Below are 48875 nucleotides of genomic sequence, written 5' to 3' on the forward strand. Positions count from 1 at the left end.
GTGCCTGTACAAAACGAAAACCCTCGCCGATATTGCGGCGAGGGTTTTTTGTTTTGGGGCGTCGCCGCGGGTTTACCGCGGCATGTACTGCTGGCGTTCGATGCCGTGGCGCTGCAGCTTGTCGTAGAAGGTCTTGCGCGGAATGCCCAGCGCTTCCAGCGTCGCCTTGATGTCGCCCTGGTGCGTGGCCAGGGCTTCGCGGATGAGCTGGGCCTCGAAGCGTTCCATCCGTTCCGGCAGGCTGAGCGCGCCTGCGGCGGCGGCCGGCGCCGCCGTGGGCGGGGCGTTCAGCACGCCCAGCACCACGCGTTCGGCGAAATGCGCCAGTTCGCGCACGTTGCCGGGCCAGTCGTGCGTGAGCACGTGCTGCTTGATGGACGCGGGCATTTCGGGGATGTCGCGGTGGAAGCGGCGCGAGGCATGCCCGAGATAGTGGGCGAACAGCAGCGGGATGTCCTCGCGGCGCTCGCGCAGCGGAGGAATCCGTATCGTGACCACGTTGAGGCGGTAGAACAGGTCCTCGCGGAACTTGTCGCGGATCGCGGGGCTGCCCAGGTCTTCCTTGGTGGCTGCGACCACGCGCAGGTCCAGGCTGCGCACCTCGTTGCTGCCCAGGGGCGTGATCTGGCGGGATTCGAGCACGCGCAGCAGCTTGACCTGGATGGCCAGCGGCATGCTTTCGATTTCATCCAGGAACAGCGTGCCGCCGCTGGCATGTTCGATGCGCCCGATGCGCTTTTTCTGGGCGCCGGTGAACGCGCCGGCCTCGTGGCCGAACAATTCGCTTTCGATCACGCTTTCGGGCAGCGCGCCGCAGTTGATCGCCACCAGCGGGCGGTCGCGGCGGCGGCTCAGGCGGTGCAGCGCGGTGGCCACCACTTCCTTGCCGGTGCCGGTTTCGCCTTCGACCAGCACATCCACGTCGGCGTCCGCGATATGGCGCAGCGTCTGCTTGATGCGCTGCATGGCCGGTGCGGTGCCGATGAAGGGCACCTCGTCGGCCTCCACGGCGAAGGCGGCTTCGCGCAGGCGGCGGTTCTCCAGCACCAGGCGGCGTTTTTCGGCGGCGTGCGCGATCGCGGTGACCAGCCGTTCGGCCGCGTAGGGCTTGGCCAGGAAGTCATAGGCGCCGTCGTGCATGCATTGCACGGCGGTGGCGATGTCGCCGTGCCCCGTGATCAGGATGACCGGAATGTCGGGATCGATGTCGCGCACCCGGCGAAACAGCTGCAGGCCGTCGATGTCGGGCATGCGGATGTCGGTCACCACCACGCCGTCGAATTCACGGGTCAGCGCGGCCAGCGCGGGACGCGCGCCGGCGTGGGCGTCCACGGAAATGCCGTGCAGCTTGAGTGTCTGGGCATTGGCGCGGCGCAGCTCGTCGTCGTCGTCGATGAAGAGGACGTGCGGGGACGCGGATTCAGGGACTGGTTTCATGGGCAGGATTCGCGGCAAGGTCCTGGCCGGACGCCTTGCGCAGGCTCAGGACGAAGAGGGCGCCACCGTCGGCCGGGTCCGCGACGTCCAGCTGGCCGCCGAATTCGGCGACCAGATCGCGGCAGATGACCAGGCCCAGGCCCAGCCCTTCCGGCTTGGTGGTGTGGAAAGGCGTGAAGAGACGGGCGCGCGCCTGCGCCGACAGGCCGGGGCCGTTGTCGCCGACCTGGACCTGCACGCATTCGCCGAGGTCCCGCAACGTCACGACGATGCGGCCGTCGGCCTGCCCGTCCAGTGCCTCCAGGGCGTTCTGCAGTAGATTGACCAGAACCTGTTCGAGCCGGATGCGGTTGGCTTGCACCTGGTAGTTCTGGCCCTCGGGCGGGCGCTGCAGGGCCACCGCCTGGCGCCGTGCGCGCGGGCCGACCAGCAGCAGCGCGCCTTCGAGGCAATCCTTGAGGCTGGTGGGCCCGACCGCGGTGCCGGCCTTGCGCGAGAAGGCGCGCAGCTCGCCGGTGATGTGGCCGATGCGCTCGGTCAGGGAGGCGATGGTGTGCAGGTTCTCGCGCGCCGAGCCGTCGTCATGCCGGCGCAGGAATTCGGCGGCGTTGTCGGCGTAGGCGCGTATCGCGGCCACGGGCTGGTTGATCTCGTGCGCGACGCCGGCGGCGACCTGGCCCAGCAGCGCCAGCTTGCTGGCCTGGACCAGTTCTTCCTGCATGGTGTGCAGGCGGGCGTCGGTGCGCTGGCGCTGGTCCATTTCTTCGATGAGCTGCTCGTTCACTTCCAGCAGCTGCGCGGTGCGCTCGTCGACCAGGGCGGCGAGCTGTTCATGGATGACCGCCTGCTGCTGCGCGCGCTCGCGCTGGCGATGGCGGCGCAGCAGGACGATGCCGACGATGGCGGCCAGCGCGCTTTGCGCGAGCAGCGCGCCCAGCTGCGCGTTGGCGGTGGCCTGGTTGATGGACGACTGCACCGGCGAGAGCAGGTGCAGGGTCCAGCCTGGCGATTCCGCGATGGGCAGCGTCGTATGCAATAGCGGCGCGCCGGCCGGGATCTGGGGCAGGGCGGCGTCGGTGCGCACCAGTTGGCCGTTGCTTGCGGCCAGCAGCGTGGGCCGCAAGGGCAGCGGCTGGAAGCGGGCGTCGCCGAACTGCAGGCTGGTGCGCAGCTTTTGCGCCAGATCGGACGCCAGCGGCGCCAGCACCTTGAAGCGCCAGTCGGAGACGCTGCCCAGCAATACCACGCCGTGTTCGTCGGTGACGAAGATCGGCGCGTTGGACTGGCGCCAGTCGGCCTCCAGTTCGCGGAAATCCACTTTCAGCACGACCGCGCCCAGCAGCCTGCCGCCGACGCCGTCCACGCGCCGCGCCAGGTACAGGCCGGCCTCATGGCTGATGGTGCCCAGCGCGAAATGCTCGGCCGAGCCCTGCGCCACCGAACCCTGGAAATAAGGCCGGAACTGGTAGTCCACGCCGACGAAGGTGGCAGGCTCGCGCCAGTTGCTCGCGGCGATCGCCAGCCCTTTGCGGTCCAGCACGTAGATGGCCGAGGCGCCCACGCCGCGGCTGAGCGAGTCGAGCTTTTCGTCCAGCGGCACGACCTGGCCCGGCGCGGGGTTTTCGAGCGCGGCGCGCACGTCCACGTCGCGGGTCAGCACGAAGGGCAGGGCGCGGAATTTGTCGAGATTGTTGCGCAACAGGGCCGCGTTGACCTGGGCCGCGCCGCGCGCCTGCGCCGCGGCGTTCGTCAGGGCCTCGTCGCGGGCCCAGAGCGTGGCGGCGTGCAGCACGCCGAACACCAGCGCGACGGCCAGCACGATGCCGCCGGCGCGCCAGAGCCAGGCGAACTTGCGCCGCCTGGCGCCCGGTCGGGGCGGCAGCGCCGGGGCGGCGGGGGTGGAGGCGGGGCGGGACATGATGTGTGCGGGTTTTCGCACATTCTATATCTTTTTTGTGTGGAATCTCGCCAGAATGCCAGGTTCCGCTTTCCGGAAAGTAGAAAAAATTCCTTTTTGATCAATGGTTTGTGTATGGAAGGGCGCACGCCGTCGGGCTGGCATGGCTATTGCATAAGTCGGGGCAAGCCGCGCTCCGACGCGCGGTGACATGGGCCCGGAAGCAGTGCGCCGGGCCACAAAACAGATAACGCCCCGTCGCCCGCCGCGCAACGCCGTCCGGAGCAAGGGGCTTTGGTGGGGACAAATCCCAATGATCGACGTGGATCAAGTCGCGCCCGCGCGCAAGCTCAAGTTCTATCAAATCCTTTATGTGCAGGTGATCTTCGCCATCGTGGTCGGGGTGCTGCTGGGCGCATTCAAGCCCGAGCTGGGCCAGCAGATGCAGCCGCTGGGCGACGCCTTCATCAAGCTGGTCAAGATGATCATCGCTCCGGTGATCTTCCTGACCGTGGCCACCGGCATCGCCGCCATGAGCGACCTCAAGAAGGTCGGCCGGGTCGCCGGCAAGGCCATGCTGTACTTCCTGTGCTTTTCCACACTGGCGCTAATCGTGGGCATGATCGTCAGCCACGTGGTGCAGCCCGGCGCGGGCATGCACATCGACCCGAGCACGCTGGACCAGAAGGCGGTGTCGGGCTATGTGGCCAAGGCGCATGATTCCACCGTCACCGGCTTTCTGATGAACGTGATCCCCACAACCATCTTCAGCCCGTTCGTGGGCGGCGACATCCTGCAGGTGCTGTTCGTGGCGGTGCTGTTCGGCATTTCGCTGGCCATGGTCGGCGAGCGCGGCAAGCCGATACTGTCGTTCATGACCGCATTGGCCCAGCCGGTGTTCCGGCTGGTGGCCATCCTGATGAAGGCCGCTCCCATCGGCGCGTTCGGCGCCATGGCGTTCACCATCGGCAAGTACGGCATCAAGTCCATCGTTAACCTGGCGATGCTGGTGGGCACGTTCTACGCGACCTCGGTGCTGTTCGTGGTCGTGGTGCTGGGACTGGTGGCGCGCTACAACGGCTTTTCGATCCTGAAGCTGGTGCGCTACATCCGCGAGGAACTGCTGCTGGTGCTGGGCACCAGCTCGTCGGAAGCGGCGCTGCCCACCCTGATGCAGAAGATGGAACGCGCCGGCTGCTCGAAGTCGGTGGTCGGCCTGGTGGTGCCCACCGGCTACTCGTTCAACCTGGACGGAACCAACATCTACATGACGATGGCCGCGCTGTTCATCGCGCAGGCCTGCGATATCCCGCTGTCGCTGGGCGACCAGATCCTGCTGCTGCTGGTGGCGATGCTGAGCTCCAAGGGCGCCGCGGGCGTGACCGGCGCGGGCTTCATCACGCTGGCCGCGACCCTGTCGGTGGTGCCCACGGTGCCGGTCGCCGGCATGGCGCTGATCCTGGGCGTGGACCGCTTCATGTCCGAATGCCGCGCGCTGACCAACCTGGTCGGCAACGCGACCGCCACCGTCGTGGTCGCGCGCTGGGAGGGCGAACTGGACAAGGAGCGGCTGGACGCCGCGCTGGCCGGCGATCCGCAGCCGCTGCCCGCCGTGGCTCCGGCGGCCGCCGAGCCGCAGCCCATGCTCGGCGAGCCGATCAGCCAGGCCTGAGCCGGCTTACCCTTGCCGCCCCGACCCGGGTTACGTCCCGGACTCTTCAGGGGCGGCTTCCGCCGCAGCCGCGGAGCGTTGCAGCACCTGCTCCGAAACCGGGGCCGCCAGCGCGCCGGTCAGCATGTCGATCAGGTTCTCGATGGCCCGTTGGATGTCGAATGCCCGCTCCGACTTGCTGCGCCGGGCGCTAATCCGCTCATAGTCGGCCAACGCGAACAGCATGAAGCTGATGCTGGCGAGCCAGCGTTGCTGCATCACCGAGGCAGGGATCTGGGGCAGCGCGCTTTCGACGAGTTCATAGAGACGCCGGAAGCCGCGGTCCGTGTCGCCCGGGCTGGGCCGCAGATTGATATCCGGATGGATCTGGCTCGCGGCCAGAAAACGGTTGTAGGTATTGCGCTTTTTGGTCTGCAGCTTTGCCGCCAGCGGCCATACCAGCGCCTCGACCAGGGCACGCAGTTCCGTGTGCCTGCGGGTCGCGAACAGCCGGTCGATGTGGTCGTTGCGCAGCACGTTCACCTCTCGCATTCCCGCATCCAGTATCGCTTGCAGCAGAGCCTCCTTGGTGCCGAAGTGGTACTGGAGCGCCGAGTTGTTGCGGTGACCGGCCTCGCGCGAGATCTCGCGCATGGATACGGCGTCTATGCCGCGCTCGGCGAACAGGCGTTGTGCAGTCTCGAGCAGCGCATCGACGTTCTCCGTGCCCGCTTGCGCGCTGCCGCGGGGAGAGCGCTTCGGCTTGAGGGAGGCGGATGGGGAGGAGGGAGGCATCAGCATGCGTCGATAGTCGAGGTTCGTCTATTGTAGGGTCAATCAAAATTAAGTCAGTTGATTGACAAATATAAGTCGACTGTCTTAATGTGGCCACTGTTGCGCCGCTGCCGCGGCAGCTATGACGGAGGCTACATGCTCAGCTATGACGTAACGGAACATGGAAAATCCTTGCAGGCCCGCTTGCGCGAAACTCCGGAGCCCAAGGGTTCCGAGGTGGTCATGCGCATCACGCATTGCGGCGTCTGCCACTCCGACGTGCATCTCTGGCACGGTTTTTTTGACCTGGGCGCAGGCAGGAAGGCATACCTGAAGGACCGGGGCCTGGCGCCACCGCTCACGCTCGGGCATGAGCCGCTGGGCGTGGTGGAGGCGGTCGGGCCGGACGTGAAGGACGTCAGGGCGGGGGACAAGCGGGTGGTCTATCCCTGGATCGGCTGCGGGACCTGCTGGGCCTGCGACGAGGGCCTGTCCACGCTGTGCGCGGCGCCCCGCAATATCGGCATTGCGCTGCCGGGCGCCTTTGCGACGCATTTGCTGGTGCCGGATTCCCGCTACCTGGTCGACGCGTCCGGCATCGACGACGCATTCGCCGCCACCCTGGCCTGCTCGGGCACGACCTGTTATTCGGCGATAGCGAAGATCTCCCCGCAGCTGCGGGCGGCCGACTGGGTGGCGGTGCTCGGCTGCGGCGGCCTGGGCCTGTTGGCCATCGCCATGCTCAAGGGCATGGGATACGACAAGATCGTCGCCTGCGATGTGGAGGACGGCAAGCTCGAGGCGGCCAGGGCGCAGGGCGCGGCCCGCGTGGTGCGCAGCGACCGGCCGGACGCCCAGCAGGCGCTCGCCGAAGCCACCGCAGGGCGTCTGGCCGCGGCCATCGACTTCGTGGGCATGCCGTCGACGTTCGATCTGCCGTACGCCGTGCTGCGCAAGGGCGGGACTTATGTCCTGGTCGGCCTGCACGGCGGTGAGCTGGCGCTGCCCTTGCCGCCCATCGCGCAGCGCTCCATCGCAATCATCGGCTCGTTCGTCGGGACGCTGGCGGACCTGCATGGCGTGGTCGAGCTGGCCCGCAGCGGCAAGCTGCAGGCGCCGCCCATCGCCATGAAGCCGCCCGGCGAGCTCGGCGACATTCTGCGGGCGCTGGATGAGCGCCGCGCAATGGGCAGGACCGTGCTCGATTTCTCCAGCGTCCAAGCACGTATCTGATTCCTTCAACTCCTCTCGCGATCTCATCCCATGACCAGTAACATGATTCCCGCGGCGGCGGCCGCCCAGCGCAAGAACGCCCACGCGCACACGATAGCCTTGCAGCAAGGCCTGGCCTCGGCGCTGGATTTTTCCGACACCAGCGATTTCGACGACGCCAACCGGGGCTTCATCGGCACCATCGAGAATGCCGTCATCCGCGATGCAGACGGCAACGTCGTCTGGAGCCAGAAGGAATACGATTTTCTCGAAGACAGGTGTGCGCCGTTCACCGTCAATCCCAGCCTGTGGCGGATGGCGCAGCTCAACCGCATCCACGGACTGTTCAAGGTATGCGATCGCATCTATCAGGTCCGGGGCTTCGATCTGGCGAACATCACTTTCATCGAAGGAGACACCGGCCTGATCGTCATCGATCCGCTGACCTTCGAGGAGGCCGCAAGCGCGGCGCTGCAGTTGTATGAAAAACACCTGGGCCCGCGCAAGATCGTGGCGGTCATATACAGCCACAGCCATCGGGACCATTACGGCGGCGTCAAGGGCGTGGTCAGCGAAGAGGACGTGGCGGCCGGCCGCACGCAGATCATTGCTCCGCAAGGCTTCATGGAGGAAGTCATGTCGGAGTCGCTGCTGGCGGGCATTCCTTCGCGCCGGCGCGCCGAGTTCCAGTTCGGCACGTATCTGGAGCCGGGGCCGCAATCGCACGTCGACAGTGGCCTGGGCAAAGGCCTGGGCAAGGGCACGTCCGGGCTGATCGCGCCGACCTGCCTGATCGGGAAGACCGGCGACCGCATGGTCATCGACGGCGTGGAGGTGGTGTTTCAGATGACGCCCGGCACCGAGGCGCCGGCTGAAATGAATTTTTATTTTCCGGCCATGCGCGCGCTGAACATGGCGGAAAACGCCTGCCACACGATGCACAATCTTTGTCCGATCCGCGGCGCCAAGGTGCGCGACGCACTGGCCTGGGCCAGCTATCTGGACGAAAGCGTCGATCTGTATGCAGGCCAGGCCGACGTCTGCCTGGCGCAGCACCATTGGCCGGTGTGGGGCACGGACAGGGTGCTGGCCTTCCTGACCGAGCAGCGCGATCTCTATCGCTACCTGCACGACCAGACGCTGCGGCTGATGAGCCACGGGCTGACCCCCCGGGAAATCTCCGAGCAGTTGATGGTGCCCAATGAGTTGTCCCGGCGTTGGCATACGCGCGGCTACTACGGCGCCATGGTGCATAACGTGCAGGCGATCTACACGTTCTACATGGGGCCGTACGAAGGCAATCCGGCGCATCTGAATCCTTTGCCGCCGAGCGACGCCGCCGGCAAGTACATGGACTACATCGGCGGGATCGACAAGGCGGTCGCCCAGGCGCGAGTCGACTTCGAGCGCGGCGAATTCCGCTGGGTGGCGCAGATCATGAACCAGGCGGTTTTCGCCGATCCGTCCAACCAGAGCGCCCGGCAGCTGTGCGCGGACGCGTTCGAGCAGCTGGGATACCAGGCCGAATCGGCCACGTGGCGTAACTCGTACCTGCTGGGCGCGCGCGAGCTGCGCGAAGGGATACGGCCCCGCGCCAAGGATGGCAACGCAATCAGCATCGGCGTGGTGGCCCGGCTGCCGATGCCGCTGTTCTTCGATTTCATCGCCATCCGCGTGGTTGGCGACAGGGTCAAGGGCAAGGCGCTGCGCTTCGATTGGCGCATGACCGACGAAGGCAGCTGCCACAAGCTGACGCTCAGCCATGGCGCGCTGAGCCATCGCCCGGGGTCGTTCGGCGATGCCGCCGACGCGGTGTTCAGCACTACTCGGGCGGGCCTGCTCAAGGTCCTGCTGCCGCAGGGCGGATTACGCGCGGCGCTGGAGAGCGGCGAGGCGCAGATCAGCGGCCAGGCGCAGCCGGTGATCGAGCTGCTCGAAGGACTGGACACGTGCAATCCGCTCTTCAACATCGTCGAACCCTGAGCCGAAAACCGGCCCCAGCAAGGAGACCAGCATGTCGAGACGCAGTTTTCTGATGAAAATGGGCGCGGGAGTTGCAGCCGCGCGGGTGGCCGGTTTCGGCGCGGCGATGAGCGGCGCCGGCAGTGTCCGCGCGCAGTCGAGGAAGCCCATTACCTTGATGGTGGGTTTTCCACCTGGCGGTGGCCCCGACCTCGTCGCCCGCGCGGTCGCCGAGCCGGCCCGCCGCGATCTCGGCCAGGCGATGGTGATCGAGAATCGGACCGGCGCGGGCGGGCGCATCGCGCTGGATTGGCTGCGCAACGCGCAGGCCGACGGATCGAACTTCGCGCTCACGCCGGCCTCGATGCTCACCGCCTACCCGCACGTCTACAAGCGGCTGCCGTACAGCCTTGCGGAGTTCGCTCCGGTCTGCAAACTGTGCATCTACCACTTGTCGGTCGTGGCGCCCGCCGATGCGCCGTATTCCACGCTGCAGGAGTTCGTGGCCTGGGCCAGGTCGACCAAGGAGGCGACGTTCGGCGTGCCCGGGTTGGGCAACGCCACCGAGTTCGTGGGCCGGTTGCTGGCACAGGCCGAGAATCTGTCGCTCGAACCTATCAGCTATCGCGGCGGGCCGCAGTTGACCCAGGCGGTGGTCGCGGGCGAAGTCAGTCTGGCGGTGAATCTGTCCAGCAACTTCATCGAGCTGGTGAAAGCGGGGCGCCTCAAAGTCCTGGCGGTCACGTCGGCGGTCCGCTCCCCGTTTTCCCCGGACGTGCCCACGCTGGCGGAGCTGGGCTACCCGGATATCGTGTTCGAGGAATTTATCGGCATCGTCGCCCGCCAGGGGACGCCCGAGCCGGACATCGCCCGGCTGCAAGACGCCATGCGGTCGGCGCTTCAGGACGCGACCGTGCGCGACACGCTGGCCAGGTCGGAATACCTGCCTGACTTCAAGCCGGCGCAGCTGCTGGGCGCCGAGTTGACCGCCTCGACCGAGCGCTGGCGGACGCTGGTCCGGAAAATCGGCTTCAAGCCCATCGAGTGAGCGCTGGTCGCCCGTCATCGCGGGCGAACGTCTCAGGGCGTGCGGATGCCGGCGGCGCGCAGCAGGTTGGCGGTTTCGAACACCGGCAGGCCCATCACGCCGGTGTAGCTGCCCGAGATATGCGAGATGAACGTGCCGGCCAGGCCCTGGATGCCGTAGGCGCCGGCCTTGCCGTAGGGTTCGCCGCTGTCGCAGTAGCGGCCGATTTCGTCGTCCGTCAGGTCGCGCATGCGGACTTCGGTGATGGAAACCGCCTCCAGCAGTTGTTCGCCGGTCCAGACCGCGACGGCGGTGCGCACTTCGTGGGCGGCGCCCGACAGCGCGCGCAGGATGCGCTGGGCGTCGGCGCGGTCCGCGGGCTTGCCCAGGACCTGGCCGTCCAGGATCACGGTGGTGTCGGCGGCCAGCAACGGCAGGCGCGGCAGACGGTTTTCATGCATCCAGTCGCGTCCGCGCAGCGCCTTGTCGCGCGCGGTGCGCTGGACGTAGTCGGCGGCGCTTTCGCCGGGATGCTGGGGTTCGTCCTCGCCCGGCGGAGCCGGCACCCGCAGCACTTCGTGGGGCAGGCCGATCTGCGTCAGCAGTTCGCGCCGCCTGGGGCTGGCCGAGGCGAGGTAGAGGCGGGCGGTCGAGGTGGTTGTGTCGGTCATTGCTACGGCGAGGCCGGGCCGTTCAGGCGCGATGATAGGGATGGTTGGTCATGATGGCCCAGGCCCGGTAGAGCTGCTCGGCCAGCACCACGCGCACCATGGGGTGCGGCAGTGTCAGCGAAGACAGCCGCAGCTGGCCGCTGCAGGCGGCTTTCAGTTCGGGGTCCAGGCCGTCCGGGCCGCCGATCAGGAAGGCCACGTCCTGGCCGCCGGCGCGCCATTGCTCCAGCTTTTGCGACAGGGCCATGGTGGTGAGGTCGCGGCCGCGTTCGTCCAGCGCCAGGCGCAGGACGCCGGCGGGCAGGGCGGCGTCGATCCGCTTGGCCTCGGCCGCCATCATCTGGGCCGGCGTCTTGCCGCTGTTGCGGGGTTCGGGCTTGATCTCGCGCAGTTCCAGCGCGCAATCGGCGGGCAGGCGCTTGGCGTAGTCGTCCCAGGCGGTCTGCACCCAGTCCGGCATGCGCGTGCCCACGGCCACGACGATGAGCTTCACGGCGCGCTCAGTAGTCGGTGCCGTCGTAGGCGCTGTCGCCGGCGATGGGCGCGGGACGGGTGGATTCCGGCAGCAGCTTGACGCGCACCGGCTTGCCGCCCCAGATTTCTTCCAGGTTGTAGTACTGGCGGATGGCCGGCTGCATGATGTGCACGACCACGTCGCCCAGGTCGACCACGACCCATTCGCCGGTGTCTTCGCCTTCGATGGTGATGCCGGACAGGCCGAGCGCGCGGCCGCGGTCGGATACGCTGGAGGCCAGCGCGCGGGTCTGGCGGTTGGAGGTGGCGCTTGCAATCACGACGCGATCGAACAGGCTGGTCAGATGCGTGGTGTTGAAAACCTTGATGTCTTGCGCCTTGACGTCTTCGAGGGCGTCGATGACGGCGCGTTGGAGTTTTTGTATATCCATAACTGTAAATATAACCCGCGCAGGGTCAGCGAGAGGCTGGCTTTGGGACGTTTGGAACGCCCGGCGGGTGGGGTTTATCGGTAGAGATGGTGCGCCGCAATATACGCGGCGACGGGCGGCGCGAGCAGGCCTTCGGTGGATGCGCCGCGCGCCAGGCGCTGGCGGATGTCGGAGGCCGATACCGGCATGGGCGCGAACGGCAGTTCCTGCAATTCGCGGCCCAGGGCGCCGAGGTGCCGGGCCAGTTCCGGCGGCGCGGCCAGCGGCGTGCCGGGACGGGTGGCCACGGCCAGGTCCACCAGGCTGGCGATGTCCTGCCAGTTGCGCCAGGTGCAGAAATTGGCGAGTTGGTCGGCGCCCAACAGCCAGACGTAGCGCGCCCCGCCAGGCAGGGCGCGCAGGGTGTCGAGGGTGTAGGTGGCGCCGCCCCGTTCGATTTCGATCGGGTTGACGGCCAGCCCGGCATGGCCGGCGATCGCCAGTTCCAGCATGTCCAGGCGCTGGCGGCCGGTGGCGTGCAGCGCGGCGCGCTGCCAGGGGTTGGCCGCCGGGATGAGCTGCACTTCCGCCAGGCCCAGCGCCTGCAGCGCGGTCTGGGCGAGCGCGATGTGCGCGACGTGGACGGGGTCGAAACTGCCGCCCAGGAGACCGATGCGCTTCAAACCCAGTCCCGCGGCTTGAGGTAGGCGGCCAGTTCGGCCTCGGGCGTGCCGGCCTGCGGCTGCCAGTCGTAGCGCCACTGCGCCAGCGGCGGCATGGACAGCAGGATGGATTCGGTGCGTCCGCCCGATTGCAGGCCGAACAGCGTGCCGCGGTCGAACACCAGGTTGAATTCCACGTAGCGGCCGCGGCGGTAGGCCTGGAAGTCGCGTTCGCGCTCGCCATAGGGCAGGGCGCGGCGGCGTTCCACGATGGGCATGTAGGCCGGCAGGAAGGCGTCGCCGACCGAGCGGGTCAGGGCGAAGGAGGCGTCGAAGCCCGGGGCGTTCAGGTCGTCGAAGAAGATGCCGCCGATTCCGCGGGTTTCGTTGCGGTGCTTGAGGAAGAAGTATTCGTCGCACCAGCGCTTGTAGCGCGGGTAGTAGTCGGCGCCGTGGCCGGCCAGCGCGTCGCGGCATACGGCGTGGAAGTGGCGCGCGTCTTCCTCGAACGGATAGTACGGGGTCAGGTCCAGGCCGCCGCCGAACCAGAAAACGTCGGCTTCGTCGTGGCCGGGGCGCGCGGCCGCCGTGAACATGCGCACGTTCATGTGCGTGGTGGGCACGTGCGGATTGCGCGGGTGCAGCACCATGGACACGCCCATCGCCTCCCAGGAGCGGCCGGCGAGTTCTGGCCGGTGCGCGCTGGCCGAGGGCGGCAGCTTGGAACCCTGGACATGGCTGAACAGCACGCCGGCCCGTTCGAACAGCTGGCCGCCTTCGAGCAGGCGCGACAGGCCGCCGCCGCCTTCGGGACGCTGCCATTCATCGGCGCGGAAGGCGGCGCCTTCCGCTTCTTCCAGGGCGCCGACGATGCGGGCCTGCAAGCCGGTGAGGTAGTCCCGCACGGCGGAGACGGGCAAGGCGTTCATCGGCGGGCTCCGGTCAGGCGTTGGACTTGGACTTCTGCTGCGAGGGCTTGAGCGCGCGCCAGCCGATGTCGCTGCGGTACTGGCGGCCGTCGAAGTGCACGCCGTCTATGGTTTCGTAGACGCGGTCGCGGGCCATCTTGACCGAGTCGCCCAGGGCCGTGACGCACAGCACGCGGCCGCCGGTGGTCTTGATCTCGCCGTCCTCGATCCGGGTGGCGGCGTGGAACACCATGCAATCCTCGGCGTCGGCCGGCAGGCCGCGGATGGCGTCGCCGGTGCGCGGCGTGCCCGGGTAGTTGTGCGCGGCCAGCACGGCGCCCAGCGCGGTGCGGCGGTCCCAGACGATGTCGGCCTGGTCCAGCGTGCCCTCGACGGCATGTTCCAGGGCGTCGAGCAGGTCGCTCTTGACCCGCATCATGATGGGCTGGGTTTCCGGGTCGCCCATGCGGCAGTTGAATTCCAGCGTCTTGATGGCGCGGTCGGGGTCGTCGCCGGGGGCGATCATTAGGCCGGCGTACAGGAAGCCGGTGTACGGAATGCCGTCGCGCGCCATGCCCTGCACGGTCGGCAGGATGATTTCGCGCATGATGCGGTGGTGCAGTTCGGGGGTGACGATGGGCGCGGGCGAATAGGCGCCCATGCCGCCGGTGTTGGGACCCTGGTCGCCGTCGAGCAGGCGCTTGTGGTCCTGGCTGGTGGCCAGGGCCAGCACGTTGCGGCCGTCGCACATGACGATGAAGCTGGCTTCCTCGCCCACCAGGCATTCCTCGATGACCACGCGCGCGCCAGCCTCGCCCATGGAGCCGTCGCCCAGCATGGCGTCGATGGCGGCGTGCGCCTCTTCGAGCGTGGCGGCGACCACCACGCCCTTGCCCGCGGCCAGGCCGTCGGCCTTGATCACGATGGGGGCGCCTTCCTGGTCGATGTAGGCATGCGCCTGGGCCGGGTCGGTGAAGGTCTGGTAGCGGGCGGTGGGGATGTTGTGCCGCACCATGAAGGCCTTGGCGTAATCCTTGGAGCTCTCCAGCTGGGCGGCGGCCTTGGTCGGGCCGAAGATTTTCAGGCCGCGGGCGCGGAACACGTCCACGACGCCGGCGGCCAGCGGCGCTTCGGGGCCGACCACGGTGAGGGCCACGCCTTCGCGCTGCACGAAATCGGCCAGTTCCTCGGCATTGGTGAGCGGGATGTTCTCCATCTGCTCGGCCCGTTGCGTGCCGCCGTTGCCCGGGGCGACGTACACCTTGTGTACGCGCGGGGAGCGGGCCAGCCGCCAGGCGAGGGCATGTTCGCGGCCGCCCGAGCCAATAACCAGGAGTTTCATGTTGGGGTGAGTCTGAAGATAGCCATTCGGGGCCGGGATGGCCCGGCCCCGATTAACACCCCCGCGACGCAGCGCAGGGGAGGGAGGATTTACTGCGCTTCGTCGAAAACGACGGTGGTATAGACTTCCTGCACGTCGTCCAGGCCTTCCAGGGCGTCGAGCAGTTTCTGCATCTTGACGGCGTCTTCGCCGGCCAGTTCGGTTTCGTTCAGGGCCTTCATGACGATGCCGTCGACTTCGGCCTTCAGGCCGGCCTCGTCGAAGGCGCGGCGCACGGCGGCGTAGTCGGCCGGCGCGCAGACCACTTCGATCACGCCTTCCTCGTCGGTGGTCACGTCTTCGGCGCCGGCCTCGAGGGCGGCTTCCATGACCTTGTCTTCGGAGGTGCCGGGCGCGAACACGAACTGGCCGCAATGCTTGAACATGAAGGCCACCGAGCCTTCCTGGCCCAGGTTGCCGCCGTTCTTGGCGAAGGCGTGGCGCACTTCGGCGACGGTGCGGGTGCGGTTGTCGGTCATGCAGTCGACGATCACCGCCGCGCCGCCGATGCCGTAGCCTTCGTAGCGCACTTCCTCGTAGGCGTCGCCGTCGGCGCCGCCCGCCCCGCGCTGGATGGCGCGCTGGATGTTGTCCTTGGGCATGTTGGCGTCGGTGGCCTTGTCCCAGGCCATGCGCAGACGCGGATTGCTGTCGGGGTCGGGGCCGCCGGCGCGCGCCGCCACGGTGATTTCACGAATGATCTTGGTCCAGAGCTTGCCGCGCTTGGCGTCTTGGCGCCCTTTGCGGTGCTGAATATTGGCCCATTTGCTGTGTCCGGCCATGGCTTCCCAGGATAAATTGTCTGCAAAAATGGCATTTTACCGTGACGGCGGGCCGCGCGCCCGGGGGCCGGCCGCAAGCCCGCCCGCCTGTACCCTTATTGCCACGCGCACAAGCCGCGCGCGAGGCTCTACACTTGGGCATCCCTCAGTTTCCAGGTCCGGAGAGCCGCCCATGCCCAACCCCATCGTCATCGCCAAGAACGCCCAGGCCGAGCTGGCGCTGCTGCCCGCCCTGGCCAACCGGCACGGCTGCATCACCGGCGCCACGGGCACCGGCAAGACGGTGACGCTGCAGGTGCTGGCCGAGTCCTTTTCCCGCATCGGCACGCCGGTGTTCATGGCCGACGTCAAGGGCGACCTGACCGGTATTTCGCAGGCCGGCACGGCCAGCCCCAAGCTCATGGAACGCCTCAAGAACCTGGGCCTGGACGAGCCGGCCTGGGGCGCCAGCCCGGTGACGCTCTGGGACGTGTTCGGCGAGCAGGGGCTGCCGGTGCGCGCCACCGTGTCCGACATGGGGCCGCTGCTGCTGTCGCGCATCCTGGAGCTGAACGACACCCAGGAAGGCGTGCTGACGCTGGTGTTCAAGGTGGCCGACGACGAAGGGCAGCTGCTGCTGGACCTGAAAGACCTGCGCGCCATGCTCCAGGACGTGGCCGACCGCGCGGCGCAGCTCAAGACGCGCTACGGCAACGTGTCCTCGGCCAGCATCGGCGCCATCCAGCGCGGCCTCCTGGCCCTGGAGTCCCAGGGGGCGGAGCGCTTCTTCGGCGAGCCGATGCTGGACGTGGCCGACCTGATGCGCACCGACGCCCAGGGCCGCGGCATGGTCAACGTGCTGGCCGCCGACAAGCTGATGCAGGCGCCGCGCCTGTACGCGATTTTCCTGCTGTGGCTGCTGGCCGACCTGTACGAAAAGCTGCCCGAGGTCGGCGACATGGACCAGCCCAAGCTGGTGTTCTTCTTCGACGAGGCGCACCTGCTGTTCAACGACGCCCCGGCCGCGCTGCTGAACAAGATCGAGCAGGTGGTGCGGCTGGTCCGCTCCAAGGGCGTGGGCGTCTATTTCGTGACGCAGAACCCGCTGGACATTCCCGATACGGTGCTGGGCCAGCTCGGCAACCGCGTGCAGCACGCGCTGCGCGCCTTCACGCCGCGCGACCAGAAGGCGGTGAAGACGGCGGCGCAGACCATGCGGCCCAATCCCGGCCTGGACATCGAGGCGGCCATCACCGAACTGGGCGTGGGCGAGGCCCTGGTGTCGCTGCTGGACGCCAAGGGCCGCCCCATGCCCACCGAGCGCGCTTATATCGTGCCGCCGGCCAGCCGCATCGGCCCGGCCACCGACGCCGAGCGCCAGGCGCTGCGCCAGGGCAGCACGCTGGCCGCCAAGTACGAAAAAGCCATCGACCGCGAATCGGCCTACGAGGTGCTGGCCGGACGCGCGGCCAAGCCGGCCGAGGCGGCGCCGGGCGCGCAGCCCGAGGCCGGGCAGGGCGCCGGCCAGGCGCCGGCCGATGCCGGCGGCGGGCTGATGGACAGCCTGAACGACGTGCTGTTCGGCTCGACCGGGCCGCGCGGCGGCAAGCGCGACGGCATCGTCCAGAGCGTGGCCAAGAGCACCATGCGCTCGATCGCGCGCGAGCTGACCCGCGGCATACTCGGGTCCCTGCTGGGCTCCAAGGGCCGGCGCTGAGGCGGATCGGGTAGCGCTTCGAAACGGGTTTTTTGTAAAAGGGCGGGCTGTCGCAGCGGCTGCGGTAAGCGAGGGTGTTGCGCCGTGCCCGTTTGTGTCTATCATTTCGGGCGGGGCATTCCCCAGGGTCTGCGCAAGGCTTTCCGTAGCCTTTTCCACAGGCGGACCCGGTAAAAAACAGAGGAAGACGCGGTGTCAAAGAAACACAAGATTGCAGTAATCCCCGGAGACGGAATCGGCAAGGAAGTCGTGCCCGAAGGCCTGAAAGTGCTGGACGCGGTGGCCACGCGCTTCGGCATCGATTTCCAGTGGGACCATTTCGACTGGAGCTGCGACTATTACGCCAAGCACGGCGCCATGATGCCGGACGACTGGCAAGCCCGTATCGGCCAGCACGAAGCCATTTTCTTCGGCGCCATCGGCTGGCCCGCCACCGTGCCCGACCACGAGGCGCTGTGGGGTTCGCTGTTCAAGTTCCGCCGCGAATTCGACCAGTACATCAACCTGCGCCCGGTGCGCCTGATGCCCGGCGTGCCGTCGCCGCTCAAGGACCGCAAGCCCGGCGAGATCGATTTCTACATCGTGCGCGAGAACACCGAGGGTGAGTACTCCAACAGCGGCGGCCGCCTGTTCGCCGGCACCGAGCGCGAAGTCGTCATCCAGGAAAGCGTGTTCACCCGCGTGGGCGCCGACCGCGTCCTGAAGTTCGCGTTCGAGCTGGCGCAAAAGCGCGGCAAGCACCTGACCGCGGCCACCAAGTCCAACGGCATTTCGATTTCCATGCCGTGGTGGGACGAGCGCGTGGCCGACGTGGCGCAGAGCTATCCCGACGTGCGCTGGGACAAATACCACATCGACATCCTGTGCGCGCACTTCGTGCAGCACCCCGACTGGTTCGACGTGGTGGTGGCCTCCAACCTGTTCGGCGACATCCTGTCCGACCTGGGACCGGCCTGCACCGGGACCATCGGTATCGCGCCGTCGGCCAACCTGAACCCCGACCGCAAGTTCCCGTCCCTGTTCGAGCCGGTGCACGGTTCGGCGCCGGACATTTATGGCAAGGGCATCGCCAATCCGATCGGCCAGATCTGGAGCGGGGCGCTGATGCTCGATTTCCTGGGTTACCCCGAGGCTTCGGCCGCCGTCGTCAAGGCGATCGAAACGGTATTGGCCGAAGGCCCGCGCACGCGGGACATGCAGGGCAATGCCTCGACCGCCGAGGTCGGCAGCGCGATCGCGTCGCTGATCGCGGCCGGCTGAGGGCGGCCCGCGCTCAGGGCTTTAGGCTAGTAGATGGAAGATTCGGCTTTTTCCTCCCCCGCCGTCCATGTGGGCGGCGGGCGGGCTGACCGGTTCGTGCGCAAGCTTTTCCGCTTGCTGCGCTCGCGCACGCAGCGGCACAACCAGCATTTGTGGCCCTTCGTCCGGATCTGGCGCGACCGCGCCGGCGCGATTTGCGGGTTCCGCGCCTTCGGGCGCTCGCTGCCGGTCACGCCGCTGCGGCAGGGATACGACCCCGCCGACGTCACCATGCATCTGATCCTGAGCGGCCCCTCGGTCGCCCAGATCCCCTACGACCGGCTCGACATCCGCGCCGCCATGGGCGTCAACGGCGCCATCGCGCTGGCGCGCAAGTTCGACCTGCCGTTCAAGTACTACTGCATCATCGACCAGAATTTCGTCAGGGACCGCATCGACCTGGTGCGTGAAATCGTCTCGCGCGACCTGACGCTTTACGTCCTGCCCGAGGTGCTGCGCTACATCATGCAGGGCATCCCGCAGGAATCGATCCGCTGCCGCGTCTGCATCATCGAATTGATTTCCGAGCGCGCCTACCAGCGCAGCGCCGCGCCGTCCGTCCTCAAGCGCATGGCCGCGGTCACGCCCGACGTGCAGCTGCTGGACGCCAAGCAGGGGCTGGGCTACAGCTTCGACGCGGCGCTCGGCGTGTTCGACGCCGACACCGTGGCCTATGCGGCCCTGCAGGTGCTGATCTCGGGCGGCGCCCGCCAGATCTATGTGCACGGGCTGGACCTGACGCTGCAGAACGGGCTGCGTTTCTACGACGAGGGGCAGACGCCCCAGGCCAGCCGGCTGGCGCGCAATTTCGCCCAGCTGATCGAGCCGTCCTTCCGCTTCGCGTCCGCGCAATGGCGCGCCCGGGGCGTCTCGGTGTTCAACCTGTCGCCCATCAGCGCGCTGTCGGCCGACATCATCGAACGCCTCGACTGGCAGACCTTGCTAAAGGAATAACCCCTGCCGCAAACAGACGGTCCCTCAAGATCGGGGGCACAGCGGATCCGGCTCCGCCGGTCCGCCAGTGCCGCCCCCTGGGGGGCCCGCGTCAGCGGGTAGGGGGGGACCCAATCAATGTGCTCCGGCTGCCGCCTCGGCTGCGCCGCCGCCGCCGCCCTGGGCCGAGCGCGGGCGCGCGAACCATACCAGTCCGGTCAATGCCAGGAAGATGATCGCCGACGCGTAGAACACGTCCAGCGCCGACATGGTGAAGGCCTGGCCGTTGATCATGCCGTCTATCATGCTGAGCGCCTGCTGGTGCGACACGCCCAGGCTGTTCTGCAGCGTGTTCAGCGTATGGTCGAAGGCCGGCTCGCCGGGGCGGGCGGCTTCGGTCAGCTGGGCGTGGTGCATGGTGGCGCGGTTTTCCCACAGCGTGGTGGAGATCGAGGTGCCGAACGCGCCGGCGGTCAGGCGCAGGAAGTTCGACAGGCCCGAGGCCGCGGGAATGCGCCATGGCTCGATGCTGGTGAGCGTGATCGCGGTCAGCGGCACGAAGAAGGCCGCCATCGCCGCGCCCTGGATGATGGTCGGCGTCATCAGGGTGCGCACGTCGGTCTGCGTATTGAAGCCCGAGCGCATGAAGCACACCAGCGCGAAGATCAGGAAGGCCACCGTCACGATCTGGCGCGGGTCGCGCGTGGCCAGCATCCGGCCGACGATGGGCGTGAGCAGGATGGCCAGCAGGCCCACCGGCGCGGTCACCAGGCCGGCGTAGGTGGCCGTATAGCCCATATTGCTTTGCAGCCATAGCGGCAGCAGCACCACGTTGCCGAAGAACACGCCGTAGGCCACCGCCAGCGTCAGCGCGCCGACCGTGAAGTTGCGGATCTTGAAGAGCCGCAGGTCCACCACGGGGTGGGCGTCGGTCAGTTCCCAGATCAGGAAGAAAACGAAGGCCACGAAGGCGATCGCGGCCAGCGCGATGATGGTGGAGCTGGCGAACCAGTCCAGTTCCTTGCCCTTGTCCAGCATGATCTGCAGCGCGCCCACCCAGACCACCAGCAGCGCCAGGCCGACCTTGTCGATCGGCAGCTTGCGGGTCTGCGATTCGCGGTTGCCGTAGATGCGCCAGCTGATCCAGGCGGCCAGCAGGCCCACCGGCACGTTGATGTAGAAGATCCACGGCCAGGTGTAGTTGTCGGAGATCCAGCCGCCCAGCAGCGGCCCGGCGACGGGCGCGACCAGCGTGGTCATGGACCAGACCGCCAGCGCCATGCCCGACTTGGACTTGGGGAAGCTGGCCAGCATCAGCGCCTGCGACAGCGGGATCATGGGGCCGGCGACCGCGCCCTGCAGCACGCGGAACGCGATCAGCGCCTCCAGCGACGGCGAGAAGCCGCAAAGCCACGAGGCCAGCACGAACAGCAGCGTCGAGATCAGGAACAGGCGCACCTGGCCGAAGCGCTGCGTCAGCCAGCCGGTCAGCGGCACCGTGATGGCGTTGGCGACGGCAAACGAGGTGATGACCCAGGTGCCCTGGCTGGTGCTGACGCCCAGGTCGCCCGAGATGGTGGGGATGGACACGTTCGCGATCGAGGTGTCCAGCACGTTCATGAACACCGCCGTCGACAGCGCGATCGAACCGATGATGCGGGTCGCGCCTTCGAGCGGCGGATGGGCGCCCGGCGGCCGGGCGGGCTGGGGGGCGGCTGCCGCGCCCGCGGGCTGGGCGGTGGCGTTCATGATGCGAGGTTGGCCTTGATGATTCTGGCGATCATGGCGTCGACTTCGTCATGGGCCGGCTCGAAGGCGCGGGTCGACCAGACCGGCTCCTTGCGTTCGGCCTGCGTCAGCGGCTCGCCTTCCTGCTTGCCCACGTCGACTTCCACGTCCATCGACAGGCCCACGCGCAGCGGGTGCTTTTTCAGGTCTTCCGGGTCCAGCGCGATGCGCACGGGCACGCGCTGCACCACCTTGATCCAGTTGCCGGTGGCGTTCTGGGCCGGCAGCAGCGCGAAGGCGCTGCCGGTGCCGGCGTCCAGGCCGGCGACGGTGCCGTGATAGGTCACCGAGCTGCCGTACAGGTCGGCCACCAGCTTGGCCGGCTGGCCGATGCGCATCTTGCGCAGCTGGCCTTCCTTGAAATTCGCTTCCACCCAGACCTGGTCCAGCGGCACCACCGTCATCAGCGCCGAGCCGGGGGCGACCCGCTGGCCGACCTGCACGCTGCGCCGGGCCACGATGCCGGCCACCGGCGCGGGCAGCACGGTGCGCGACTGCGCCAGCCAGGCGTTGCGCAGGCCGGCCTCGGCCTGGCGCACGTCGGGATGCTCGGCCACCGTGGTGCCCTGGGTCAGGGCCTGGTTGGTCTCCAGCTTGGCGCGCGAGGCCGCCAGCGCGGCGCGCGCCTGGGCCAGGCCGGACTGGGCCGACTTCAGCGCGACTTCGGCGTGCAGGATTTCCTCGCCGCTGACGCCGCCGGACTTGGCCAGCAGCTGGCGGCGCTTGACGTCGCTCTGGGCGCGGTTGAGTTCAGCCTCGGCGCGCAGGATGTCGGCGCGGCGCAGGTCCACGTCGGCGGCCAGCGCGTCGTTCTGGACATAGATGGTGCGCACCTGGCGCACGGTCTGCGCGAGCTTGGCCTGGGCCTGTTGCAGGGCCACGTCGGTGTCGGCGGGGTCCAGCCGCACCAGCGGCTGGCCGGCGGCGACGGTTTCCGTGTCGTCGGCCTCGATGGCCACGACCGTGCCAGGCACCTGGGGCGTGATCTGCACCAGGTTGCCGTGCACGTAGGCGTCGTCGGTGCTTTCGAAGTGGGCGCCGAACAGCACCCACCAGATGCCGTAGGCGATCGCGACGAGTATGAAGGCCCCGGTGGCCAGCAGCAGCAGGCGTTTACGGGCGGGATTGGCGGCGGGAGTGGCAGCGGTCATGACGTCTGAATCCGGGGAGCGTTCAATGAGTGGAAGACGTGGCGGGTTCGGACCCGGCGGCGGGGACGTAGCCTCCGCCCAGGGCATTGGCCAGGTTGGCGTCGAGCTGGTAGGCGCGGATGCGCAGATCGGTTTCCAGGCGCGCCTGGGTCAGCACGCCGGTCTGCGCGATGAGCACGGAGATGTAGTTGCCCATGCCGGCCTTGTAGCGCTTGACGGCCAGGTCGTAGGCCGCGTCGATGGCTTCGCGGGCCTGGCGCTGCTCGGCCTTTTCGCGGTCCAGCAGGCGCAGGGCGTCGAGCGCGTCGGCCACCTGGCGCACCGCATCCAGCACGGTCTGGTTGTAGTCCGAGACGGCCAGGTCGGCGTCGGCGCGGCGGCCGGCCAGATTGGCGTTGAGTTCGCCGCCGTGGAAGATCGGCAGCGTGACCGCCGGGCCGAACCCGGCCATGCGGGCGTCGGCGCCCAGCAGGTTGCCGGTGCCCATGGCCTGGAAGCCGGCGAAGGCCACTAGGTTCACGTTGGGATAGAACTCGGCCTTGGCGCTGTCGATGGCGTGGCGGGCGGCTTCGGCGCGCCACTTGGCGGCGGCGACGTCGGGACGATGGCCCAGCAGGTCCAGCGGCACGCTGGCCGGTACGCCGCCGGCCGGCGCGGTCAGCGCGACCGGCGTCAGGGACTGTCCGCGCTGCGGTCCGGCGCCAGCCAGCGCCGCGACCTGGTTGCGCAGTTGGGCCAGCGTGGTTTCGGTCTGGGTCAGCTCGACCTTGCCGGCGGCCAGCGAGGATTCCGCCTGTTTGACCTCCACCTGCGTGTCCAGCCCGGCGCCGTAGCGGCCCTGGGTCAGTTCCAGCACTTCGGCGCGCTGCGCCAGCACGCGCTGGAGCACGTCGCGCTGGGCGAAGGCGTTCTGCAGGTTCAGGTAGGCCCGCACCGTGGCGCTGGCCAGCAGGTTGCGCGCCGCCTGGGCGTCGGCCGCGGCGGCCTGCTGTTCCGAGACCGCCGCCTTCAGGCGCGAGCGGTTCTTGCCCCAGAAGTCCAGCTCGTAGCTGAAGTCCAGCGCCAGCCGGTTGTCGCTGACCACCGAGCCGCCCATCGGCGCCGGGTAGATGTAGTCCTTGGACAGGTGCTCGCGCGTCAGGGTGTAGTTGGCGTCCACGCGCGGCAGCAGCGGCGCGCGCGCCGAACTGACGGCGGCGTTGGCCCGCGCCAGGCGCGCCTGGGCCGCGCTCATCGAAGGGTTGTTTGCCAGCGCCTCGTCCAGCAGGGCGTCGAGCTGCGGATCGCCGTAGCGCTGCCACCAGCGGTCGGTGGGCCAGTCGGCGTCCTGGGCGGTGAGCCCCAGCTTGGCCGCGTCCAGCGCCGCCACGGGTTCGGGCCCGGGCTCGATCAGCGCGCAGCCGCCGAGGGCCAGCACCAATACAGCAGTAGAGAAAAGGCGTTTCATCCTGACGGTAAGCTGAAAATGATTGATTGATCTGTATTTGCCTAGGCAGGCATTATGCCAAAAAAGGCCCCTGCGATGCAGGGGGGGCGTGCCTGCCCCGGCGGCCTCAGGCCGAGCCGTTGGCCAGCATGCGGCGCAGGTAATGCATGAGCTGGGAGACTTCGTCGGCCGAAAATCCGCGCAGGTGATGGTTGAGCGAGCGGGCGATGTTGGCCGGGATCTCGCGCGCCTTGGCCTCTCCCAGTTCGGTGAGTTCGATCTTGACCACGCGGCGGTCTTCCTGGCTGCGCGTGCGCCGCAGCAGGCCCTTGGCCTCGAGGCGGTCCAGGGCGCGGGTCATGGCGCCGGTGTCCATGCCGTTGAGCCGGGCCAGCTCAGCCGGCGTGTCGGCGCGGCCCAGGTACACCAGCGCGATGGGGCGCCATTGCATGGCGGTGAGATCCAGCGGCGCCATTTCCTGGTCCAGCATGCGGTTCAGGGAATGGTGGACCTGCTTGATCAGGAAGCCGGCGTTTTCCTCCATCATGCAGCGGGTATCGCTGCGGTAGTGGACGGGGGTATCGGGCGTGGAAGGAGGAGGCGGCGCGGCATTCATGCGCCGAATTTTACTGCCTAGTCAGTTATTGTCAAGGTTGTGCTTTCATGGCAGCCTCTGCCTGCGCGCCTGCCGGGGGCTGCTTGCGCAGGCCCGACCAGACGATGGCGGCCACGATCAGCGCGGCCCCGGCCATCATGCGCGGCGTGGGCTGCTGGCTGAACAGCGCCCAGGCGAAGGCGATGGCGTAGACCGGCTCCAGCGCGATGACCAGCCCGGCGCTGCGGGCGTTGAGCCGCGTCAGGCTGGAGACGAACAGGTAGTGCGACAGCCCGGTGCAGAAGATGCCCAGCAGCGCCAGCCAGAACAGGTCCAGGGCCGGCAGCGCGGGCAGCTGGCCGGCGGCGAACGGCAGCAGCACCAGCGCCACGACCAGGTTCTGCCAGCAGGCCACCTGCATCGGGTCCATGCCCGAGGCCGAGCGGCGGTTGCTCAGCGCCAGCAGCGCGAAGCTCAGGCCCGACAGCAGGCCCCAGGCCAGGCCGATGGTGCCCTGGTCGGCCAGGTCGAACGAGGGCGTGACCAGCACCAGGCCGGCGGTCACCAGGCCCAGCAGCAGCCATTCGGCCAGCCGGATGCGTTCGCGAAACAGCAGGCCTTCGAACAGCGTGATGAAGGCCGGAAAACTGGCGAAGCCCAGCGTCGCGATGGCGATGCCGCCGACCTTGACCGAAATGAAGAACGTGACCCAGTGCACCGCCAGCAGCACGCCCGCCACCACCAGCACGAACAGCTGCGCCGGGGTCAGCGCGCCCAGCAGGGGTTTGCGCCGCATGCGGGCGAAAACGCCCAGCGCGAGCACCGCGAACACGGCGCGTCCCAGCGTGATGACGGCGGCGCTGGCCTGGATCAGTTCGCCGAAGACGCCGGTCAGGCCGAAGAGCACGGCGGCGATGTGGATGTAGGTCAGGGCGCGGTGTCTGGTCATGCGAGGCAGGTTGGAATGCATGGAAGCGGGGCGCCGGCACGAGAAAAGTATGGCGCCGAGCGTGCATTTATTTTTGCACTGAACATAAAATCATCGCATGAATCGCCTTGCCGAGTTTTCGCCGTTTTCCCGTCCCTCCAGCCGCGCGGCCGGATTCATCATGGCAACCCTGGGCGCGGTGCTGTTTTCGGCCAAGGCCATCGTCGTCAAATTCACCTATCGCTACGGCATCGACGCGGTCACGCTCATCGCGTTTCGCATGCTGTTCGCCATGCCGTTCTTCGCGGCCGTGGCCTGGGCCCAGTCGCGCCGCGCCGCGCGCGGCGAGATCGTGCGCCTGACGCCCAAAGAGCGCCTGCAGGTCTGCGTGCTGGGGCTGCTGGGTTATTACCTGTCGAGCTTCCTGGACTTCCTGGGGCTGCGCTACGTCACGGCCAGCCTGGAGCGGTTGATCCTGTTTCTCTCGCCCTCGCTGGTGGTGCTGCTGTCGGCCTTCTGGTTCAAGCGCCCGATCGAGCGCCGCCAGTGGATGGCCATGGTGCTGTCCTACGCCGGCGTGGTGCTGGTGTTCGCGCACGATCTGTCCTTCGGCGGAAGCGAGGTCTTCCTGGGGTCTTTATTCGTTTTCGGGTCGGCCGCAAGCTATTCTGTGTACCTGATCTGTTCGGGGGAACTGGTCAAGCGGATCGGCGCGACGCGGCTGGTGGCCTATGCCATGACGGTCTCGTGCGTGGCCTGCATCGTTCAGTTCTTCGCCGTGCATCCGCCGTCCATGCTGATCCAGCCGGCGGGGGTCTACGGCTATTCCGTGATCCACGCCACGCTCAACACCGTGGTGCCGGTGTTCATGCTGATGTGGGCGGTGGCGCTGATCGGCGCGCCCACCGCCTCGCTGCTGGGCATGGTGGGGCCGGTGTCGGTGCTGTTCCTGGCCTCATGGTTCCTGCACGAGCCGATCACGGTGTGGCAGATGGCAGGCACGGTCCTGGTGCTGGCCGGCGTGTTCGCCTTGATGGGGCGCGCGGCGCCCGCCAAGCGGGGCGAGGCGCGGCCAGAGCGTTGAATCCGGTTTTTGTCGCTTAGTTCGCATTATTTCCATTGAAAGGAGGCCCGCATGGCCAGCAATCTCGTCAAGGCAATTCGTATCGAGCAGCACGGTGGTCCCGAAGTCCTGAAGCTGGCCGAGGTGGAGGTTCCGCCGCCCGCCGCCAACGAAGTCACCATCCGGCAGCACGCCGCCGGCCTGAACTTCATCGATATCTATTACCGCACGGGCTTGTATCCGCACCCGCTGCCCCACGGGCTGGGCTTCGAGGGCGCGGGCGAGGTGACCGCGGTGGGCGCCGACGTCAAGCACCTGAAGAAGGGCGACCGCGTCGCCTATGGCCAAAGCCCCATCGGCGCCTACGCCGAGGCGCGCAACGTGCCCGCCGCCCAGGTCGTCAAGGTGCCCAAGGGCATCGGTTTCGACGAGGCCGCCGCGCTGATGCTCAAGGGCCTGACCGTGCAGTACCTGTTCCGCCAGACCTACCGCCTGCAGGGCGGCGAAACCATTCTGTTCCACGCCGCCGCCGGCGGGGTGGGCCTGATCGCCTGCCAATGGGCCCGCGCGCTGGGCGTGAAGCTGATCGGCACGGTCTCCAGCCCCGAGAAGGCCGAACTGGCCCGCGCCAACGGCGCCTGGGAAACCATCGACTACTCGCGCGAAAACGTGGTCGAGCGCGTGCTGGAACTGACTGGCGGCAAGAAGGTGCCGGTGGTCTATGACGGCGTGGGCAAGGACACCTGGGAAACCTCGCTGGACTGCATCGAGCCGCGCGGCCTGATGGTCAGCTTCGGCAACGCCTCCGGCCCGGTGTCGGGCGTCAACCTGGCGACGCTGAACCAGAAGGGCAGCCTGTACGTGACCCGGCCCTCGCTGGGCATCCACGTCAACACGCTGGCCAAGCTGCAGGCCGCTTCCGAAGAACTGTTCGACCTGGTCCTGAAGAAGAAGATCAAGGTCCGCATCGACCAGCGCTACACGCTGGAACAGGCGGGTGAAGCGCAGACGGCGCTGGCCGGGCGCAAGACCACGGGCGCGACGGTGCTGATGCTGGATTGAGGCGGGGATGACGGCGCGCGGCCCCGGGCAGGGGCCGCGCGGGACCGGCAGGGGCGCGACTCCGCGTTCCTGCCGGTTTTTTTTTCGCGCCCGCCGTGCGCAGAATGACAAATCGCCATGCACGGCCCGACAAGCCAGCCGCAGACACCGTTGCTATTCTGGCTCCGACCTGTTCGCTGGAGTTCCGAATGCCTGCTGCAAGCGTTTCCTCTGCCGTTCCCGCCGATCGCCCGGAACTGGGCGCCATCAGAGAGTCCATGCTGATCGACGGCGAGCCCGTGCGCGAAGGGCAGGGCCAGCCCATCGCCGTGCACGATCCCGCCACTGGCCAGGTGATCGCGCACCAGCCGGACGCCGGTCCCGCCCAGATCGACCAGGCGGTGCAGGCCGCCAGGCGCGCATTCGACGCCGGGCCCTGGCGCGATATGCTGCCCGCCGGCCGCGAACGCCTGCTGCTGAAGCTGGCGGACCTCGTCGAGCAGCATGGCGACGAGCTGGCCCGCCTGGAAACGCTCAACAATGGCAAGCTGCTGGGCGTGGCGCAGGCGCTGGAAGTCGGGTCCGGCGCGCAGTGGCTGCGCTACATGGCGGGCTGGGCCACCAAGATCACCGGCGATACGCTGTCGCTGTCCATTCCGTTTCCGCCGGGCGTCCGGTACAGCGCCCAGACCTTGCCGCAGCCCGTGGGCGTGGTCGGCGCGATCATTCCCTGGAATTTCCCGCTGCTGATGGCGATCTGGAAGATCGCGCCGGCGTTGGCGGCCGGCTGCACCGTGGTGCTCAAGCCCGCCGAGGAAACCCCGCTGACCGCGCTGCGTCTGGCCGAACTGGTGCTGGAAGCGGGTTTCCCGCCCGGCGTGGTCAATGTCGTGACGGGCCGCGGTGAAACGGCGGGCGCGGCGCTGGTCGCCCATCCCGGCGTCGACAAGATCGCGTTCACCGGCTCCACCGAGGTGGGCAAGCTGATCGGCCGCGCCGCGATGGACGACATGAAGCGGGTGTCGCTGGAGCTGGGCGGCAAGTCCCCGGTGATCGTGCTGGACGATTGCGACGTCGACCGCGCCGTGCAGGGCGCCGCCGCCGCCATTTTCTTCAACCAGGGCCAGGTGTGCACGGCCGGCTCGCGGCTCTACGTGCAGAAGGGCTTGTACGCCAAGGTCGTGCAGGGGCTGGCCGACCTGGCCGCCGGTATGAAGCTGGGCTCGGGCTTCGATCCGGCCACGCAGATCGGTCCGCTGGTTTCGGCGCGCCACCAGCGGCGCGTCATGGACTACATCGGTCTCGGGCGCGCCGAAGGCGGCCAGGTGCTGGCGGGGGGCGCGGCCGGCGAGGGCCAAGGCTATTTCGTGCAGCCCACCGTCTTTGCCGGCCTGCGATCCGACGCAAGAATCGCGCGCGAAGAGATTTTCGGGCCCGTGGTCGTGGCGCAGCCCTTCGACAGCCTGGACGACGCCGTGCGGCTGGCCAACGACAGCGCCTTCGGCCTGGGCGCGAGCCTGTGGAGCAATGACCTCGGCCGCGTCCAAAGCCTGATTCCGCGCATCGACGCCGGCACCATCTGGGTGAACACCCACAACATGCTGGACCCGAACATGCCTTTCGGCGGGTTCAAGCAATCCGGCATTGGCCGCGAGCACGGCCGCGCCGTGCTGGATCTGTACCTGGAGAAGAAGTCGGTCTGCATGGCGTACTAACAACGGCGGCGCGGCCCAAACCGGGAGATACCGGTGGCCGCGCCGTCACGGAACCAAGGGGAAATACATGGCAGGCAGCAGGCTTTGCCGGACCCGCGCGCGCGCCGCGCTGCTGTTGGCCTGCGCGGGGGCGTCGCAGGCGGCATGGGCTGGAGATCCCAGCGCGCGCGATTGGATACCCGCGCCGGTGGGCACCAATCTCGTCGCAGGCTATCTGGCGGGGCTGCGCTCGTCCGGGCTGTACGCCGAAGGCAAGCGGGTGGGAGGCGCCTCGGTGGACGTTAACGCGCTGGTGTATCGCCAGATGCATTACCGGGAGTTTTACGGCAAGACGGTGCAGCTCGAATTCATCGTGCCGATGTACCGCACGTCGATGGAGCTGCCGGGCGCGCCGGGCGACCACCAGACAGGCATAGGCGACCTGACGCTGGGGTCGGCGATCTGGTTCTACAACAATGAGCAGACCAGAACCTGGTTCGCCTGGGAGCCGTTCATCGTTGCGCCGGTGGGCCGCTACGACGGCTCGCGGCCCGATGTCTCGCCCGGGAAGAACCGCTGGTCGACCATCCAGGATTTTTCCTTCGTGAAGGGGATAGGCGAATCCACCTATCTCGAAGCCATCGCGGAAGTGGAGATCTATGGCCGCAACACCGACTGGTATGGGCAGACGCTGAAGAAAGATCCTTCGTTCCGCTTTTTCGCCCTGGCGTCGACCAACCTGACGCCCGACACCTATACCGGGGTGCGCTATCGCTACGAAACCGGCGGGCGGGAGACCTCCTCGGGCGAAACCGTGGCCACCAGCGCCCGCAACCACCAGTTGGCCGTCGAGCTCACGCACCAGATCAACGACGCCAACCAGATTCAGATGCAGTACATCCACGACCTGAAGGTCGAGAACGGGCCGCGCATGCGCGGCGTGCAGCTGCGCTATGTCTACGCGTTTTAAGGCCTGTGCGTGGCTGCTTTCAGCGTCGGCAGGCCCAGGGAGATCCGATCATGAGACGAGGAGAATATCGATGAATGCGCTACGCGCCAGATCATGCGCATCGCGGGCGGGACAGTGGGCGCTGTGCGCCGCCCTGGCCGCCGCGGCCGGGCTCGCCCGGGCGGACCTGCCGGTGGAGGAGCTCAAGGGCGGCGCCCGCCTGCCGCCTGCCACGCCTCACCGGCTGTATGTGATGGATGCCGTCTTCAATCACCTGGTGGACAGCCGGATCAACATCTACGACGGCGACACCCGCAAATTCCTGGGGCTGGTGCCCACCTCGTTCAACGGTCACATGACCGTGTCCGCGGACGGCAAGGACATCTACGTGATGACGACCTACTACGAACGGCTCAACCGCGGCAAGCGGACCGACCTGATCGAAGCCTGGGACGCCGAGACGCTGACGCCCAGGTTCGAGGTGCCCATCCCGCAGAAGCGCGCGCAGGCGCTGAACTACCGCAACTACCTGCGCCAGAGCACCGACGGCGGGCTGCTGTTCGTGCAGAACGCCACGCCGGCGTCCTCGGTCACGGTGGTGGATTTGAAGACGCGCCAGTTCACCGACGAAATCACGGCCGCCGCGGGATGCTGGAGCATCATCGTCCTGCCGTCCCGCCCGCGCAGCTTCGCCAGCATCTGCGGCGACGGCGCGCTGCTGACCGTCGACCTGGACGCGGCCGGCAAGCCGGCGGGCCAGCAGCGCAGCCAGCCGATGTTCGATCCGGAAAAGGACCCGGTCTTCACGCATACCGAGAACCTCGGCAACACGTTCTATTTCGTCTCCTACAACGGCAACGTGTACAGCGCGGATTTCAGCGGCCAGGACGCCGTCTTCGGCAAACCCTGGTCCCTGCTGGACGCGTCGGGCAAGGACCAGGGCTGGCGACCCGGCGGCTACAACCTGCTGGCCGTGAACCAGGCAAGCAAGCGGCTCTACGTCGGCATGCATCCGAACGGCGCCGAAGGCTCGCACAAGACGCCCGCCTCCGAGATCTGGGTCTACGACCTGTCCACGCACAAGCGGGTGGCGCGGGTGCCGGGCAGGAATGCACTGTCCATGTCGGTATCGCAGGACGAGGCGCCGCGCCTCTACACGCTGGACGGCGGCAACGTGAACGTCTACGACGCAGCGCCGGCCGCGCCCGTTCTCAAGGGAACGATCGAGGGCGCGGGCGAGACTGCGCTGCAGGTCGAGCCGCAACCCTGGAGGGCGCCATGAACGATCCCGTACTGCTCTATGCCGCGAGCGCGGCGCTGGCCTGCGTGCTGCTCCTGGGCGCGCTGGAAAAACTGCGGGACATGGCGCGCTTCTCCGCGGCGGTGTCGGCCTACCGGATCCTGCCCGAAAGCTGGAGCGGTGCGTTCGCATGGGCCTATGCGCTGGCCGAGGCCGTGGCCGGCGTCCTGTTGCTGGCGCCGCCGCGCCAGGCGGCGGGGGCGCAACTGACGCTGCTGGTGCTGGCGACGGCCACCGCGGCGCTGGCGTTCAACTTGCTGCGCGGCCATCGCGACATCGATTGCGGCTGCGGCGGTCCGGCCAGCGGCACGGGACGGGGCGGGCAGGGCGGCGCGGGGCTGTCCTGGTGGCTGGTCCTGCGCAACGCGGTCCTGGCGTCGTGGACGGCGCCCGCGCTCCACGCCGCGGCGGGTGGCTCTCGCGGCCTGCAATGGGTGGACGCCGCCGCCGTCTTCGGCCTCGCGATCTCCGCGGTGGCCCTTTATTACACCGCCAATCACCTCTTGGCCTCGCATCTCAAGCTGCGGAACCTTTGAAGGAGTTTCACATGGATGCCTTGATCATTTCCAATTTCCTGCTGTGGGGCGTGGTGCTTTGCCTGGTGCTGGTCATCCTGGCCCTGTCGCGGCAGATCGGCGTGCTGTACGAACGCGTGGCGCCGATGGGCGCGCTCACGATGGACAAGGGCCCCGGCGTCGGCGAACCGGCGCCGCGCTTCGAACTTGCCGACCTGCTGGGCCGGCGCATCGTCGTGGGCGAACGCGGGCAGCACAGCCAACTGCTGTTCTTTCTGTCGCCGACCTGCCCGGTGTGCAAGAAGCTGCTGCCGATCCTGAAATCGGTGGCCGCCACCGAAAGCGCCTGGCTGCGCATCGTGCTGGCCAGCGACGGCGAAATGCCCGAGCATCTGGCGTTCTACAAGCAGGCGGGACTGGAGCGTTTTCCGTACCTGCTGTCGACCGAACTGGGCATGAAGTTCCAGATCAGTAAGCTGCCCTACGCCGTGCTGATCGACGAAACCGGAACGCTGCGAGCGAAGGGCCTGATCAATTCCCGCGAACAGCTCGAAAGCCTGTTCACGGCCAAGGAACTGGGCGTGGCGTCGGTGCAGGAGTTCCTGGCCGCCGGCGCGCTGGAAGAAACCCGGATTTCCCGCAAGGAGAGCGGCAATGCACTGGCTGGATAAACTCGGAGAGCGCGCCACGCGCTCGGTCGCGCACGCCACGTCCCGGCGCAGCGTGCTCAACCGCATCGGCAAGGCGCTGGTGGGAACGGCTTTCCTGATGCCGGTGCTGCCCGTGGCGCGCTCGGCGCCGGCGGACCCCAAGAAGCCGCAGATGGACGACACCGCCTGCGACTACTGGCGCTATTGCGCGGTGGACGGCTTTCTGTGTTCCTGCTGCGGCGGCAGCATGACCTCGTGCCCGCCGGGCACTTCGCCTTCAGCCGTGTCGTGGGTGGGAACCTGCCACAATCCGCTGGACGGCAAGGACTACCTCATCAGCTACAACGACTGCTGCGGCAAGGCGGCTTGCGGGAAGTGCATGTGCGCTTCCGCCGAGCGCGAGCGCCCCGGCTACCAGATGTTCCTGCACAACGACGTGAACTGGTGCATGTCCAACGAATCGTCCATCTTCCACTGCACCACCTCCGTGATCGTGGGACTGGCCAAGACGAAGCCGAAGCCATGAGCCGGGGGCTGGGGCGGCGGGGGGCGGGATGGCGGCGGCATTGCGTCGCCGCCGTCCTGTTGTGCGCGGCGCGGGCCGTGGTCGCGCAAGGCGTCGCTCCCGACGGTTCCGCGGCGGCGCAGTTGCGCCAGGACGCGCGGGCCGATTACGTCCTGCAGTGCGCGGGCTGCCATCGCGTGGACGGCCGCGGCAGCAGCCGCCACGGCATTCCCGATTTCCGGGGTTCCGTCGGCGCTTTCGTGCACTTGCCGGCGGGCCGCGAATACCTGATCCGGGTGCCGGGCGCCGCGCAATCCCAGTTGAGCGACGCCGAACTCGCGGCGGTGCTGAACTGGCTGCTGGAAAGTTTCAGCGCCGCGCAACTGCCCGCGGATTTCCGTCCCTACACCGAACAGGAAGTGGCGGCGGCGCGGCGGCGCCGCTACGAGGACGTGGTGCCGGTGCGCCACGGGCTGGCGCAGGCCTTGTCGAAGCAGGGTTTCGACCTGGCCGAATATTCCTACGGGAGCGACAGAAAACCCTAGCGGGGCGGCTGTCTTAGGGGTTGTTACCGATGTTCCCGTCCCGCCGCCCGATGCTAGAAAGAGGCAGCATTCCGGAGTCGCCATGTCCCAATCCCTTTTGCGCAGCGCGCCCAGGCACTTCCTGGATTGCGCCAGCTGGCAGGAAAGTGTCAGCGATACCTTTGTTCCCCTGGAAGTATCCGCCGTGTTCCCCGCGCGTTTCCGCAACAGCGTGGCGGTGGACTCACTGGGCTGGATGCAGGTCAGCGAGCTGCGCAGCAGCGCGCAGCGCGTGCGCCGCAGCAAGCTGCTGGCCGACCAGTCGGTCGCGGCCGGCTACAAAGTGACGCTGCAATTGTCCGGCCGCAGCGAAATCCACCAAGCCCGGCGCAGCGCCTTGCTGACCCCGGGCGAATGGGGCATCTACGACACCACCCGCCCATACGAGATCGAGGTGGACGACGGCGCGCATTTCCTGGTGATGCAGGTGCCCGGCAAGCATGTCGAGGCCTGGGAGCCTTTCATGCGCAATGCCGTGGCGCGCCGCTTCAGCGCCCGCCAGGGCTGCGGCCGGATGGCCATGGACCTGCTGCGGGTGGCGTTGAACGAGCACGCCAACCTGTCGGAGAGCGCGTCGCGCGACGCCGCCAATGCGATCTTGCAGATGATGGGCCTGAACATCAGCGAACAGGCCGGCGCGCTGGCCGAGCAGGACCAGGTCGAACTGCGCCAGGCGCAACTGCGCCGCGTGCAGCAGCACATACTCGAAAACCTGCATGATCCGGCCTTGTCTCCGGCCAGCGCGGCGGCGGCCTTCCGGGTGTCGCGGCGGTATCTGTACAAGCTCTTCGCGCAAGCGTCCACCACGCCCGCCGATTTCATCCTCAGCGCGCGGCTGGAGCGCTGCCGCGACACGCTTTGCGACGCAGCGCAGTCCGCCCGGCCGATCGGGGACATCGCCTATCGCTATGGGTTTTCGGACGCCGCGCGCTTCAGCCACGCGTTTCGCAAACGCTACGGCGTGTCGCCGTCGGAATACCGGCGCCAGGAACGCTAGCGCCGCGGCCGCTCAGAGCGACTCTTCGTTGATCAGCTCTTCCTTGCCGTAGAACTTCACGCCGATGTGGATGCGGTCGCGGCCTTGCGAGCGGCGGTGGCGGTTGGTGTCGCGCAGCGAATAGACGCAGCCGCAGTATTCCTGCTGGTAGAAGTTCTCGCGCTTGCTGATTTCGATCATGCGCGACGAGCCGCCGCCCTTGCGCCAGTTGTAGGTCCAGTAGATCAGGTCGTCGTAGCGGGCCGCGGCGCGTTCGCCGCAGCCGTTGATCTGGTTCATGTCCTTCCAGCGCGAGATGCCCAGCGAGCTGGTGATGGTGTCGAAACCGTGCTCGTGCGCGTACAGCGCGGTGCGCTCGAAGCGCATGTCGAAACAGACCGTGCAGCGTTCGCCGCGCTCGGGCGCGTCTTCCAGGCCCTTGACCCGTTCGAACCAGTTGTCCATGTCGTAGTCGGCGTCGATGAATTCGATGCCGTGCTGTTCGGCGAAGCGGATGTTCTCCTGCTTGCGGATTTCGTACTCTTTGACCGGATGGATGTTCGGATTGTAGAAGTAGATCGCGTAATCGATGCCCGAGGCGGTCATGGCCTCCATGACTTCGCCGGAGCAGGGCGCGCAGCACGAGTGCAGCAGCACCTTGCGGCGGCCGGCGGGCAGATCGAGTTTGGGGCGCACGAGGTCGGACATGGCTGGCAAACGGAAAAATGCGGAAAAGTCCTTATTTTACGACGAGTTGCCGCCAGACGCGCCCGCACGGGTTCATCCGAGCACGGCCGCCCACAGTTCGCGCACGGCGGCGCGTTCTTCCTGCAGCTGCTCGGGCGGCACGCGGGCCTTTTCCACGCCCTGCAACCGCAGCTGGTGCTGGACGCGGCGCAGGGTGCGATAGGCATCGCCGGCGCGGGCGGCCAGCGCCGGCTCGATCAGGCCGGCCTCGCCGGCCAGGCGCAGCAGCGCGATATTGCCCAGGTTGCGCACCAGCTGCGGATGCGTGCCTGAGTGGCACAGCACCAGGTACTGGGTGACGAATTCCACGTCGACCATGCCGCCGCGGTCATGCTTGAGGTCGAACAGCGGGCCGGTGTTGGGATGGCCGGCGTTGATCTTCTCGCGCATCGCCAGCACTTCGTCGCGTAGCGCCGCGGCGTCGCGCGGCATCACCAGGATGTCCTCGCGGATGCGTTCGAAGCGCTCGCCGATGCCGGCGTCGCCGGCGGCATGCCGCGCGCGGGTCAGCGCCTGGTGCTCCCAGGCCCAGGCGTGCTTGTGCTGGTACTGCTCGAAGGCCTCGACCGATACGGCCAGCAGGCCGGCGTCGCCGTCCGGGCGCAGGCGCAGGTCGACCTCGTACAGCCGGCCCGAGGACGTCATGGTCGAGAGCCAGGAGGTCATGCGCCGGCCCAGCTTGGCGTAGACCTCGGCGGCGTCCTCGCGGGTGTCGTCGAACAGGAACACCAGGTCCAGGTCGGAGGCGTAGCCCAGCTCCTTGCCGCCCAGCTTGCCGTAGGCGATGACGGCGAAGCGCGGTTCGGCGCCCGGCACCCGGTTCACCAGCGGCCAGGCGCGGCGGATGGTTTCGTTGAGCAGCACGTCGGCCAGCGCGGACAGCTGGTCGGCCAGCTTTTCCACGGTGAGCTCGCCCTCCAGGTCCTGCGCCAGCAACTGGAAGCTGGCCTGGCGCTGCACGTCGCGCATGAGGTTCATCTGGCGTTCGATATCGGGCTCGCCGTCGGGCAGGCGGCAGGCGTCCAGGTCCGCGCCGAGCTGGCGCGCGATCTGGGCGAAGTCCAGCGGCTCGAACAGCGTGCGCCAGTCGATCAGGCTGTCGAGCAGCAGCGGATGCTGGGTCAGGTACTGGGCGGCCCAGGGGCTGGCGGCGACCATGCGGGCCACGCGGGCCAGGGTGTCGGGATACTCGGCCAGCAGGGCCAGGTAGGCGCTGCGCTGCGCGATTTTTTCGATCAGGTCGAACAGGCGCACCGTGGCCTCCAGCGGCGCAGGCGTCTGCAGCGCGGCGCGCAGCGCCGAGGGCAGCAGGATGTCCATGCGCTTGCGGCTGCTCTCGGGCAGGCTGCGGATGCGGTGGCTGTTGAGCAGGGTCTCGGTGCGGCGCAGCAGGTCCTGCGCGGAATCGCCGAAGGCCTGGCGGATCTGTTCGCCCAGCTCGCAATTGCCGTCCGGCGTTTCCAGGCAGCCGGCGGGTTCGGCGGCGCCGGGCGCGGGCGCCGGCTCCTCGGTCTCGCCCATGCCCATGATGCGGAACACATTGCGGAAGGTCTGCGAGACGAACTCGCGGTGCGCCGCCAGCGTGGTTTCGAAGTCCTGCGGGCTCATGCCCAGGGCGGCGGCCAGCTCGGCGCGCTGGGCGGGATCGCCGGGCAGCAGGTGGGTCTGCGCGTCTTCGCGGTATTGCAGGGCGTGCTCGGTGCGCCGCAGATAGCGGTAGGCCTGCTCCAGGCGCCGGACGTCGTCCTCGGGCATCAGGCCGGCCGCGCGTTCGGCCTCTAGCGCTTCGAGCAGGCCGCGCTTTTGCAGCGCCGGCATGCGGCCGCCGCGGATCAGCTGGGCCACCTGCACCACGAATTCGATCTCGCGGATGCCGCCGTCGCCCAGCTTGATGTTGTTGGCGCTGTCGATGCCGCTGCGCGCGTGGGCGCGGCGCTGCCAGTCCTGGCGGATGCGCTCGCGCAGCGCGCGCAGGGCGGCCAGGGCGTCGAAATCGAAATACTTGCGGTACACGAAGGGCACGCGCAGGCTTTCGAGCTGGCGCGCCTGCGCGGCGCTGTCGCTGCCGTCGAAGGCCTGGGCCGGAATCAGCCGCGCCTTGAGCCAGGCATAGCGCTCCCATTCGCGGCCCTGGCCGATCAGGTAGTGCTCCAGCGCGTCCAGGCTCCAGGCCAGCGGGCCGGAGTCGCCGTCGGGACGCAGCCGCAGGTCGGTGCGGAACACCTGCCCGTTGGCGTCGACCTCGGACAGCACCGGCATCATGCGCCGCGTCAGGCGGCCGTAGAACTCGTGGTGGCTGATGCGGCGCGGCCCGTCGGTTTCGCCTTCTTCGCCATACAGCATGATGAGGTCGATGTCGGAGGACACGTTCAGTTCGCAGCCGCCGAGCTTGCCCATGCCCATGATCAGCATTTCCTGCGGCTTGCCGGTGGCCGGGTCGCGCGGCACGCCATGCACGGCCGCGAGTTCGGCCGCCACGCTGCGGTAGGCGGCGGCCACCGCCAGGTCGGCCAGGGCGGTCATGGCGCCCACCACCTCTTCGAGCGGCGCCTGCCCGGCCAGGTCGCGCACGATCAGCACGTTGAAGACGCGTTCGCGCAGCTTGCGCAGCACCATGCGGCAGGATTCCACCGGCAGCGTGTCCGGCGCGTCCGGGCCGGCCAGCTCGGTTTGCCATGCTTTGATGCGGGCGGGCGTGAGCGGCTGCTGCACGGCCTCGGCAAGCCAGGCGGCCAGGTCGGGATGGGCATCGAGGCGGCGGCGCAGGTGGCCGGACCAGGCGAGGGCGGGGTCGAGCAAAACGGGCGTGGACATGGCGAAATTGGCGGCGAAATGGGCGCGTTTCAGGTATAAGTGGGGACGATACCGCAAGACCATTATCCTGCCCACCGATCCGTGTCAGCTTCGAAAAATTCCCCCACGCCGGACCCGCAATCGGGGCCTGCCGCCGGCCGCGCGTCCTGGTGGGGCGGCGCGGCGGCCAAGAAACTGCTGTGCGCCCTGTTCTGGGTGACGCTGGCCGTCTATGGCGTCGCCGCGCTGGGCGCGCTGGGCGTGCGCTACTGGGTGCTTCCCAGGATAGACCAATGGCGTCCGCAGATCGAGGCCTACGCCAGCCGGGCGCTGGGCTCGCGCGTGGAGATCGGCGCCATCGAAGCGGACTGGCAGGGGCTCAATCCGCGGCTGGACCTGAAGGCCGTGCAGGTCTACGACGACGAACCGGACCCCGTGCTGGCCCTGCCGTCCGTCTCCGCCGTGCTGGGCTGGCGCAGCATTCTGGCCTTGTCGCCCAAGCTGGTGAGCCTGCAGGTCGAGCGGCCCGAAATCACGCTGCGCCGCGACGCGGACAATCATCTATGGGTGGCCGGCCAGGACATCGACCTCAACACCAGCGACCACCGTTCGGACCTGGATCATCCCGCGCTGCGCTGGCTGGCCGCGCAGCGCGAACTGCGCGTGCGCGGGGCCACGGTGCGCTGGATCGACGGGCTGCGCCAGGCGCCCGAACTGACGCTCGAAGGCGTGGACTTCCTGGCGCGCAACGGCAGCCTGTCGCACCGCTTCGTGCTGCGGGCCGCGGCCGGTGACGCGCTGGCGCGCAAGATCGAACTGCGCGGCGAGTTCAACCGCAGCCTGCTGGCGCTGGGCGGCGCCAATGCCGGCGGTTGGAGCGGGCAGCTCTATGCCCAGGTGGACGACGCCGAGCCGCTGGCCTGGGCGCCCTGGATCGAACCGCCGGAGATCGCGGGGCGCATCAGCGCGCGCGCCTGGCTGCAGCTGGAAAAAGGCAAGTTCACCGCGCTGACCGCGGACGCCGCGGTGCGCGGCCTGCGCTGGTCGGCCGCGGCCGACGGCCCCGGGTTCGCGGCGGATTACGCGCAGGCGCGCGTGCAGGGCCTGCCGGGCGACTTCGTACAGATCGAGGGCGTGCCGCTGGCGCGCAGCCCGGGCGCGGCCGCCGTCTCGGTCGACGGCCGCGCCGAGCAGCTGGCCGTGACCCTGCCCGGCGTGTTCGCCGAGCCCACGCTGAAAGCGCGCGACGTCGCGCTCCAGGCCAGCACCAAGGGGCCGGACGCCGAGCACTGGTTCGTCGACATCGCGCAGCTGCGGCTGGCCAATGACGACATCGACGCGCGTTTCCAGGGACAGTGGCAGCCCGAGGGCAAGACGGCGGCAGGCAGCGTGGACCTGCGCGGCACCATGGTGCGCGGCTCCATGCCGGCCATCCACCGCTACCTGCCGCTGGAGGTCAACGCGGACGCGCGCGAATGGCTGGCCACCGGCCTGCCGGCCGGCGAGATGCAGTCGGCCTCCATCACGCTCAAGGGCGACCTGGACGATTTTCCCTACGGCAGCCCCGGGGCCCAGGGCGAATTCGTCATTGCCGGCGCCTACACCGGCGCCAAGGTCGACTACGCGCCGGCGCGCGGCCACCGCAAGGGATGGCCGGTGCTGGAGAACCTGGCGGGCAACTTCCGCATCGACAAGGTCAGCCTGACGCTGGACAGCGCCGGCGGCGCGCTGGCCCACGTGGGGCCGGGCCAGACCGTGGCGCTGGGCGCGGTCTCCGCCACCATTCCCAACATGGAGGAGAACTCCGAACTGTTGCTGGACGGCGAGACCTCCGGCTCGGTGCCGGCTTATCTGGCGCTGGCGGCGAATTCGCCGCTGGGCGAATTGCTGGACGGCGCGTTGGAAGAGGCGCGCGGCAGCGGCGACTGGCGCGTGGGCCTCAAGCTCAAGGTGCCGCTGCTCAATACCGACGACACGCAGGTGCAGGGGCGCATCCAGTTCGCCGACAACAGCTTCACCTTCATGCCGGAAATGCCGCTGCTCAGCCAGATGCGCGGCGAGCTGGCGTTCTCGGAAAAAGGCGTGGAGACCAAGGAAGTGCGGGCCCAGTTCCTGGGCGGTCCGGCGCGGATTTCCGGCCGCCTGGCCAAGGGGTCGGACGCGCTGCGGTTCGAAGGCACGCTGGCCGGCTCGGCGCTGACCCAGCTGAGCAACACGCCGTCCATGTCGCGCTTTTCGGGCAAGGCGGCCTACAAGGGCAAGGTGGGCTATCAGCGCGGCGGGGCGGTGGATATTTCCGTGGAGTCCGACCTGGTCGGCATGGCGATCGACATGCCCGCGCCGGTGGGCAAGCCTGCCCAGAGCGCGCAGACGCTGAAGGTAGAGTGGTCGCCCGCGCAGGACCGCGGCGCCTCGAACCGGCGCTGGCTGACGGCCAGCCTGGGCGACGGCGTCAACGCGCTGTTCGAGCGCGCGCCGTCCGAGGGCGAGCGTTCCTATTTCACGCGCGGCGCGCTGGGCATCGGCCGCCCGGCCAGCCTGCCGGAGCGGGGGCTGAGTCTGAACGCGGCGCTGCCGGAACTGGACATGGACGCCTGGGAAGACGTGGCCGACGGGTTCAGCCCGGCCGCCGGCAAGAGCGCAGGCAAGAGCCGCGCCGCCTCGCGCCCGATGCTGCCGCAGCCCGAGCGCATCAGCCTGGCCGCCGGCAAGCTGCGCACCGGCGGTTTTACCCTCAACGACCTGACGCTGTATGCGACCCGCCCCGGCCCGGCGCAGTGGCGCGTGGACCTGCAATCGCGCCAGGCCGCCGGCACGCTGGAGTGGCGCGAGGCCTCCGGCGCCATCGCCGGGCAGATCACGGCGCGCCTGAAGCACCTGGCGCTGGGCGGCGAAGGCGATGACAACGACGCCGACGAGGCCCTGGCCTCGGGCAGCGACCTGTCGGACATTCCGGCGATCGACCTGCAGGCGCAGGAATTCCGGCTGTACGGTAAGAATCTGGGCGCGCTGCAGGTCCAGGGCGCCAATCTGGAGCGCGGCCGCCAATGGCGGCTGGACAAGCTCTCCATCACCAATCCGGCGGCCTCGCTGAACGCCACCGGCAACTGGCGGCTGCAGGGCGCGGATCGCGGGCTGACGGTGGACGCTTCGGTGAAGTACGAGGACGTGGGCAAGTTCCTCGACAGCATCGGCTTCGAGAAAGTGGTGTCGGGCGGGCAGGGCACCATGAAGGGCCAGGCCACCTGGCGCGACTTGCCCTGGACCCACAAGATCGAAAACCTGACCGGCGAGGTCGACGTCAGCCTGGACAAGGGCCGCTTCATGCACGTCAATTCGCGCACCGCGCGGCTGCTGGAGCTGTTGTCGCTGCAATCGCTGCAGCGGCTGGCGCGGCTGGACGTGAACCCGACCAACCTGCTGCGCGACGGCTTTCCCTTCGACACCATCCGCGGCCGGGTCAAAGTGGCCGAGGGCGTGGCGTCCACCGAAGGCTACAAGATCAACGGGCCGGTCGCCGCCATCGTGCTGGCCGGCGGCGTCAACATCATCCGCGAACGCTGGGACCTGAAGGCGGTGGTGATCCCCAACCTGGACGCCAGCGGCGCGGCCATGGTGACGGCGCTGGCGGTCAACCCGCTGATCGGCCTGGGGGCCTTCGTCACGCAATGGCTGCTCAAGCAGCCGCTGGCGCGCGCCATGACCATGGAATACGCCGTCACCGGCGACTGGGACGACCCCAAGATCGAGCCGATCGAAACGTCCGCCAAGCCGCTGGCGGACAAGCCGGCCAAGCCTGGCAAGCAGCCCGAGACGCCGGGCCTGCTGGAGGAATTCCTGGGCGGCAACTAGGCCGGCCGCAATGGAAAGGGGCCCCCAAAGAAACGGGGGCCCCAAAAGAAACGGGTGCCTCAAGACCCGGGCCGCACGGATCCGGCTCCGCCGGTCCGTAGCGGCGCCCCCCTGGGGGGGAAGCGCGCAGCGCTTCGGGGGGGGGGGATTATTTCTTTTTCATCATGTCGAAGAATTCGGCATTGGTTTTGGTGGCGCGCATCTTGTCCAGGATGAATTCCATGGACTGGACTTCGTCCATGTCGTGGATGAACTTGCGCAGCACCCAGACCTTCTGCAGCAGGTCCGGCGCGATCAGCAGTTCTTCGCGGCGGGTGCCCGACTTGTTCAGGTTGATCGAGGGGTAGACGCGCTTTTCGGCCAGGCGGCGCTCGAGGTGGACTTCGGAGTTGCCGGTGCCCTTGAACTCTTCATAGATGACTTCGTCCATGCGGCTGCCGGTTTCGATCAGCGCCGTGCCCAGGATGGTCAGCGAACCGCCTTCCTCGAGGTTGCGGGCCGCGCCGAAGAAGCGCTTGGGACGTTGCAGCGCGTTGGCGTCCACGCCGCCGGTCAGCACCTTGCCGGAGGCCGGCACCACGGTGTTGTAGGCGCGCGCCAGGCGGGTGATGGAGTCCAGCAGGATCACCACGTCCTTCTTCATTTCGACCAGGCGCTTGGCCTTTTCGATGACCATTTCGGCGACCTGCACGTGGCGCGTGGCCGGTTCGTCGAAGGTCGAGGCCACCACTTCGCCGCGCACGGTGCGCTGCATTTCGGTCACTTCCTCGGGGCGTTCGTCGACCAGCAGGACGATCATGACCGCGTCGGGGTAGTTGGTGGTGATGGCGTGCGCGATGTGCTGCATCATCACCGTCTTGCCGGACTTGGGGCTGGCGACGATCAGGCCGCGCTGGCCCATGCCGATGGGCGCGAAGACGTCGAGAATCCGGCCGGTGAGGTTTTCTTCGCTCTTGATGTCGCGTTCGAGGCGGATGACGCGGTTCGGGTGCAGCGGCGTCAGGTTCTCGAACATGATGCGATGCTTGATCGCCTCGGGCGCCACGCCGTTGACCTTGTCCACCTTCACCAGCGCGAAATAGCGCTCGCCGTCCTTGGGCGTGCGCACTTCGCCTTCGATCGAGTCGCCGGTGTGCAGGTTGAAGCGGCGGATCTGCGAAGGCGAGATGTAGATGTCGTCGGTGCTGGCCAGGTACGAGGTCTCGGGCGAGCGCAGGAAGCCGAAGCCGTCGGGCAGGACTTCCAGCACGCCGTCGCCGAAGATCTGCTCGCCCTGCTTGGCGCGCCGTTTCATGATGGCGAACATCAGTTCCTGCTTGCGCAGGCGGTTGGCGTTCTCGATTTCCAGGCCGGCGGCCATTTCCAGCAGCTGCGAGACATGCAGCGCCTTCAGTTCGTTGAGGTGCATCGCGGTGAGTGGTGGGGGAAAAGTAAAGAAGGGTTCTGGCGGCGCGCCACGGACGGGCTCGCGCGGTATTGAATGAGCGCCGCCACCGGGGCGGCGCCTTCGTTCACAGCACGCAGTTTACAACGCGCCGTCCAGGAATGCGGTGAGTTGCGACTTGGACAGCGCGCCGACCTTGGTGGCGGCGGCCTGGCCGTCCTTAAAGAGCATGAGGGTGGGAATGCCACGGATGCCGTACTTGGCGGCGGTGTCCTGGTTTTCGTCCACGTTCAGCTTGGCGACCGTCAGGCGGCCGGCGTATTCGGTGGCGACTTCTTCCAGGATGGGGGCGATCATCTTGCAGGGGCCGCACCAGGCAGCCCAGTAATCCACCAGCACAGGCTGGCCGGACTTCAACACATCGGCATCGAAGCTTGCGTCACTGACGTTCTTGATTTGGTCGCTCATGATGGTGATTCTCGGGTTCGGCAGCAAAGGGCGCGTAAAACAGGGTCCGGAAGGAAAAAGGGTCCGAAGAGATGCGCCTTGCGGTTGTTCTTGTTTGTGGCAATGGACTAAAGCATACCACTGTCAATAACAACAGGCATACCACTGGAGATAACAACAGGGTTTGCCGGATTTGTGTAGGATGTTGCGGCGCAGTTGTCGCGATCCGGGCCGAGGGCCCCGATGCGCCGGTTGCCACTGTCATCATCCTACCGAATTCGGAGGTGGTCAGGTCGTGCGCATCCCACCGGGAGCCGCGCAGAACCTGGGCTTATCCGTAAAATGTCGGTTTTTTTCCACAGATGTTGGGGATAACTTGGCCACTCCACGTTACACCGAGGCGTCCATTCGCGTCCTGAAGGGGCTGGAGCCCGTGCGCCAGCGCCCGGGCATGTACACCCGAACCGAAAACCCGCTGCACGTCGTGCAGGAGGTCATTGATAACGCCGCAGACGAGGCATTGGCCGGCTACGGCAAGCAGATCCAGGTCACGCTGCACGCGGACGGCAGCGTTTCCGTCGAGGACGACGGGCGCGGCATTCCCGTGGGCCTGCATCCCGAAGAGAACGCGCCCGTGGTCGAGCTGGTGTTCACGCGCCTGCACGCCGGCGGCAAGTTCGACAAGGCCGGCGGCGGCGCCTACGCCTTCTCCGGCGGCCTGCACGGCGTGGGCGTGTCGGTCACCAACGCCCTGGCCACGCGGCTGGAGGTGGTGGTGTGGCGCGACGGCGCCGTCAACCGCCTGGTCTTCAAGGGCGGCGACGTGGCCGAGCCCCTGGCGCCCTACGACCAGGGCGGGCGCAAGAAGTCCGGCACCCGCGTGCGCGTCTGGCCGGACCCCAAGTATTTCGACAGCCCCAATATCCCGCCGGGCGAGCTGACGCACCTGCTGCGCAGCAAGGCCGTGCTGCTGCCCGGGGTCAAGGTCACGCTGGTCAACGAAAAGACCGGCGACACCAAGACCTGGCAGTACCAGGACGGCCTGCGCGGCTACCTGTCCGAGGCGCTGGCCGGGGCCGAGCTGATGGTGCCGTTCTTCGAAGGCCAGCAGTACGCCGGCGCCGACCACGAGAACTTCGCCGAAGGCGAGGGCGCCCAGTGGGTGGTGGCCTGGACCGAAGACGGCAACGCCGTGCGCGAGTCCTACGTCAACCTGATTCCCACGCCGGCCGGCGGCACCCACGAATCCGGCCTGCGCGAAGGCCTGTTCGGCGCGGTCAAGGGCTTTGCCGAACTGCACAGCCTGCTGCCCAAGGGCGTGAAGCTGCTGCCCGAGGACGTGTTCGCGCGCGCCAGCTTCGTGCTGTCGGCCAAGGTGCTGGACCCGCAGTTCCAGGGCCAGATCAAGGAGCGCCTGAACAGCCGCGACGCGGTGCGCCTGGTGGGCGGTTTTTCCAAGAGCGCGCTGGACCTGTGGCTGCACAGCAATGTCGAATACGGCAAGAAGCTGGCCGAGCTGGCCATCCGCCAGGCCCAGGCGCGCCAGCGCTCGGCGCAGAAGGTGGAAAAGCGCAAGAGTTCGGGCGTGGCCGTGCTGCCGGGCAAGCTGACCGATTGCGAATCCAGCGACGCCTCGCGCACCGAAGTGTTCCTGGTCGAGGGCGACTCGGCCGGCGGCTCGGCCAAGATGGGCCGCGACAAGGAGTTCCAGGCCATCCTGCCGCTGCGCGGCAAGGTGCTGAATTCCTGGGAAGTGGACCGCGACCGCCTGTTCGCCAACAACGAGATCCACGACATCTCGGTGGCCATCGGCGTGGACCCGCACGGTCCGGGCGACACGCCCGACCTGTCCGGCCTGCGCTACGGCCGCATCTGCATCCTGTCGGACGCGGACGTCGACGGCTCGCACATCCAGGTGCTGCTGTTGACGCTGTTCTACCGGCACTTCCCCAAGCTGGTCGAGGCCGGCCACGTCTTCGTGGCCAAGCCGCCGCTGTTCCGCCTGGACGTGCCGGCCCAGGGCAAGCGTCCGGCGCGCAAGATCTACTGCCTGGACGAAGGCGAACTCGAGGCCGCGCAGGACAAGCTGCGCAAGGAAGGCGTGCGCGAAGGCGCCTGGGCCGTGAGCCGCTTCAAGGGCCTGGGCGAAATGAATCCCGAGCAGCTGTGGGAAACCACCATGAACCCGGACACGCGCCGGCTGCTGCCGGTGGGCTACGGCGACCAGACCCCCGAAGACACCACCCGCATGTTCGACATGCTGATGGGCAAGGGCGAGTCCTCGCAGCGCCGCGCCTGGATCGAGGAAAAGGGCAACCTGGCGGAGCTGGACATCTGATGGCCGCATCCGGAGCTGCCCGCATGGACGTCGACCTGACGGCCGACGACTACGCCGACTTCGCCGTCTACGTGTACAAGCGGCCCGAGCTGCGCCGCCGCCGCTACCGCTCGCACCTGCGCTTCGCGATCCTGATGATCGTGGCGCTGCTGGCCTATCTGGTCTGGCAGACCTGGGACGGCAAGGGGCCCGACTGGGCCCGCATCCTGCCCGTGTATTTCGAGGGGCTGGCGGTGGGGCTGGGCATTCTCGCGGTGCTGGCGCTGGCCTATGAATACGTGCTGCCGGCGCTGGTGCGCAAGAACACCCGGCGCATGCTGGCGCGGCAGCCCGACGAGCTGTTCCTGGGCCGCCACCGGCTGGAGTTCGGCCCCGACGGCGTCTCGGATTTCACCGCCGCCGCCTCCGGGCGCATGGCGTGGTCCGATGTGCGGCGGGTCGAGGAAACCCCGGACCATCTCTATGTCATTCTCGGCACCTTGCAAGGCGTGATCATCCCCAAGCGCGGACAGGACGCCGCCACGCTGGAGGCGGTGCGCGCGCAACTTCGCGCGCACGTGGCCGACACGCAACTGATGCCGTCCGCGCCGGCGCGCTGACGCCGTTTCGATGAATTTGTCTACCTGAAACCATCATGACCGACAGCAATCAACCCGGCCTGTTCGACGCCACCCCGCCCGACGGCGAGGGCGACGCCGCCATCACCCTGGCGCGCTACGCGGAACAAGCCTATCTAGACTATGCCGTATCCGTGGTGCGCGGCCGCGCCCTGCCGGACGTGGGCGACGGCCAGAAACCCGTGCAGCGCCGCATCCTGTACGCCATGCAGGCGATGGGGCTGGGCGCCGGCGCCAAGCCGGTGAAGTCCGCGCGCGTCGTCGGCGACGTGCTGGGCAAATACCACCCGCACGGCGACCAGGCCGCCTACGACGCCATGGTGCGCATGGCGCAGGACTTCTCGCTGCGCTATCCGCTGATCGACGGCCAGGGCAACTTCGGCTCGCGCGACGGCGACAACGCCGCCGCCATGCGCTACACCGAAGCGCGCCTGACGCCCATCGCCAAGCTGCTGCTCGACGAGCTGGACGAGGGCACCGTGGATTTCGTGCCCAACTACGACGGTAGCCAGCAGGAGCCGCAGATGCTGCCGGCGCGCCTGCCGGTGATGCTGCTCAACGGCGCCTCGGGCATCGCGGTCGGCATGGCCACCGAAATCCCGCCGCACAACCTGCGCGAAGTGGCGCAGGCCTGCGTGGCGCTCATCAAGCATCCGCAACTGCCCGACGCCGAGCTGCACGCGCTGGTGCCCGGGCCGGACTTCGCCGGCGGCGGCCAGATCATCACCCCGCCCGAGGACATCGCCCAGATCTACGCGTCCGGCCGCGGTTCGCTGAAGGTGCGCGCCCGCTGGCAGTTCGAGGAAATGGCGCGCGGCCAGTGGCAGCTGGTGGTCCACGAGCTGCCGCCCGGCACCTCGTGCCAGAAGGTGCTCGAAGAGATCGAGGAAATCACCAACCCCAAGGTCAAGACCGGCAAGAAGAGCCTGACGCCCGAGCAGACGCAGGCCAAGGCGGTCATGCTGAACCTGCTGGACGCGGTGCGCGACGAGTCGGGCAAGGACGCCGCCGTGCGCCTGGTGTTCGAACCCAAGACTTCGCGCGTGGACCGCGACGAGTTCGTCAACACGCTGCTGGCGCAGACCAGCATGGAAAGCAGCGCCTCGGTCAACCTGGTGTGCATCGGCACCGACGGCCGGCCGCGCCAGAAGGGCCTGCGCGACATCCTGGTCGAATGGCTGGCGTTCCGCACCAATACCGTGGTGCGCCGCACGCGCTTCCGCCTGGACAAGGTGATCGACCGCATCCACGTGCTGGAAGGCCGCATGGTCGTCTACCTGAACGTGGACGAAGTGATCCAGACGATCCGCGAATCCGACGAGCCGCGCGCCGCGCTGATGGAGCGCTTCAATCTGTCGGAGCGGCAGGCCGAGGACATCCTCGAAATGCGCCTGCGCCAGCTGGCCCGCCTGGAAGGCTTCAAGATCGAGCAGGAACTGGCCGACAAGCGCGAGGAACAGCTGCGCCTGCAGGAGCTGCTGGACAATCCCGCCGCGCTCAAGCGCCTGCTGGTCAAGGAAATCGAGGCCGACGCCAAGCAGTACGGCGACGATCGCCGCACGCTGATCGAGACCGCCGAGCGCGCCGTGCTGGAGACCAAGGTGCTGGACGAGCCGGTCACCGTGATCGTGTCGCAGAAGGGCTGGCTGCGCGCCCGCCAGGGCCACGGCCACGACGCCGCGCAATTCGGCTTCAAGCAGGGCGACGATCTCTACGGCGCCTTCGAATGCCGCACCACCGACACGCTGATCGCGATGGGCGACAACGGGCGCGTCTATTCGGTGCCCGTCTCGGCGCTGCCCTCGGCGCGCGGCGACGGCCAGCCGGTGACCACCATGATCGACCTGGGGCCGGGCACGCGCATCGTGCACACCATCGCGGCGTCTCCCGACAGCCGCTGGCTGCTGGCCACGCGCGGCGGCTACGGCTTTGCGGCCAAGCTGTCCGACATGGTCAGCCGCCAGCGCGCCGGCAAGCAGTTCATCACGCTGGAAGAGGGCGACGCGCTGCTGCGCCCGGTGCCGCTGTTCAAGGGCGCCACCCAGCTTGCGCTGCTGTCGCACAAGGGCAAGTTCCTGGTTTTCGGCCTGGACGAGGTCAAGACCCTGTCGGGCGGCGGACGCGGCACCATCCTGATGGGCCTGGACGCCTCCGACAAGCTGGACCAGACCGTGCCCATCGGCGCGGGCGGCCTGCGCGCCGCCGGCATCTACCGCAACAAGCACACCGAGGACATCCTGGCCGGCGAGGCGCTGGCGGTCTACGTCGGCAAGCGCGCCCGCAAGGGACGCGCGCTGGACGTGCGGCCCAAGCAGCCGGTGCTGTCGCCGGTGCTGGGCTGATTTTGAGTGGGGGG

General features: G+C 68.1%; 40 protein-coding genes. 21 read left to right on the plus strand and 19 right to left on the minus strand.

Translation table 11 applies throughout. The features are described 5' to 3' along the window. Positions 1-72 precede the first annotated feature (72 nt). Positions 73-1437 (minus strand): sigma-54 dependent transcriptional regulator, encoded by a 1365-nt coding sequence (locus A6B37_RS24780; RefSeq protein WP_210405820.1) that lies wholly within the window; start codon positions 1435-1437, stop codon positions 73-75. After that, the gene (locus A6B37_RS24785) at positions 1421-3355 is read right to left on the minus strand and encodes an ATP-binding protein (protein ID WP_111827208.1); all 1935 of its coding nucleotides are present in this window, start codon (positions 3353-3355) and stop codon (positions 1421-1423) included. Before A6B37_RS24785 ends, A6B37_RS24780 begins: the two co-directional genes overlap by 17 nt. 292 nt (positions 3356-3647) lie before the next feature. Here A6B37_RS24785 and A6B37_RS24790 point away from each other — a divergent pair, with 292 nt between their 5' ends. Then, positions 3648-5006, plus strand: a complete 1359-nt coding sequence (locus tag A6B37_RS24790; protein WP_111827209.1) for a dicarboxylate/amino acid:cation symporter — start codon at positions 3648-3650, stop codon at positions 5004-5006. Positions 5007-5036: 30 nt separating this feature from the next. Here A6B37_RS24790 and A6B37_RS24795 read toward each other — a convergent pair whose 3' ends face one another. Next, the gene (locus A6B37_RS24795; protein ID WP_111827210.1) at positions 5037-5786 is read right to left on the minus strand and encodes a TetR/AcrR family transcriptional regulator; all 750 of its coding nucleotides are present in this window, start codon (positions 5784-5786) and stop codon (positions 5037-5039) included. Positions 5787-5963: 177 nt separating this feature from the next. Here A6B37_RS24795 and A6B37_RS24800 point away from each other — a divergent pair, with 177 nt between their 5' ends. From A6B37_RS24800 to A6B37_RS24810, 3 genes are read left to right on the plus strand one after another with little or no spacing between them, the layout of a single operon-like run. Next, positions 5964-6992: an alcohol dehydrogenase catalytic domain-containing protein gene (locus A6B37_RS24800; RefSeq protein ID WP_168202328.1), complete on the plus strand. Its 1029-nt coding sequence runs from the start codon at positions 5964-5966 to the stop codon at positions 6990-6992. Between the two features lie 30 nt (positions 6993-7022). Continuing rightward, positions 7023-8954 carry an alkyl sulfatase dimerization domain-containing protein gene (locus tag A6B37_RS24805; RefSeq protein ID WP_111827212.1) on the plus strand — a complete coding sequence of 644 codons (1932 nt, stop codon included), beginning with the start codon at positions 7023-7025 and terminating at the stop codon, positions 8952-8954. A 31-nt stretch (positions 8955-8985) separates the two neighbouring features. After that, a complete protein-coding gene (locus A6B37_RS24810; RefSeq protein WP_111827213.1) occupies positions 8986-9981 on the plus strand; it encodes a tripartite tricarboxylate transporter substrate binding protein in 996 nt (331 codons plus the stop codon). Positions 9982-10013: 32 nt separating this feature from the next. On the opposite strand, the gene A6B37_RS24815 is transcribed toward A6B37_RS24810, so the two are convergent. The 7 genes from A6B37_RS24815 to A6B37_RS24845 form a co-directional block, all read right to left on the minus strand. Continuing rightward, on the minus strand, positions 10014-10631 hold the full coding sequence (locus tag A6B37_RS24815; RefSeq protein ID WP_111827214.1) for a nucleoside triphosphate pyrophosphatase: 618 nt from the start codon (positions 10629-10631) through the stop codon (positions 10014-10016). Between the two features lie 22 nt (positions 10632-10653). After that, entirely contained in the window at positions 10654-11124 is a 471-nt protein-coding gene (rlmH, locus tag A6B37_RS24820) for a 23S rRNA (pseudouridine(1915)-N(3))-methyltransferase RlmH (RefSeq protein WP_111827215.1), read from the minus strand. A gap of 7 nt (positions 11125-11131) precedes the next feature. Then, positions 11132-11536: a ribosome silencing factor gene (gene rsfS / locus A6B37_RS24825; RefSeq protein WP_102771788.1), complete on the minus strand. Its 405-nt coding sequence runs from the start codon at positions 11534-11536 to the stop codon at positions 11132-11134. A 74-nt stretch (positions 11537-11610) separates the two neighbouring features. Continuing rightward, the gene (gene nadD / locus A6B37_RS24830) at positions 11611-12198 is read right to left on the minus strand and encodes a nicotinate (nicotinamide) nucleotide adenylyltransferase (protein WP_102771787.1); all 588 of its coding nucleotides are present in this window, start codon (positions 12196-12198) and stop codon (positions 11611-11613) included. Then, the gene (hemF, locus tag A6B37_RS24835) at positions 12195-13106 is read right to left on the minus strand and encodes an oxygen-dependent coproporphyrinogen oxidase (RefSeq protein ID WP_102771786.1); all 912 of its coding nucleotides are present in this window, start codon (positions 13104-13106) and stop codon (positions 12195-12197) included. Before hemF ends, nadD begins: the two co-directional genes overlap by 4 nt. A 13-nt stretch (positions 13107-13119) precedes the next feature. After that, positions 13120-14427, minus strand: coding sequence for a phosphoribosylamine--glycine ligase (gene purD / locus A6B37_RS24840; protein WP_168202329.1), 1308 nt, complete (start codon positions 14425-14427; stop codon positions 13120-13122). A gap of 89 nt (positions 14428-14516) precedes the next feature. Further along, positions 14517-15248 (minus strand): YebC/PmpR family DNA-binding transcriptional regulator, encoded by a 732-nt coding sequence (locus tag A6B37_RS24845; protein ID WP_102771784.1) that lies wholly within the window; start codon positions 15246-15248, stop codon positions 14517-14519. Positions 15249-15420: 172 nt separating this feature from the next. On the opposite strand from A6B37_RS24845, the gene A6B37_RS24850 reads away from it, so the two are divergent. The 3 genes from A6B37_RS24850 (at position 15421) to A6B37_RS24860 (ending at position 19197) form a co-directional block, all read left to right on the plus strand. Then, positions 15421-16944, plus strand: coding sequence for a helicase HerA-like C-terminal domain-containing protein (locus A6B37_RS24850; protein ID WP_111827216.1), 1524 nt, complete (start codon positions 15421-15423; stop codon positions 16942-16944). 192 nt (positions 16945-17136) lie between these two features. Then, positions 17137-18204 (plus strand): tartrate dehydrogenase, encoded by a 1068-nt coding sequence (locus tag A6B37_RS24855; RefSeq protein ID WP_102771782.1) that lies wholly within the window; start codon positions 17137-17139, stop codon positions 18202-18204. A 33-nt stretch (positions 18205-18237) separates the two neighbouring features. Continuing rightward, positions 18238-19197, plus strand: coding sequence for a hypothetical protein (locus tag A6B37_RS24860; protein ID WP_111827217.1), 960 nt, complete (start codon positions 18238-18240; stop codon positions 19195-19197). A gap of 114 nt (positions 19198-19311) precedes the next feature. On the opposite strand, the gene A6B37_RS24865 is transcribed toward A6B37_RS24860, so the two are convergent. From A6B37_RS24865 to A6B37_RS24885, 5 genes are all read right to left on the minus strand, one after another. Continuing rightward, positions 19312-20925, minus strand: a complete 1614-nt coding sequence (locus A6B37_RS24865) for a DHA2 family efflux MFS transporter permease subunit (RefSeq protein ID WP_111827218.1) — start codon at positions 20923-20925, stop codon at positions 19312-19314. Beyond that, positions 20922-22115 (minus strand): efflux RND transporter periplasmic adaptor subunit, encoded by a 1194-nt coding sequence (locus A6B37_RS24870; RefSeq protein ID WP_111827219.1) that lies wholly within the window; start codon positions 22113-22115, stop codon positions 20922-20924. The genes A6B37_RS24865 and A6B37_RS24870 overlap by 4 nt, the downstream gene beginning before the upstream one ends. Before the next feature lie 22 nt (positions 22116-22137). Beyond that, positions 22138-23562 (minus strand): efflux transporter outer membrane subunit, encoded by a 1425-nt coding sequence (locus A6B37_RS24875; RefSeq protein ID WP_102771777.1) that lies wholly within the window; start codon positions 23560-23562, stop codon positions 22138-22140. A gap of 106 nt (positions 23563-23668) precedes the next feature. After that, on the minus strand, positions 23669-24157 hold the full coding sequence (locus A6B37_RS24880; protein WP_102771776.1) for a MarR family transcriptional regulator: 489 nt from the start codon (positions 24155-24157) through the stop codon (positions 23669-23671). Between the two features lie 31 nt (positions 24158-24188). Further along, positions 24189-25085 (minus strand): DMT family transporter, encoded by an 897-nt coding sequence (locus A6B37_RS24885; RefSeq protein WP_111827280.1) that lies wholly within the window; start codon positions 25083-25085, stop codon positions 24189-24191. A gap of 97 nt (positions 25086-25182) precedes the next feature. Here A6B37_RS24885 and A6B37_RS24890 point away from each other — a divergent pair, with 97 nt between their 5' ends. The 10 genes from A6B37_RS24890 to A6B37_RS24935 all read left to right on the plus strand — a co-directional run bounded on the left by A6B37_RS24890 (position 25183) and on the right by A6B37_RS24935 (position 34362). After that, the gene (locus tag A6B37_RS24890) at positions 25183-26148 is read left to right on the plus strand and encodes a DMT family transporter (protein WP_102771774.1); all 966 of its coding nucleotides are present in this window, start codon (positions 25183-25185) and stop codon (positions 26146-26148) included. A 51-nt stretch (positions 26149-26199) separates the two neighbouring features. Next, positions 26200-27189 (plus strand): quinone oxidoreductase, encoded by a 990-nt coding sequence (locus A6B37_RS24895; RefSeq protein ID WP_102771773.1) that lies wholly within the window; start codon positions 26200-26202, stop codon positions 27187-27189. 188 nt (positions 27190-27377) lie between these two features. After that, entirely contained in the window at positions 27378-28883 is a 1506-nt protein-coding gene (styD, locus tag A6B37_RS24900) for a phenylacetaldehyde dehydrogenase StyD (protein WP_111827220.1), read from the plus strand. 67 nt (positions 28884-28950) lie between these two features. Next, positions 28951-29832 carry a transporter gene (locus A6B37_RS24905; RefSeq protein WP_102771771.1) on the plus strand — a complete coding sequence of 294 codons (882 nt, stop codon included), beginning with the start codon at positions 28951-28953 and terminating at the stop codon, positions 29830-29832. 70 nt (positions 29833-29902) lie between these two features. Continuing rightward, positions 29903-31093 carry an amine dehydrogenase large subunit gene (locus A6B37_RS24910; protein ID WP_111827221.1) on the plus strand — a complete coding sequence of 397 codons (1191 nt, stop codon included), beginning with the start codon at positions 29903-29905 and terminating at the stop codon, positions 31091-31093. After that, the gene (locus tag A6B37_RS24915; protein ID WP_111827222.1) at positions 31090-31647 is read left to right on the plus strand and encodes a MauE/DoxX family redox-associated membrane protein; all 558 of its coding nucleotides are present in this window, start codon (positions 31090-31092) and stop codon (positions 31645-31647) included. Before A6B37_RS24910 ends, A6B37_RS24915 begins: the two co-directional genes overlap by 4 nt. Before the next feature lie 11 nt (positions 31648-31658). Next, complete coding sequence (mauD, locus tag A6B37_RS24920; RefSeq protein ID WP_102771768.1) at positions 31659-32297, plus strand: methylamine dehydrogenase accessory protein MauD; 639 nt, start codon at positions 31659-31661, stop codon at positions 32295-32297. Continuing rightward, entirely contained in the window at positions 32281-32802 is a 522-nt protein-coding gene (locus A6B37_RS24925) for a methylamine dehydrogenase light chain (protein WP_111827223.1), read from the plus strand. Before mauD ends, A6B37_RS24925 begins: the two co-directional genes overlap by 17 nt. 77 nt (positions 32803-32879) lie before the next feature. Further along, positions 32880-33326, plus strand: a complete 447-nt coding sequence (locus A6B37_RS24930; RefSeq protein ID WP_246842573.1) for a cytochrome c — start codon at positions 32880-32882, stop codon at positions 33324-33326. 82 nt (positions 33327-33408) lie between these two features. Further along, positions 33409-34362, plus strand: coding sequence for a helix-turn-helix domain-containing protein (locus A6B37_RS24935; RefSeq protein WP_102771765.1), 954 nt, complete (start codon positions 33409-33411; stop codon positions 34360-34362). Positions 34363-34374: 12 nt separating this feature from the next. Here A6B37_RS24935 and A6B37_RS24940 read toward each other — a convergent pair whose 3' ends face one another. Both A6B37_RS24940 and glnE read right to left on the minus strand, forming a co-directional pair. Beyond that, positions 34375-35049: an epoxyqueuosine reductase QueH gene (locus A6B37_RS24940; RefSeq protein ID WP_102771764.1), complete on the minus strand. Its 675-nt coding sequence runs from the start codon at positions 35047-35049 to the stop codon at positions 34375-34377. 72 nt (positions 35050-35121) lie between these two features. After that, a complete protein-coding gene (glnE, locus tag A6B37_RS24945) occupies positions 35122-37902 on the minus strand; it encodes a bifunctional [glutamate--ammonia ligase]-adenylyl-L-tyrosine phosphorylase/[glutamate--ammonia-ligase] adenylyltransferase (protein WP_102771886.1) in 2781 nt (926 codons plus the stop codon). A gap of 174 nt (positions 37903-38076) precedes the next feature. Here glnE and A6B37_RS24950 point away from each other — a divergent pair, with 174 nt between their 5' ends. Continuing rightward, entirely contained in the window at positions 38077-41733 is a 3657-nt protein-coding gene (locus A6B37_RS24950) for a YhdP family protein (protein ID WP_111827281.1), read from the plus strand. A gap of 148 nt (positions 41734-41881) precedes the next feature. Here A6B37_RS24950 and rho read toward each other — a convergent pair whose 3' ends face one another. Further along, the gene (gene rho, locus A6B37_RS24955) at positions 41882-43141 is read right to left on the minus strand and encodes a transcription termination factor Rho (protein ID WP_043541410.1); all 1260 of its coding nucleotides are present in this window, start codon (positions 43139-43141) and stop codon (positions 41882-41884) included. Between the two features lie 117 nt (positions 43142-43258). Beyond that, positions 43259-43585: a thioredoxin TrxA gene (gene trxA / locus A6B37_RS24960; RefSeq protein WP_102771763.1), complete on the minus strand. Its 327-nt coding sequence runs from the start codon at positions 43583-43585 to the stop codon at positions 43259-43261. Between the two features lie 355 nt (positions 43586-43940). Here trxA and parE point away from each other — a divergent pair, with 355 nt between their 5' ends. Genes parE through parC form a run of 3 tightly spaced genes read left to right on the plus strand, consistent with a single transcriptional unit; the run spans position 43941 to position 48861 of the window. Then, complete coding sequence (parE, locus tag A6B37_RS24965) at positions 43941-45902, plus strand: DNA topoisomerase IV subunit B (RefSeq protein ID WP_168202330.1); 1962 nt, start codon at positions 43941-43943, stop codon at positions 45900-45902. Further along, the gene (locus A6B37_RS24970) at positions 45902-46501 is read left to right on the plus strand and encodes a YcxB family protein (protein ID WP_111827224.1); all 600 of its coding nucleotides are present in this window, start codon (positions 45902-45904) and stop codon (positions 46499-46501) included. Before parE ends, A6B37_RS24970 begins: the two co-directional genes overlap by 1 nt. A 35-nt stretch (positions 46502-46536) precedes the next feature. Beyond that, complete coding sequence (gene parC / locus A6B37_RS24975; RefSeq protein WP_111827225.1) at positions 46537-48861, plus strand: DNA topoisomerase IV subunit A; 2325 nt, start codon at positions 46537-46539, stop codon at positions 48859-48861. Positions 48862-48875 lie beyond the last annotated feature (14 nt).

The sequence above is a fragment of the Achromobacter sp. HZ01 genome (genome assembly GCF_003267925.1).
Taxonomy (GTDB): Bacteria; Pseudomonadota; Gammaproteobacteria; order Burkholderiales; family Burkholderiaceae_B; genus Achromobacter; species Achromobacter pulmonis_A.

Coding starts and splice junctions, on each gene's coding strand:
- A6B37_RS24780 (WP_210405820.1), bottom strand. CDS start 1,437: ATGAAACCAGTCCCTGAATCCGCGTCCCCGCACGTCCTCTTCATCGAC.
- A6B37_RS24785 (WP_111827208.1), bottom strand. CDS start 3,355: ATGTCCCGCCCCGCCTCCACCCCCGCCGCCCCGGCGCTGCCGCCCCGA.
- A6B37_RS24790 (WP_111827209.1), top strand. CDS start 3,648: ATGATCGACGTGGATCAAGTCGCGCCCGCGCGCAAGCTCAAGTTCTAT.
- A6B37_RS24795 (WP_111827210.1), bottom strand. CDS start 5,786: ATGCTGATGCCTCCCTCCTCCCCATCCGCCTCCCTCAAGCCGAAGCGC.
- A6B37_RS24805 (WP_111827212.1), top strand. CDS start 7,023: ATGACCAGTAACATGATTCCCGCGGCGGCGGCCGCCCAGCGCAAGAAC.
- A6B37_RS24810 (WP_111827213.1), top strand. CDS start 8,986: ATGTCGAGACGCAGTTTTCTGATGAAAATGGGCGCGGGAGTTGCAGCC.
- A6B37_RS24815 (WP_111827214.1), bottom strand. CDS start 10,631: ATGACCGACACAACCACCTCGACCGCCCGCCTCTACCTCGCCTCGGCC.
- rsfS (WP_102771788.1), bottom strand. CDS start 11,536: ATGGATATACAAAAACTCCAACGCGCCGTCATCGACGCCCTCGAAGAC.
- hemF (WP_102771786.1), bottom strand. CDS start 13,106: ATGAACGCCTTGCCCGTCTCCGCCGTGCGGGACTACCTCACCGGCTTG.
- purD (WP_168202329.1), bottom strand. CDS start 14,427: ATGAAACTCCTGGTTATTGGCTCGGGCGGCCGCGAACATGCCCTCGCC.
- A6B37_RS24845 (WP_102771784.1), bottom strand. CDS start 15,248: ATGGCCGGACACAGCAAATGGGCCAATATTCAGCACCGCAAAGGGCGC.
- A6B37_RS24850 (WP_111827216.1), top strand. CDS start 15,421: ATGCCCAACCCCATCGTCATCGCCAAGAACGCCCAGGCCGAGCTGGCG.
- A6B37_RS24860 (WP_111827217.1), top strand. CDS start 18,238: ATGGAAGATTCGGCTTTTTCCTCCCCCGCCGTCCATGTGGGCGGCGGG.
- A6B37_RS24865 (WP_111827218.1), bottom strand. CDS start 20,925: ATGAACGCCACCGCCCAGCCCGCGGGCGCGGCAGCCGCCCCCCAGCCC.
- A6B37_RS24870 (WP_111827219.1), bottom strand. CDS start 22,115: ATGACCGCTGCCACTCCCGCCGCCAATCCCGCCCGTAAACGCCTGCTG.
- A6B37_RS24875 (WP_102771777.1), bottom strand. CDS start 23,562: ATGAAACGCCTTTTCTCTACTGCTGTATTGGTGCTGGCCCTCGGCGGC.
- A6B37_RS24880 (WP_102771776.1), bottom strand. CDS start 24,157: ATGAATGCCGCGCCGCCTCCTCCTTCCACGCCCGATACCCCCGTCCAC.
- A6B37_RS24885 (WP_111827280.1), bottom strand. CDS start 25,085: ATGACCAGACACCGCGCCCTGACCTACATCCACATCGCCGCCGTGCTC.
- A6B37_RS24890 (WP_102771774.1), top strand. CDS start 25,183: ATGAATCGCCTTGCCGAGTTTTCGCCGTTTTCCCGTCCCTCCAGCCGC.
- A6B37_RS24895 (WP_102771773.1), top strand. CDS start 26,200: ATGGCCAGCAATCTCGTCAAGGCAATTCGTATCGAGCAGCACGGTGGT.
- styD (WP_111827220.1), top strand. CDS start 27,378: ATGCCTGCTGCAAGCGTTTCCTCTGCCGTTCCCGCCGATCGCCCGGAA.
- A6B37_RS24905 (WP_102771771.1), top strand. CDS start 28,951: ATGGCAGGCAGCAGGCTTTGCCGGACCCGCGCGCGCGCCGCGCTGCTG.
- A6B37_RS24910 (WP_111827221.1), top strand. CDS start 29,903: ATGAATGCGCTACGCGCCAGATCATGCGCATCGCGGGCGGGACAGTGG.
- A6B37_RS24915 (WP_111827222.1), top strand. CDS start 31,090: ATGAACGATCCCGTACTGCTCTATGCCGCGAGCGCGGCGCTGGCCTGC.
- mauD (WP_102771768.1), top strand. CDS start 31,659: ATGGATGCCTTGATCATTTCCAATTTCCTGCTGTGGGGCGTGGTGCTT.
- A6B37_RS24925 (WP_111827223.1), top strand. CDS start 32,281: ATGCACTGGCTGGATAAACTCGGAGAGCGCGCCACGCGCTCGGTCGCG.
- A6B37_RS24935 (WP_102771765.1), top strand. CDS start 33,409: ATGTCCCAATCCCTTTTGCGCAGCGCGCCCAGGCACTTCCTGGATTGC.
- A6B37_RS24940 (WP_102771764.1), bottom strand. CDS start 35,049: ATGTCCGACCTCGTGCGCCCCAAACTCGATCTGCCCGCCGGCCGCCGC.
- glnE (WP_102771886.1), bottom strand. CDS start 37,902: ATGTCCACGCCCGTTTTGCTCGACCCCGCCCTCGCCTGGTCCGGCCAC.
- rho (WP_043541410.1), bottom strand. CDS start 43,141: ATGCACCTCAACGAACTGAAGGCGCTGCATGTCTCGCAGCTGCTGGAA.
- trxA (WP_102771763.1), bottom strand. CDS start 43,585: ATGAGCGACCAAATCAAGAACGTCAGTGACGCAAGCTTCGATGCCGAT.
- A6B37_RS24970 (WP_111827224.1), top strand. CDS start 45,902: ATGGCCGCATCCGGAGCTGCCCGCATGGACGTCGACCTGACGGCCGAC.
- parC (WP_111827225.1), top strand. CDS start 46,537: ATGACCGACAGCAATCAACCCGGCCTGTTCGACGCCACCCCGCCCGAC.